This window comes from Geodermatophilus sp. CPCC 206100 (assembly GCF_048569675.1).
Classification (GTDB): Bacteria; Actinomycetota; Actinomycetes; order Mycobacteriales; family Geodermatophilaceae; genus Geodermatophilus.
In genome coordinates, this window is sequence record NZ_JAQISV010000018.1 from 1 (window position 1) to 56477 (window position 56477).

59 protein-coding genes and 1 pseudogene (1 of these 60 running past the window's edge) are annotated in these 56477 nt (G+C 74.6%); 38 read left to right on the plus strand and 22 right to left on the minus strand.

Annotation, left to right across the window (positions count from 1 at the left end):
- The coding region (locus tag PGN05_RS10500; protein ID WP_419752483.1) for an NlpC/P60 family protein at nt 1-1832 on the plus strand (1832 nt) is incomplete at its 5' end.
- A 14-nt stretch (nt 1833-1846) separates the two neighbouring features.
- Here the strand turns inward: PGN05_RS10500 and PGN05_RS10505 are convergent.
- The 9 genes and pseudogenes from PGN05_RS10505 to PGN05_RS10545 form a co-directional block, all read right to left on the minus strand.
- Nucleotides 1847-2605: a hypothetical protein gene (locus tag PGN05_RS10505; protein ID WP_419752484.1), complete on the minus strand. Its 759-nt coding sequence runs from the start codon at nt 2603-2605 to the stop codon at nt 1847-1849.
- Nucleotides 2602-2946, minus strand: a complete 345-nt coding sequence (locus tag PGN05_RS10510) for a hypothetical protein (RefSeq protein WP_419752485.1) — start codon at nt 2944-2946, stop codon at nt 2602-2604. Before PGN05_RS10510 ends, PGN05_RS10505 begins: the two co-directional genes overlap by 4 nt.
- Nucleotides 2947-3083: 137 nt before the next feature.
- Nucleotides 3084-4193, minus strand: a complete 1110-nt coding sequence (locus PGN05_RS10515) for a flagellar biosynthesis protein FliA (protein WP_419752486.1) — start codon at nt 4191-4193, stop codon at nt 3084-3086.
- Nucleotides 4194-4291: 98 nt separating this feature from the next.
- On the minus strand, nt 4292-4753 hold the full coding sequence (locus tag PGN05_RS10520) for a hypothetical protein (protein WP_419752487.1): 462 nt from the start codon (nt 4751-4753) through the stop codon (nt 4292-4294).
- Nucleotides 4754-5071: 318 nt separating this feature from the next.
- Nucleotides 5072-5245: pseudogene (gene csrA, locus PGN05_RS10525) on the minus strand (carbon storage regulator CsrA); the annotation flags it as partial.
- Between the two features lie 100 nt (nt 5246-5345).
- Nucleotides 5346-5750, minus strand: a complete 405-nt coding sequence (gene fliW / locus PGN05_RS10530) for a flagellar assembly protein FliW (protein ID WP_419752488.1) — start codon at nt 5748-5750, stop codon at nt 5346-5348.
- 13 nt (nt 5751-5763) lie between these two features.
- Nucleotides 5764-6669 (minus strand): flagellar hook-associated protein FlgL, encoded by a 906-nt coding sequence (flgL, locus tag PGN05_RS10535; protein WP_419752489.1) that lies wholly within the window; start codon nt 6667-6669, stop codon nt 5764-5766.
- 4 nt (nt 6670-6673) lie between these two features.
- The gene (gene flgK / locus PGN05_RS10540; RefSeq protein WP_419752490.1) at nt 6674-8074 is read right to left on the minus strand and encodes a flagellar hook-associated protein FlgK; all 1401 of its coding nucleotides are present in this window, start codon (nt 8072-8074) and stop codon (nt 6674-6676) included.
- A 73-nt stretch (nt 8075-8147) separates the two neighbouring features.
- Complete coding sequence (locus PGN05_RS10545; RefSeq protein ID WP_419752491.1) at nt 8148-8633, minus strand: flagellar protein FlgN; 486 nt, start codon at nt 8631-8633, stop codon at nt 8148-8150.
- Nucleotides 8634-8807: 174 nt separating this feature from the next.
- Here PGN05_RS10545 and PGN05_RS10550 point away from each other — a divergent pair, with 174 nt between their 5' ends.
- The 33 genes from PGN05_RS10550 (at nt 8808) to PGN05_RS10710 (ending at nt 38916) form a co-directional block, all read left to right on the plus strand.
- Complete coding sequence (locus PGN05_RS10550; protein ID WP_419752492.1) at nt 8808-9728, plus strand: sigma-70 family RNA polymerase sigma factor; 921 nt, start codon at nt 8808-8810, stop codon at nt 9726-9728.
- Between the two features lie 18 nt (nt 9729-9746).
- The gene (locus PGN05_RS10555; RefSeq protein ID WP_419752493.1) at nt 9747-10820 is read left to right on the plus strand and encodes a hypothetical protein; all 1074 of its coding nucleotides are present in this window, start codon (nt 9747-9749) and stop codon (nt 10818-10820) included.
- A gap of 139 nt (nt 10821-10959) precedes the next feature.
- A complete protein-coding gene (locus tag PGN05_RS10560; RefSeq protein WP_419752494.1) occupies nt 10960-12168 on the plus strand; it encodes a flagellin in 1209 nt (402 codons plus the stop codon).
- A 104-nt stretch (nt 12169-12272) separates the two neighbouring features.
- Complete coding sequence (gene fliD, locus PGN05_RS10565) at nt 12273-13628, plus strand: flagellar filament capping protein FliD (RefSeq protein ID WP_419752495.1); 1356 nt, start codon at nt 12273-12275, stop codon at nt 13626-13628.
- A 67-nt stretch (nt 13629-13695) separates the two neighbouring features.
- Entirely contained in the window at nt 13696-14082 is a 387-nt protein-coding gene (gene fliS, locus PGN05_RS10570; protein WP_419752496.1) for a flagellar export chaperone FliS, read from the plus strand.
- On the plus strand, nt 14079-14435 hold the full coding sequence (locus PGN05_RS10575) for a hypothetical protein (protein WP_419752497.1): 357 nt from the start codon (nt 14079-14081) through the stop codon (nt 14433-14435). The genes fliS and PGN05_RS10575 overlap by 4 nt, the downstream gene beginning before the upstream one ends.
- Nucleotides 14436-14724: 289 nt before the next feature.
- A complete protein-coding gene (gene flgB / locus PGN05_RS10580; RefSeq protein ID WP_419752498.1) occupies nt 14725-15072 on the plus strand; it encodes a flagellar basal body rod protein FlgB in 348 nt (115 codons plus the stop codon).
- Nucleotide 15073: 1 nt separating this feature from the next.
- Nucleotides 15074-15472 (plus strand): flagellar basal body rod protein FlgC, encoded by a 399-nt coding sequence (gene flgC / locus PGN05_RS10585; RefSeq protein WP_419752499.1) that lies wholly within the window; start codon nt 15074-15076, stop codon nt 15470-15472.
- A gap of 2 nt (nt 15473-15474) precedes the next feature.
- A complete protein-coding gene (gene fliE / locus PGN05_RS10590) occupies nt 15475-15804 on the plus strand; it encodes a flagellar hook-basal body complex protein FliE (protein WP_419752500.1) in 330 nt (109 codons plus the stop codon).
- Complete coding sequence (gene fliF, locus PGN05_RS10595; protein ID WP_419752501.1) at nt 15804-17393, plus strand: flagellar basal-body MS-ring/collar protein FliF; 1590 nt, start codon at nt 15804-15806, stop codon at nt 17391-17393. The genes fliE and fliF overlap by 1 nt, the downstream gene beginning before the upstream one ends.
- A gap of 73 nt (nt 17394-17466) precedes the next feature.
- Nucleotides 17467-18549: a flagellar motor switch protein FliG gene (gene fliG / locus PGN05_RS10600; RefSeq protein ID WP_419752502.1), complete on the plus strand. Its 1083-nt coding sequence runs from the start codon at nt 17467-17469 to the stop codon at nt 18547-18549.
- Nucleotides 18533-19294: a FliH/SctL family protein gene (locus PGN05_RS10605; protein ID WP_419752503.1), complete on the plus strand. Its 762-nt coding sequence runs from the start codon at nt 18533-18535 to the stop codon at nt 19292-19294. The genes fliG and PGN05_RS10605 overlap by 17 nt, the downstream gene beginning before the upstream one ends.
- Nucleotides 19295-19299: 5 nt before the next feature.
- Complete coding sequence (locus tag PGN05_RS10610) at nt 19300-20595, plus strand: FliI/YscN family ATPase (RefSeq protein ID WP_419752551.1); 1296 nt, start codon at nt 19300-19302, stop codon at nt 20593-20595.
- 34 nt (nt 20596-20629) lie between these two features.
- The gene (locus PGN05_RS10615; RefSeq protein ID WP_419752504.1) at nt 20630-21082 is read left to right on the plus strand and encodes a flagellar export protein FliJ; all 453 of its coding nucleotides are present in this window, start codon (nt 20630-20632) and stop codon (nt 21080-21082) included.
- Nucleotides 21070-22017, plus strand: coding sequence for a transglycosylase SLT domain-containing protein (locus PGN05_RS10620; protein ID WP_419752505.1), 948 nt, complete (start codon nt 21070-21072; stop codon nt 22015-22017). Before PGN05_RS10615 ends, PGN05_RS10620 begins: the two co-directional genes overlap by 13 nt.
- On the plus strand, nt 22014-23324 hold the full coding sequence (locus tag PGN05_RS10625) for a flagellar hook-length control protein FliK (RefSeq protein ID WP_419752506.1): 1311 nt from the start codon (nt 22014-22016) through the stop codon (nt 23322-23324). The genes PGN05_RS10620 and PGN05_RS10625 overlap by 4 nt, the downstream gene beginning before the upstream one ends.
- Before the next feature lie 12 nt (nt 23325-23336).
- Nucleotides 23337-23795, plus strand: a complete 459-nt coding sequence (locus PGN05_RS10630) for a flagellar hook assembly protein FlgD (RefSeq protein WP_419752507.1) — start codon at nt 23337-23339, stop codon at nt 23793-23795.
- Nucleotides 23796-23872: 77 nt separating this feature from the next.
- Nucleotides 23873-25108 (plus strand): flagellar hook protein FlgE, encoded by a 1236-nt coding sequence (locus PGN05_RS10635; protein ID WP_419752508.1) that lies wholly within the window; start codon nt 23873-23875, stop codon nt 25106-25108.
- 301 nt (nt 25109-25409) lie between these two features.
- Nucleotides 25410-25685 carry a flagellar FlbD family protein gene (locus PGN05_RS10640; RefSeq protein WP_419752509.1) on the plus strand — a complete coding sequence of 92 codons (276 nt, stop codon included), beginning with the start codon at nt 25410-25412 and terminating at the stop codon, nt 25683-25685.
- A 3-nt stretch (nt 25686-25688) separates the two neighbouring features.
- Nucleotides 25689-26459: a motility protein A gene (locus PGN05_RS10645; RefSeq protein ID WP_419752510.1), complete on the plus strand. Its 771-nt coding sequence runs from the start codon at nt 25689-25691 to the stop codon at nt 26457-26459.
- A 4-nt stretch (nt 26460-26463) separates the two neighbouring features.
- Nucleotides 26464-27384 (plus strand): flagellar motor protein MotB, encoded by a 921-nt coding sequence (locus PGN05_RS10650; RefSeq protein ID WP_419752511.1) that lies wholly within the window; start codon nt 26464-26466, stop codon nt 27382-27384.
- Entirely contained in the window at nt 27365-27835 is a 471-nt protein-coding gene (locus tag PGN05_RS10655) for a flagellar basal body-associated FliL family protein (protein ID WP_419752512.1), read from the plus strand. Before PGN05_RS10650 ends, PGN05_RS10655 begins: the two co-directional genes overlap by 20 nt.
- Before the next feature lie 122 nt (nt 27836-27957).
- Nucleotides 27958-28929, plus strand: coding sequence for a flagellar motor switch protein FliM (locus tag PGN05_RS10660; RefSeq protein WP_419752513.1), 972 nt, complete (start codon nt 27958-27960; stop codon nt 28927-28929).
- Nucleotides 28926-29660: a flagellar motor switch protein FliN gene (gene fliN, locus PGN05_RS10665; protein WP_419752514.1), complete on the plus strand. Its 735-nt coding sequence runs from the start codon at nt 28926-28928 to the stop codon at nt 29658-29660. Before PGN05_RS10660 ends, fliN begins: the two co-directional genes overlap by 4 nt.
- Nucleotides 29657-30046 carry a flagellar biosynthetic protein FliO gene (gene fliO / locus PGN05_RS10670; protein ID WP_419752515.1) on the plus strand — a complete coding sequence of 130 codons (390 nt, stop codon included), beginning with the start codon at nt 29657-29659 and terminating at the stop codon, nt 30044-30046. The genes fliN and fliO overlap by 4 nt, the downstream gene beginning before the upstream one ends.
- A complete protein-coding gene (fliP, locus tag PGN05_RS10675; RefSeq protein ID WP_419752516.1) occupies nt 30046-30885 on the plus strand; it encodes a flagellar type III secretion system pore protein FliP in 840 nt (279 codons plus the stop codon). The genes fliO and fliP overlap by 1 nt, the downstream gene beginning before the upstream one ends.
- A gap of 7 nt (nt 30886-30892) precedes the next feature.
- Nucleotides 30893-31168 (plus strand): flagellar biosynthesis protein FliQ, encoded by a 276-nt coding sequence (fliQ, locus tag PGN05_RS10680; RefSeq protein WP_419752517.1) that lies wholly within the window; start codon nt 30893-30895, stop codon nt 31166-31168.
- Nucleotides 31169-31178: 10 nt separating this feature from the next.
- Nucleotides 31179-31943 carry a flagellar biosynthetic protein FliR gene (gene fliR, locus PGN05_RS10685; protein ID WP_419752518.1) on the plus strand — a complete coding sequence of 255 codons (765 nt, stop codon included), beginning with the start codon at nt 31179-31181 and terminating at the stop codon, nt 31941-31943.
- 3 nt (nt 31944-31946) lie between these two features.
- Nucleotides 31947-33083 (plus strand): EscU/YscU/HrcU family type III secretion system export apparatus switch protein, encoded by a 1137-nt coding sequence (locus PGN05_RS10690; protein ID WP_419752519.1) that lies wholly within the window; start codon nt 31947-31949, stop codon nt 33081-33083.
- Between the two features lie 85 nt (nt 33084-33168).
- Nucleotides 33169-35211 carry a flagellar biosynthesis protein FlhA gene (gene flhA / locus PGN05_RS10695; protein WP_419752520.1) on the plus strand — a complete coding sequence of 681 codons (2043 nt, stop codon included), beginning with the start codon at nt 33169-33171 and terminating at the stop codon, nt 35209-35211.
- Nucleotides 35198-37624, plus strand: a complete 2427-nt coding sequence (locus PGN05_RS10700) for a hypothetical protein (RefSeq protein ID WP_419752521.1) — start codon at nt 35198-35200, stop codon at nt 37622-37624. Before flhA ends, PGN05_RS10700 begins: the two co-directional genes overlap by 14 nt.
- Nucleotides 37621-37848, plus strand: a complete 228-nt coding sequence (locus tag PGN05_RS10705) for a hypothetical protein (protein ID WP_419752522.1) — start codon at nt 37621-37623, stop codon at nt 37846-37848. Before PGN05_RS10700 ends, PGN05_RS10705 begins: the two co-directional genes overlap by 4 nt.
- Before the next feature lie 144 nt (nt 37849-37992).
- Nucleotides 37993-38916, plus strand: a complete 924-nt coding sequence (locus PGN05_RS10710) for a type IV toxin-antitoxin system AbiEi family antitoxin domain-containing protein (protein ID WP_419752523.1) — start codon at nt 37993-37995, stop codon at nt 38914-38916.
- A gap of 93 nt (nt 38917-39009) precedes the next feature.
- On the opposite strand, the gene PGN05_RS10715 is transcribed toward PGN05_RS10710, so the two are convergent.
- From PGN05_RS10715 to PGN05_RS10735, 5 genes are all read right to left on the minus strand, one after another.
- Nucleotides 39010-40305 carry a PhoH family protein gene (locus PGN05_RS10715; RefSeq protein ID WP_419752524.1) on the minus strand — a complete coding sequence of 432 codons (1296 nt, stop codon included), beginning with the start codon at nt 40303-40305 and terminating at the stop codon, nt 39010-39012.
- A 222-nt stretch (nt 40306-40527) separates the two neighbouring features.
- Nucleotides 40528-40713, minus strand: a complete 186-nt coding sequence (locus PGN05_RS10720; RefSeq protein WP_419752525.1) for a hypothetical protein — start codon at nt 40711-40713, stop codon at nt 40528-40530.
- 3 nt (nt 40714-40716) lie between these two features.
- Nucleotides 40717-41934, minus strand: coding sequence for a DUF885 domain-containing protein (locus tag PGN05_RS10725; protein ID WP_419752526.1), 1218 nt, complete (start codon nt 41932-41934; stop codon nt 40717-40719).
- A 13-nt stretch (nt 41935-41947) separates the two neighbouring features.
- The gene (locus PGN05_RS10730) at nt 41948-42727 is read right to left on the minus strand and encodes an isoprenyl transferase (protein WP_419752527.1); all 780 of its coding nucleotides are present in this window, start codon (nt 42725-42727) and stop codon (nt 41948-41950) included.
- Between the two features lie 75 nt (nt 42728-42802).
- Entirely contained in the window at nt 42803-43462 is a 660-nt protein-coding gene (locus PGN05_RS10735) for a glycoside hydrolase family 16 protein (RefSeq protein WP_419752528.1), read from the minus strand.
- Nucleotides 43463-44294: 832 nt separating this feature from the next.
- On the opposite strand from PGN05_RS10735, the gene trhA reads away from it, so the two are divergent.
- The gene (trhA, locus tag PGN05_RS10740) at nt 44295-45110 is read left to right on the plus strand and encodes a PAQR family membrane homeostasis protein TrhA (protein ID WP_419752529.1); all 816 of its coding nucleotides are present in this window, start codon (nt 44295-44297) and stop codon (nt 45108-45110) included.
- Between the two features lie 42 nt (nt 45111-45152).
- On the opposite strand, the gene PGN05_RS10745 is transcribed toward trhA, so the two are convergent.
- The 6 genes from PGN05_RS10745 to PGN05_RS10770 all read right to left on the minus strand — a co-directional run bounded on the left by PGN05_RS10745 (nt 45153) and on the right by PGN05_RS10770 (nt 51776).
- On the minus strand, nt 45153-46421 hold the full coding sequence (locus PGN05_RS10745; RefSeq protein WP_419752530.1) for a geranylgeranyl reductase family protein: 1269 nt from the start codon (nt 46419-46421) through the stop codon (nt 45153-45155).
- Nucleotides 46422-46441: 20 nt separating this feature from the next.
- Nucleotides 46442-47104: a maleylpyruvate isomerase N-terminal domain-containing protein gene (locus PGN05_RS10750; RefSeq protein ID WP_419752531.1), complete on the minus strand. Its 663-nt coding sequence runs from the start codon at nt 47102-47104 to the stop codon at nt 46442-46444.
- A 19-nt stretch (nt 47105-47123) separates the two neighbouring features.
- Nucleotides 47124-47750 carry a hypothetical protein gene (locus PGN05_RS10755; RefSeq protein WP_419752532.1) on the minus strand — a complete coding sequence of 209 codons (627 nt, stop codon included), beginning with the start codon at nt 47748-47750 and terminating at the stop codon, nt 47124-47126.
- Nucleotides 47751-47806: 56 nt separating this feature from the next.
- On the minus strand, nt 47807-49804 hold the full coding sequence (locus tag PGN05_RS10760; RefSeq protein WP_419752533.1) for a thioredoxin domain-containing protein: 1998 nt from the start codon (nt 49802-49804) through the stop codon (nt 47807-47809).
- A 78-nt stretch (nt 49805-49882) separates the two neighbouring features.
- The gene (locus tag PGN05_RS10765) at nt 49883-51247 is read right to left on the minus strand and encodes an alpha/beta fold hydrolase (RefSeq protein WP_419752534.1); all 1365 of its coding nucleotides are present in this window, start codon (nt 51245-51247) and stop codon (nt 49883-49885) included.
- A gap of 82 nt (nt 51248-51329) precedes the next feature.
- Nucleotides 51330-51776: a hypothetical protein gene (locus tag PGN05_RS10770; RefSeq protein WP_419752535.1), complete on the minus strand. Its 447-nt coding sequence runs from the start codon at nt 51774-51776 to the stop codon at nt 51330-51332.
- Nucleotides 51777-52086: 310 nt separating this feature from the next.
- On the opposite strand from PGN05_RS10770, the gene PGN05_RS10775 reads away from it, so the two are divergent.
- Nucleotides 52087-52659, plus strand: a complete 573-nt coding sequence (locus PGN05_RS10775) for an AMIN-like domain-containing (lipo)protein (protein ID WP_419752536.1) — start codon at nt 52087-52089, stop codon at nt 52657-52659.
- 383 nt (nt 52660-53042) lie between these two features.
- On the opposite strand, the gene mca is transcribed toward PGN05_RS10775, so the two are convergent.
- Nucleotides 53043-53930: a mycothiol conjugate amidase Mca gene (gene mca / locus PGN05_RS10780; protein WP_419752537.1), complete on the minus strand. Its 888-nt coding sequence runs from the start codon at nt 53928-53930 to the stop codon at nt 53043-53045.
- A gap of 212 nt (nt 53931-54142) precedes the next feature.
- Here mca and greA point away from each other — a divergent pair, with 212 nt between their 5' ends.
- Together greA and PGN05_RS10790 are read left to right on the plus strand one after the other, a co-directional pair.
- The gene (gene greA, locus PGN05_RS10785) at nt 54143-54646 is read left to right on the plus strand and encodes a transcription elongation factor GreA (protein WP_419752538.1); all 504 of its coding nucleotides are present in this window, start codon (nt 54143-54145) and stop codon (nt 54644-54646) included.
- Between the two features lie 14 nt (nt 54647-54660).
- Entirely contained in the window at nt 54661-54990 is a 330-nt protein-coding gene (locus tag PGN05_RS10790; RefSeq protein WP_419752539.1) for an RNHCP domain-containing protein, read from the plus strand.
- Between the two features lie 60 nt (nt 54991-55050).
- On the opposite strand, the gene PGN05_RS10795 is transcribed toward PGN05_RS10790, so the two are convergent.
- A protein-coding gene (locus PGN05_RS10795; protein ID WP_419752540.1) for a M3 family metallopeptidase crosses the window boundary here: on the minus strand, nt 55051-56477 show its 3' portion. The gene runs 643 nt beyond the window's last position; 1427 of the gene's 2070 nt are visible here — the last part of the coding sequence; its start codon lies beyond the right edge, outside the window; the stop codon is at nt 55051-55053.

A 56477-nucleotide genomic window follows, 5' to 3' on the forward strand; every position in this document is an offset into this window, starting at 1 on the left:
CGCCGCAGGAGGCCGCCGCGGTGCGCGCCGCCCTCGCGGCCCGGACGCCCTCGGGCCGGTCCTCCCCCGGGCGCCGCCCGCCCGCGGGCCGGTCCCGCCGGCCCGCGCCGCGACGGCGGACGCCGAGGCGCACGATCCGGCACCGGCTGGCCGCCGTCGCCGGCCCTCGCTGGCGGGTGCGGCTGTCCCTCACCGCGCTGGCCCTGGTGCTCCCCGTGCTGGCCGGCCTGGTGTGGCCGGACGGCCGGACCGCGGGGACGGCCGCCGTGCCGTCCGACGCCACCAGCCTCGCCCTCGCCGCGTCGAGCCGGCTGACGGGCGCGGCCCAGGACTACCGCTCGCTGCAGCAGGAGCTGACCGAGCGGCGCACCGAGCTGCAGGCCGCGGTCGACGCCGCGGCGGCCGCCCGCGCCCGGGTGGCCGCCGAGCAGGCGACCGTCGGGACGCGCGCCGCCGACCTGTACCGCACGCCGGCCGAGGGGCGGCACCCGCTGCTCGGCCTGAGCGTCCACCGGCCGTCCGCCACCCCCGACGTCCTGTACGGGGAGGCGCTCGCCGAGCGCGCCGCCGACCACCTGGAGACCACCGTCGTCCGGGCCGAGCGCGCCCGGGCCGACCTGGCGCGCGCCGTCCGCCGGGAGACCGTCGCCGCGGCCGCCCTGGCCACCGTGGAGCAGCGGGTGGCCGCCGTCCTGGCCGGTGCCCGCGAGGTCGCCGGCGGGCTGCGCACCGACGTGACCGCGCAGCTGGCCGCGCTCGGCACCGCCCCCGCGGCGGGCGCCCAGCAGGAGGCCAACCAGCAGGCGCTGCGCCGCTGGCAGGACTACCTCGGCGTCCTCTCCGTCGCCGGCATCCAGCCGCCCCCGGCGGCGTCGCTGGCCGATCCGGCGGCGCTGCCGGCCGGCCTGTCCCCGGCGCTGGACGGCGCCGGCCGGCCGATCCCCGGGGTCGCGTGGGCGGTCGCGGGCAACCGCCCGCTCACCGTGCTGCCGGCCGAGACGGTGACCGCGGTGAGCAGCGCGCTGGCCCAGCTGGGCAAGCCCTACGTCCCCGGTGGCGCCGGCCCGGACGTCTACGACTGCGGCGGCCTCACCGCCACCTCGTGGCTGCTCGCGGGCTACGCGCTGCCCTCCGGCCCGGCCGACCAGTGGGCCTCCGGCGCAGCCGTCCCCCTCGACCAGCTCCAGGTCGGCGACCTCGTGTTCACCGACGGCGGCGCCGACGTCGGCATCCACCTCGGCGAGGGCCAGGTCGTCACCGCCTCCGCCGCGACCTACCAGGTGGGCGTGCGCACCATGACCGACGCCGTCGGCGCCGTCCGGGTCCCGTCGGCTGCCCCTGCCCAGCCCAACCCCGCTCTGCCGGCCGGGACGGCGGGCCGGGGTGCCTGCGGCGCGCCGCCGGCCCCGGCGGGTCCGATCAGCCCGTCCTGGGGCGGCTGGTCCAACGGCTCCATCCCGGCGGGCGTGCTGTGCCCGATCGCGCGGGGCCACGCCCTGCGGTGCGACGCGGCGGCCGGTTACACCGGTCTCGCGCAGGCCTTCGAGGCCGCCTTCGGCAGCCGGCTGTGCATCACCGACTCCTACCGCTCACTCACCGCGCAGGTGTCCGCCTTCCAGCGCAAGCCGGCCCTGGCCGCGGTCCCGGGGACGTCGAACCACGGCTGGGCGCTGGCGGTCGACCTGTGCGGCGGGATCAACGTGGCCGGCACGCCGCAGTCGGCGTGGATGGCGGCGAACGCCGGGCGCTTCGGGTTCCTCCAGCCCGACTGGGCGCGGCCGGGCGGCGAGAAGCCCGAGCCGTGGCACTGGGAGTTCGGCGACCTGGCCTGACGACGGGGCCGTCCTCACACCCAGCGCAGGGCGGCGAGCTGCCGCCACGGCAGCCGCTGGCACGGCTCCCCCGTCTCCCCGGCCAGGCGGGCGGCGACCGCCGCTCCGGCGCAGGCGACCGGGGACCGCGGGGTGACCACGACGTGCAGGTCGCGGACGTCCAGGCCCGCGCGCCCCAGCCGGCCGAGCAGCCGCTCGGGTGCGGCGAGGACCGCGGAGGCGAGCAGCGGGACCTCCGGGTGGGACCAGAGCGCCACCGGCCCCTCCAGCCGCAGCTCCCCGCCGACGTCGGCGGCCCGCGCGAGGGCCGCCGTCCGGACGACGTCGAGGCGTGCCCGGCCGAGCCCGACCGAGGGCGACCACGGGCGGGCGGCGGCCCCGCGGCGGACGACGACCCGCCAGCCGACGGCGGTCTCCCGGCGGTCGGTCCAGTCGAGGACGGCGATCCCGGCGGAGGCGGCCGCGGCGTCGGGCACCGGCCGCTGGGCCACCCAGGAGATAAGCGCCGCGGCCAGTCCCTCGGGGGTGGCGGCGACGCCGGCGTCGGTGAGGTCCTCGGCGAGGTCGCGCAGCGGCACCCGCAGCCGCCGCTCCCCCTCCTCCAGCACGGCCACCGGGCCGTCGACGCGGTCGTCGACGACCCCGGCGGCCAGCGTCGGGGTGGCCAGGGCGGGCAGCACCTCGTCGGCCACCCGTCGCAGCTCGGCCGCCGTCACCGGCACCGCACGCAGGCGCTGCAGCAGGCCCGTGGCGCCCAGGCCGGCCGGCCTCACGCGCGGCCGCCCAGGAGGGCGGTGCGCAGTGCCGCGGGCAGGGTGGGCAGCGCCAGCACGCTGGCCAGCTCCCGGGCGGACAGCCGGACCGGCAGCACGTCGGGGTCCCAGCCGGTCACCCGGCGCACGCGGGCGGCGGACGCCGGCCAGACCGTGTCGCGCACGGTGGCCACGTGCAGCTCGGTGAGGACGTCGGACAGGTGGAGGGCGGCGACCGGGTGCACGCGCGGGTCCTCGACCCCGGCGCGGACCAGCGCGGACAGCTGCGCGCGGTCGGCGGCGGCCAGCCAGTGCGGCACGAGGACGTCGGGGGTCGACTCCCCCGCGGTCAGGGCGCTCATCGCACGCTCCCCGGCCCCGGGACCGGCACGGGACCGCGGCGGCGGCGGCTGTCCCTGCGACCCATCACGTCTGTGGTATCGGCAGTCGGGAGGCCCATCGGACCCCTGCCGGCCACACTTTCCCCGACCGCTGCCCGTCAGTCCGCGAGCTCGACCAGCCGCTGCTTGAGGACGCGCTCCACCCGGTCGGCGTGCACGTTCATGTTGCGCACCGACGTGCCGAGGTCGGCCGACAGCTGCGTCTTGGTCTTGCCGCCCCACGTCGTGAGGTACCAGGTCGCCCAGCCCAGGACGTTCGGCTGGCCGGCGCGCTGCTCGGGGCGCGCGCCGGGGTCGGGTGCGCAGGCCGCGGTCAGGGCGTGTGACAGGAGCGTCTGCTCCGCCTCGCCCATGATCTCGTCCGGCGCCTCGCTCGTGTCGGGCAGCATGATCTCGGTGGCGTCCGGGCCGCCGTCCAGCGACTGCAGGTTGCGCAGCCCGTTGAGGGTCGCGACCGTCTGCGAGTTGCGCCGCAGCGTGGCCACGCTCTGCCCCATGTAGGCGGCCAGCTCCTTCTCGCTGGGCTTGCGCTGGTGCTCGGTGAGGAAGGCGGCGACCGCCTTCTGCTGCTTGTGCTCGGTGTCGGCGGCGGTGCGCCCGTGGGCGTTGCGGCCCAGGTCGTGCACCCACTTCGACAGCTGCGTGGCCAGGAACGCGCCGAACGGGACGCCCTTGGTCTCGTCGTACTGCCCGACCGCCTTGAGGATCCACTCGCTCACCTGCTGGGTGAGGTCGTCCGAGTCCGGCAGGTGCAGGCGGATGGTGCTCATGTTCCGCTGCAGCCGCTTGAGGCTGACCGGGAGGTAGTGGCGGCACAGGTCGTCGAGGAAGGCCGGCGGCAGGTCCCGCGGCGCCCGCCGCCGGACGTCGGCCTCGGCGCGCAGCCCCACCGTGCTGCAGCCGCGACCGGAGCACCAGGCGCGGACCCAGTCGGCGAGCAGCGGTCCCGATCCCCGGGAGCCGTCGACCCGGTAGAGCCCCTCGCCCTGGTCGAAGCTGACCGTGACGCCGGGGGGCAGCTCGCGGCGGAACTCCTCGAGCCGCAGCTCCCGGTCCACCCGGAAGTGCACGCGGTCGCGGGGCGTGATCGGGGCGAGGACCCAGCCCTCGACCTCGGGGATGCCGCCGAACACCAGCGGGGCGCGGGTGCGCGCGGCGGCGGCGCGGTCAGCGGGGACGTCGACGGGGCTGAGCGTGGGGTGGGACACCGGGACTCCTGGGCGACTGTGGGGAAGACAGACGGCGGCGGCCCGTCCAGGACCCCACCCCCGGCCGACTCGGGGTGGGACCTGGACGGGGTCGTACCTCAGACCGGGACGTGCTCGGCCGGGAGGGGGAGCCGCGGGGCGGGGAGCCCGCCCGTGGCGGGGCCGGCGACCAGCCGGCCCATGAGGTCGGCCGCGGCGGCGCGCTCGGCTCCGCTGGGCTCGACGGTGTAGACCGGCATGTGGTCGTACAGCGCCGTGAACACCTCGCTGACGAAGGCGTACGCGGCCTGCGCCTGCGGCGAGAAGCGGGCGACCGCGGCGCGCGGTCCCAGCTCGACACCGACCGTGACGCGGACGACGCGGTCGTCCTTGCTCACCCCGGTCAGCTCGAAGCAGACGTCCGGGTGCGCGCCGGCCAGCTCGGCCAGCGCCGCGAGGCACCGCCGGGTCGAACCCCGGCGGGGTCGCAGCTGGACGTGGACGACCACCGTCTCGTTGGCGCCGGTGTCGGCGGTCGGCTCGGCCTGGATGCCGGATCCGGTGACTGCGCTCTGTTGCATGGTGATCGCCCCCTGTGACGTGCTTGGGGCAACTCTCGCGCATCCAGGGCGCCGGAACGCCACAACACTCGCTGTGCCGTTCGCAGTTGTCGGGCCATCTCTTCGGCAGGTCTTGCCCGTGTCGCTCAGCCGACGAGCCCGCGCGGTGCGGTCGTCGGCAGAATCCGCCAGGACCGAGGGGCGTCTCGGTCAGGTGTGTCAGCCTGCGGCGTCCTCCGGAACCGGCTCGGCGCCCGCGGCGGCGGGCACGGCCCCCGGGGTGGCCGGCGCGGGGGCGAACGCGGCGAGCGCGCCGAGGGTGTCGGCGGTGACCTGGGCGGCGAGCAGGTTGGCCTCGGCGATCTGCCGGTAGACCTCCTCGCGGTGGATGGTCACCTCCCGCGGGGCCTTGAAGCCGAGGCGGACGGTGCCGCCGCGGACCTCGACGACGTGGACCTCGATGTCGTCGCCGATGCGGATCGTCTCGCCGACGCTGCGGGTGAGTGTGAGCACGTGGACCCCTCCATGGGTGTGGTGTGTGCCGTCCGTGGCTGAGCGGTGGCCCGCGTCGCGGGCCGGGGCGGGAGAACGGGCTGGGATGCCGCCTCCAGGGTTATCGGCGCAGGGGACGCCGGATCGGATGGGATGCGTCGCAGAGAACGGCCTGGGCCGCCCGCCAGGTGAGCGGGTTGACCACCAGCGGCGCGCGCAGGTTGGCCGTGGCGGCCGCCGGGCCCTCCGGGGGGACGGTGACCAGGCAGTACAGCCGGGCTGCCGCGGCGTCGTCGAGGCCGAGGTCGGCGCAGACCGCGGGCGGCAGGGCCGGCGCGTAGTCGGGGAAGTACAGAGCCGGGTCGATCGCGAGGAACCGCGGCCCCTCGTGTGCCATCGACTGCAGCCAGAACAGCCGCCCGTCGCCGTCGGCGGTGACGAGCACGTAGTCCCGGTGCCCCGGGAAGCCGGCCAGCGGCTCGGTGAGGCCCAGCAGCGGCAGCGTGGCGACGGGCGCGAGGGTCATGACGGCGTCCTGGTCAGCGGAGGAAGTCGACGAGCGTGGGCTGCAGGGCCTTGGCCGTGGCGGCCAGCGCCGCCTGGTAGCCGACCTTCTGCATCTCCAGCTCCATGATGGTCTTCGGCAGGTCGACGTTCTCCGTGGCGGCCAGCCGGCTGGAGAGGGTCAGCGACCGGTCGGTGGTGGTCAGCTGGGCGTTCTCGATGCGGGTGGCCCGCGCACCGACGTCGGCCAGCGCCGCCAGCATCCGGTCGCGCACCTGGTCCAGGGCGGTGAGCCCGGCGTCGAGGTCACCCGTCGCCGGATCGGCGGTGAGGGCCGCCGAGATGTCGCTCAGGACGGTGAACAGCGTGTCTCCCGAGTCGAGGGTGAGCGCCTCGCCGCCGGTGATGTCGACGCGGACCCGCTCGGTGTCCGACACCCGCCGCATGACCTGCGGGTCGCCCGGCCCGGAGCCGGTGCCCACGTAGCCGCCGGTGGCCGGGTCGAAGGCGACCGACCCGGTCGTCACGCCGCCGAACAGGGGGCGCCCCTGCAGCTGCTGGTTGGCCAGGTCGAGCAGGCTGTTCCGCAACTGGTCGACCTCCGTGGCGATGGCCTCGCGGGAGGCGGTGCCGTAGGCGCCGGTGTTACTGCCCTGGACGCTGAGGTCCCGCACGCGGCGGACCTGCTGCAGCATGGTCGTGAGCGCGGAGTCGGTGGCCTCGAGCTGGGTCTTGCCGTCGGTGGTGTTGCGGCTGAACTGGTTGGTGGCCGCGATGTCGCCGCGGGTCTGCAGGGCCTGGTTGGTGCCGGTCGGCGAGTCGGACGGCGCGTTGATGAGCCGGCCGGAGGTCAGCTGCTGCTGCAGCCGGCCGACGGCGTCGAGGTTGCGGTTGAGCCCCTGGAGGCTGGTGAGGGCGACGGCGCGCTGGGTGATCCGCATCAGGTCAGCGCCCCACGACGCCGGTGCGGTTGATCAGGACGTCGAGCGCCTCGTCGATCGCGGTCACCATGCGGGCCGCCGCGGAGTAGGCGTGCTGGAACTGCAGCATGTTCGACATCTCCTCGTCGAGGTTCACGCCGGCCACCGACTCGCGGGCGGCGTCGACGTTGGTGGTGATGACCCGCTGGATGTCGAGGTTCCGGTTGCTCACCGCGGCCTGGACACCCAGGGAGACGATGCCCGCGCGGTACAGCGCGTCCGGGCTGCCCGTCGCGGTGCGCAGGTTCGCGATGCGGTCGGCGATCTCCGCGTCGGTGCTGTCCGTGACCTCGGCGGCCGCGACCTGGTCGGGGCCCACCGCCGGGTTCACGCGGATGGTGGCCGCGGTCACGACCGTGGCCGGCGGCGCGGGGACGAACAGCGGCAGACCGGTCTCGCCGCCGCGGCCGAACCCCTGCTCGTGGATGTCGTTGACCTGGCGGGCCAGCTCGGCGGCGACCGTGTCGAGCTGGGTCCGCGACGCCGGCAGGATCTCCCGCAGCGCGGTGATCTGACCGGCGGCCGTCCCCCCGACGGACACCTGGGTGCCGCTGCCGGCCGTGACCACGCGCGGGTTCCCGCCGGCGAGGTCGTCGGGGCCCGTGGCGGCCCGGACCTGGAGCTTCGTCGTGCTGGCGTCGGAGACCAGGGTCACCCCGCCGACGAACACCGTGATCCCCCCGTCGTCGGTCGGCCGGGCGGTGGCGCCCACCGCCTCCGACAGCCGCAGGACCAGGGCGTCGCGCTGGTCGGCGAGCTCGTTGGCCGGCTTGCCGTTCAGCGAGGACCGCCGGATCGCGTCGTTGAGCTTGGCGACGTCCCCGGCCACGGCGTTGACCTCGTCGACGAGGGCGACCAGGTTCTCCTGGGTCTGCCCCCACTGGCCGTCCATCTCCGAGCGCGCGGCCTGGAAGCCGCCGACCAGCGTGCCGAGGCGCTGCAGCAGCTGGCTGCGGGCCGCACCGTCGGTGGGGTGGTTGGCGACGTCGCCCCAGGCGGCCCACACGTCGGAGAGCTGGCTCTGGATGCCGGTGTCACCCGGCTCGCGCAGCGCCTGCTCGACCATCTCGTAGGCACCGGCCTCGGCCGTCAGCTGCGCGGTCGCGGCGTACTCGGTCTGGGCCCGGCCCTCGAGGAAGACGTCCCGGATGCGGTTGACCTGGTCGGCCGACACCCCGGAGCCGACGCCGCTGCTCACCGAGTAGATCGCGGGGACGGCGATGCCGCCCATCGCCCGGAGGTCGACCCGCTGCCGCGAGTACCCCTCGGTGTTGACGTTGGCGATGTTCTGCCCGGTGACGTCGAGCCCGCGGCGCTGCGCCCACAGCGCGGTCGTCGCCGTGTTCAGCCCGCCGAACGTACTCACTTGGACTCCTCGCTGGCGCTCGTCGTCTGCGTTCGCAGCCCGCTGTACCGCCGCTGTGAGCTCGCGAGCTCGCTCACAGTGCCCCGTCCAGCGTCACGGCGCGGGCGGAGCGCTGCGTCGTCCTGCCGGTGGCGCCGTAGGTGCCGGCCGACGGCGCCTTCACCGACAGCAGCGCGTCACCGATGGCCGCCAGGCCGCCCTCGATCAGCTCCCGGTTGGCATCGGAGAGACCGCGCAGGTCGGTGACCAGGACCAGCAGCGCCTCGTGGTGCTTGGCGTAGAGGTCGTTCCACGGCGCGGGCGCCGCCTCGGCGAGCTTCCGCAGTGACGGATTGGCGCCCACCCCCAGAGCCGTCGCGAGCACCTCGGTCACCGCGGCGCGCTCCACCTCGAGGGTGCGCAGCTGGTCCAGGACGACCTCGATCTCGTGCGCGATGCGCGACAGCCAGCGGGTCTTGCCCGTGACGATCAGGTACTGCTTCTCCTCCGCCTTGAACAGGAGCAGGTCGAGCAGCTCCTGCTCCCTCCAGAGCAACGTCGACAGGTGCTGGTAGTCCACGCCCGTCACCGCCCTTCCGTCGTCTCCCCGCGGCAGGCGTCGGTGCTGCCAGCGGGTTCTCGCCAAGGCCATCGGCACCCGCGGGTGGGCCCTCAAGCCGAGGCACTCAAGTTCGGCGGAGATGGTGCCGACAGGTAGGTCCCGTCCGGCCCCGCGGCTGCCGAGGAAGGAGGCGTGACACCATCGAGTGCCCCGGCGACCGAGCGGATCCCGGCCGCCCGACGCCCCGCCGCTGTGCAGGGGGCGTCGACCCGGGACGTCGACGCCCTCGTGACCGAGCACCTGCCGCTCGCCGCGTTCGCCGTCAACGCGGTGGCCGCGCGCATCTCCCTGCCCAGCCACGTCAGTCGCGAGGACCTGCTGTCCTGCGCGAAGGTGGCGCTGGTCGAGGTGGCGCGCCGGTTCGACCCGTCGGCCGGCGCCTCCTTCGCCACCTACGCCCTGGCCCGGCTCCAGGGCGCCGTCCTCGACGAACTGCGCTCCGGTGACTGGGCCAGCCGCAGCGTCCGTGCCGCCGCCCGGCGCACCGACGCGGCGGCCGACGCCCTGGCCATGTCCCTCGGCCGGCCGCCGACGCGCGAGGAGCTCGCGACCAGCCTGGGGATGGCGCGCAGCGCGCTGGACACCCTCCAGGTCGACGTCCACCGGGCGGTCATGGTGAGCATCGACGCCGACACCGGCCCCGACGGCTCCTCCCTCGACCTGCCCGACACCGGCGAGTCGCCGGAGCGGGCGGTGCTGCGCAGCGAGAGGTCGCGCTGTCTGCAGGAGGCGATCCGCGCGCTGCCCGACCGGCTCGACGAGGTCGTCGAGCGCAACTTCTTCGGCGGGGAGTCGCTGACCGACATCGCCGCCGACCTCGGCGTGACGCTGTCCCGGGTCTCGCAGATGCGGGCCCGCGCCCTCACCCTGCTGCACGCCGCGATGAGCGAGGTGTGGGAGGGCACGGCGGTGGCCGCCGACGGAGGCGTCCGCGCCCGGAACCAGCAGCGTTCCTACGTCGACCGCGTCGCCGGCCGCAACGCGCCACCCCTCCCCCAGCCCCGTGACATGCGGGCCGTCGGCGACCGCTACCGGGCCGCTCGTCCCGCCTGACGGAGAGAAGGAACCACCATGAAGGTCTTGATCATGCACGCCGGCCAGGACGCCCAGGACTACTACCGGGTGCGCGAGCCCGTCCGGGAGATCCAGGAGGCCGGCCTCGGCATCGAGATCGAGACGACCCGCGGCATCGCGACGATGGTCCGTCCCGGCCACGACGGCGGCGAGGGCGAGGTCTACGAGGCCGACGCCCGCGGCGCCGACGTGGTCGTCCTGCAGCTGCCGAAGACCGTCGCGATGCTGCAGACCATCCGGGTCCTCCAGGACCAGGGCGTCGCCGTCGTCGTGGAGATGGACGACCTGCTCACGGCCATCCCGTTCGGCACCCCGAGCCACGAGCTCCTCGTCCGCAAGGGCATGGGACGCCGGGCCGCCGAGTGCGCCCGGGAGGCGGACCTGGTCACCACGACCACCCCGGCGTTGCTGCAGGAGTACGCGCCGCACGGCCGCGGCGCGGTGATCCCCAACGCGGTGCCGCGGCGGATCGCCGAGCTGCCCCCCGCCCACGAGCGCACCCCCGAGGTGGTCACCGTGGGGTGGACCGGCAGCGTCTACTACCACCCCTACGACCTCCAGGAGGTCGGGACGGGGCTGCAGCAGGCGCTGGACCGCACCGCCGGCCGGAGCCGGTTCACCGTCCTCGGTCAGAAGGGGGACGCCCGCACCCGCCTCGGCCTCTCCGACGAGCCCGGCGAGGTGCCGTGGATCGACGGCATCGACGCCTACGTGACGGCCGTCGGCGAGCACTTCGACGTCGGGATCGCGCCCCTGCGGATCGACCGGTTCAACACGTCCAAGAGCTGGCTGAAGGCACTGGAGTACGCGGCCCGCGGGGTCTGGTTCGCCCGCTCCCCCAGCGCCGAGTACGAGCGGCTCGCGCTCGGCTGGCGGGCGCGCAGCGCGAAGGACTGGGCCAAGGCGCTCACGACCGCGGTCGAGCAGGCCGACCGGCGCCGCGAGCAGGCGGCCGCCAACCACGAGGCGGTCCTCACCGGACACCTGACCGAGCACACCGCCGAGCGCTGGGTGGCCGCCTGGCAGCGGGCCCTCGACCACCGCGCACGGAGCCGGCGGAAGTACGCCTGACGGCCCGGTCGGGTGACCCCGGCGAAATCCCCGTCGATTCGCCTCAAGTCCCAGACGCCCCACGCCGAAACAACGGGGGCAAGGCCCGCAGCACGGATGCAGCGGGTGAACACCAAGACCCCGTCCAAGGAGGAACACCATGGGTCTCAGCGTCAACAACAACATCGCGGCGATGAACTCGTACCGCAACCTGTCGATCACCGACGGGCAGATGAGCAAGTCGCTGGAGAAGCTCTCCTCCGGCTTCCGCATCAACCGCGCGGCGGACGACGCCGCGGGCCTGGCCATCTCCGAGGGCCTGCGCTCGCAGATCGGTGGCCTCAAGGTCGCCGTCCGCAACACCCAGGACGGCGTCTCGGTCGTGCAGACCGCTGAAGGTGCGCTCACCGAGACGCACAAGATCCTGCAGCGCATGCGCGACCTGACCGTCCAGGCCAGCAACGGCGGCGGGCTCAACGACGACGCCAAGAAGAACATCCAGTCCGAGATCGGCCAGCTGAAGAACGAGCTGACCCGCATCCAGGAGACGACGACCTTCAACGGCACCAAGCTCCTGGACAGCAAGTACGACGGCAAGTTCCAGGTCGGTGCCAACGTCGGCGAGTCGATCAACGTCAAGATCGGCACCGCCATGGGTGCTTCCGGCCTCGGGGTCGACGGCGTCGACATCACCAAGACCGGTGTCGGCACGGTCACCACCACCCCGACCACCGCCGTCGCCGGCTCGGCTGCGGGCTCCAACGGGACGGCCGCCTCGGCGACCATCCCGTCGGCCACCCTGGACCTGTCGAAGGCGGAGAACTTCGCCAAGCTCGACGGTTCGATCACCTACAACGGCAACACGCTGGACCTGTCGTCCATCAGCTACAAGGCCGACGCCAGCGTTGCCGACCGCAAGACCGCCGTCGAGACCGCCGTCAACAACGCCTTCAGCGGCAAGGTGACCGTCGACTGGGCCACCTCCGCCAGCGGTGTGGTCTTCAAGGGTGAGACCCCGGTCGGCCCGGCCACCACCGACGCCGAGAAGGCCGACCTGGCCAAGAAGCAGATGACCTTCACCCAGGCCACGGGTGCCGAGTCTGCTCTGAAGAAGATCGACAGCGCGATCAAGACCGTGTCGAACACCCGCGCCGACCTGGGTGCCATCCAGAACCGGTTCGAGCACACGATCAACAACCTCAACGTGGCGGTCGAGAACCTGACCGCCTCGGAGAGCCGGATCCGCGACACGGACATGGCCCAGGAGATGACCAACTTCACCCGGAGCCAGATCCTGACCCAGGCCGGCACCGCCATGCTGGCCCAGGCCAACCAGGTCCCCCAGGGCGTCCTGAGCCTGCTCCGCTGATCCACCCGCACCACCTGAGCACCACCAGGTGAAGGGGGGAGGCCTCCGGGCCTCCCCCCTTCCGCTCGATCCCCCCACGACCAGGAGGCCGCTGCATGGCAGGCATGAGCACGAGCGTCGGCCTGATCTCGGGCATGGACACCGCCTCCCTCATCGGCCAGCTGATGCAGGTCGAGGCGAACCCGCAGACCCTCCTGAAGAACAAGCTCGTCTCCACCAACAGCGACGGCAACGGCTACCGCGCGGTCAACCTCCGGTTCGACTCGCTGCGCAGCGCGGCCGCCGGGCTCTCCGGCGACGCGGCGTGGACCGCCGCCAAGGCGACCAGCTCGAACGCCGGCGTCACCGCCTCGGCCGGCTCGGGCGCGCTCGCCGGCTCACTGACCTTCACCGTCGAGCAGCTGGCCACCGCCCACTCGATGCGCAGCGACACCGTCTTCGCCGCACCGGCCGGGAAGACCGCCGCCGACACCGACTTCACCGCCACGTCCATCGACGTCAGGGTGGGCACCACCACCACGAAGATCGACCTCGACACCGACAAGAGCGGCACCGCGACGCTGACCGAGGCGGCCGCCGCGATCAACGCGAAGAAGGACCTCGGGCTCACCGCCACCGTCGTCCAGGTCGCCGAGGGCCGCTACCGGATGCAGCTCAGCACCGCGACCTCCGGCGCCGCCGGGACGTTCTCGGTCACCGGCGGCCCGGCGTTCAGCGACCTCACGACCGGGGTGGACGCGAAGCTCACCATCGGCTCCGGGGACGGCGCCTACGCGGTCACCTCCCCGAGCAACACCTTCAAGGACCTCCTGCCCGCCACGGCGATCACGGTGTCCAAGAAGGGTGAGACGTCGACGGTCACCGTGGCCCGCGACACCGACGCGACCGCCGCCAAGGTGCAGGCCCTGGTCGACGCCGCCAACAACGCGCTCCAGGTCGTCTCGGACTACACCTCCAAGGACAGCGCCACCGCGACGCTGCAGGGCGACAGCACCCTGCGCGACCTCGCCGGCCGCGTCCTGGACATCGTCTCCTCCGGCGTCGGTGGCAAGTCCGCCGCCGGCTACGGCATCCAGCTCACCAAGGACGGCCGGCTGACGTTCGACAAGGCCGCGTTCTCCGTCGCGCTGGCCGCGGATCCCGCCGCCACGCGCACGTTCTTCACCGCGACCACCGGGGCCGGCACCACCGCCCAGCCGGTGGGGCTGGCCGCGCAGATCGAGGCCATGGCCAAGTCGGCGTCGGACGCCACGACCGGCTCGCTGACCCTCCTGGCCAAGGGCAGCGACAACGTCGCCAAGGACCTCCAGGAACGCATCGCCGGCTGGGACGTCCGCCTCGCGCTCCGCAAGGAGACGCTGACCCGACAGTTCACCGCGATGGAGACGGCTCTGAGCGCGCTGCAGAACCAGTCCTCCTGGCTGGCCGGGCAGATCAGCGGCCTGCCGTCCTGGTCCTGAGCCGCAGTTCCCGACGTCCCCCCACCGACGCCGCTCCCCCGACGTTGACCCTGGAGACCCGCACACCATGAGCACTGCCTCGCTCCGCGCCCGCTACATCGGCGACACCGTCACGACGGCGTCACCCCAGCGGCTGCTCGTGATGCTCTACGACCGCCTCGCCCTCGACCTCGAGCGGGCCGGGACCGCCCTGTCCGCCGGTGACCGGGAGGAGGCCGGCAAGCAGCTGCAGCACGCTCAGGAGATCGTGCTCGAGCTGCGCAGCAGCCTGCAGGTCGACGCCTGGGAGGGCGGGCCCCGGCTGGCCGCCCTCTACACCTGGCTGATCGGCGAGCTCGTGCAGGCCAACGTCAAGGCCGACCGCAACCGGGTGACCTCCTGCCTGCAGGTCGTCGAGCCCCTGCGCGACGCGTGGCGGCAGGCCGCCGCCTCGCTCGCCGCCACCCCGGCATGACCGCCGACCGCCCCTCCCCCGGCGCGGACGCGGTCCCGCCGGCCGAGTGGGCGACGGTCCTCGACGACCTGGAGGGCGAGGTGCTCGCCGCCGAGGCGAGCATGGACGCCGACCGCACCGAGGAGATCGAGGCCTGGGGACAGCGGGTCCAGGAGTGGATCCCGCCGAGCGGACTGGGCCCCGTCCCCCCGGACCTGCGCGAACGCGCCGCCCGGCTGCTGCAGCACCAGCTCGCCGTCGCCGAGGCGCTGGTCGAGGCGATCATCCAGTCCCGCCGCCAGCGCGACGTGGCCGCCCGGATGACCTACGGCCCGGCCCGCCCGGTCGCCTCCTTCATCGACCGCGCCCTGTAACCCCGCACTCCCCCGAGAGCCCCCCGGGACGCCGCCCACCGGCGACCCGGGGGGCTCTCCGCGTTCCCGGCTCCCCACGAGTCACAGTTGCCCCGTCCACCCCTCCGGCCGACACGAGCCACTCCCATGGCCCCTGGCGGTCACTCCGGCCGCCGGGGACGCCGATGGGGGAAGGGCACGGACAGCGCAACCCTCGCCACGGATCGGCGGCCCCCTCACTCGCTCGCGAGTGTCTCCTGCGTACCCGGAGGCCGATCGTGTCCTGCTGCCCTGCCCTCGGAACCGCCCGATGATCGGCGACGTCACCTCGACGACGCTGCACGCCGCCCTCGCCGGCCTGGCCCAGCGCCAGCGCGTCACCGCGGACAACATCTCGAACATCAACACGCCGGGCTTCCTCGCCGGCCGCGTCGACTTCGAGTCGGGTCTGCGCGGCGCCCTGGCCAGCGGTGAGACGCCGCTCCTCAGCGGCGGCAGCACCGCCCGCTCGCTCGAGCCGACGAACACCAACGGCAACAACGTCAACCTCGACGCCGAGACGGTGATCGCGACCGAGACAGGGCTGCGCTACCAGCTCGCGCTCAACGCGCTCGACGGCAAGTACAACGTCCTGCGCTCGGCCCTCCGGACGGCATGACGTGTTCGACAGCCTGAACATCTCCGGCTCCGGCCTGCTCGCGCACCGCAAGTGGCTCGACGCCGTCTCGGACAACATCTCCAACGTCAACACGGCGACCAGCACCGACGAGAACGCCTTCCAGGAGCGGCTGATCGTCGCCCAGGCGGTCGACTACGGCTCCGGCGAGGGCGGCGTCCGCGTGGCCGGCGCCGAGTTCGGCAGCGCCGAGGGCCGACTGGTCCACCAGCCCGACCACCCGCTCGCCGACGAGGAGGGCTACGTGAAGTACCCGGACATCGACCTGGGTGAGCAGATGACCTCGCTGATCATGGCCCAGCGCGGCTACCAGGCGAACCTGGCCGTGGTGGAGCGCGCGACCAACGCCTACCAGTCCGCCCTGCAGCTCGGGAGGGGCTGACCATGACCTCCCCCATCAGCGGCATCTCCGCCGCGATGCCCGCCCTGCCGACCCTGCCGGTGACCGGCGTCGGCGCGGCCGACGCCACGTCCGGTGCGGCCGCGCCGGCCTCCGGCGACTTCGCCTCGGTGCTGGCCTCGTCGTTCGACCGGCTGCAGGCCACCCAGTCGGCCTCCGACGCGCTGGCCACCCAGGCCGCCACCGGCGACCTGCGCGACGTGCACGACTACATGATCGCGGCCAACGAGGCGAAGCTCGCCACCGAGATGGTCGTGACCCTCAAGAACAAGGCCGTTGACGCCTTCACCGAGATCATGAGGATGCCGGTCTGATGCCTGCCGCCCTCGCCGGGCCGCTGGAGCGCATCCGCTCCACGCTGTCCACGATCAGCCTCGGCCAGAAGGTCGTCATCGGCCTCCTGGCCGTCGGACTGCTCCTCGGTGGGTTCTTCTTCGTCCGCTGGAGCACCGCCCCGACGTTGGCGCCGCTGTTCTCCAACCTGGCGTCGACCGACGCCTCGGCGATCGTGGACGAGCTCAACGCGGCCGGGGTCGCCTACGAGCTCGCCGACGGCGGCGGGACGATCATGGTCGCCAACGACCAGGTGTACGACCTGCGCCTGTCGATGAGCGGCAAGGGCCTGCCCGCCGGCTCCGACACCGGCTACGCGCTGCTCGAGGAGTCGGGCATCACGACCAGCGAGTTCCAGCAGCAGGTGCAGTACCAGCGGGCCATCGAGGGCGAGCTGGCCAAGACCCTGGAGTCGCTGGAGGGCGTCCGCTCGGCCGTCGTCCACGTGGCGCTGCCCGAGGACGAGGTCTTCGTCAGCGACAAGGCCGAGCCGACCGCGTCGGTGCTGCTGGACGTGGCGCCCGGGACGACGCTGTCCGGCGAGCAGGTGCAGGCCGTGACGAACCTGGTCTCCTCGAGCATCCAGGACATGGACGCCGAGCAGGTCACCGTCGCCGACGCCACCGGCCAGGTGCTGTCGGCCCCCGGGCAGGGTGTGACCACCGCCGCCGGCGACGCCCGCTCCCAGCTGGAGCAGGAGTACGAGGCCCGGCTGGTCGCCAACGCGCAGGCGGTCCTCGACCCGATCGTCGGCCCCGGCCGCGCCCAGGTCTCGGTGCGCGCCGACCTCGACCTGTCCCAGCGCGACACCACCTCGAAGACCTACACCTACGAGGAGGGCACCCCGCCCGTCTCGGAGAGCACCACCACCGAGGACTACACCGGCAACGGCGCCGCCGTCGGCGGTGTGCTCGGGCCCGAGAACGAGGCCGGCGCCGGCGGCGACACCGGGGACTCCACGTACAACAAGGAGTCCACGACGTCGAACAACGCCGTCGGGGAGACCGTCGAGACCGTCCAGGGCGCGCCCGGTGCGATCAACCGGCTCACCGTCTCGGTGGTCATGGACCAGGCCGTGGCGGGCGCCCTCAACCAGGGCCAGATCGAGGACCTGGTCGGCAACGCCGTCGGCCTGAACGTGGGCCGCGGCGACGCCATCACCGTCGCGGCGATGGCCTTCGACACGACCGCCGCCGACCGGGCGGCCGCCGAGCTCGAGGCCGCCCAGGAGGCGGAGCAGCAGGAGCAGCTCTGGTCGATGATCAAGACCGGCGGCATCGCGCTCGGCATCGCCCTGCTCGTGCTCGTCGTCTGGCTGCGCTCGCGCCGCCGGGGCGAGGACGACGAGGACTACGAGTCGCTCGAGCTGCCTGACGACGTCATGGCCGAGCTCGACCGCATCCGGATCGAGAGCACCCGGGAGATCCCGATCGACAACGCGCAGGCCGAGCTGGAGGCCGCCGAGCGGCAGCGGGTGCGCGGGGAGATCGCCTCGATGGTCAACGAGAAGCCGGACGAGGTCGCCGCCATGCTGCGCGGCTGGCTCACCGAGAGCGGGAGCAGGTCATGACCGAGCTGGCGAGGTCATGGAGGAACAGAGCACCCCGGGGCACAGCTCCGACGAGCGTCAGCGAGGAGGAGCTGTGACCCTCGCCAGCGTCGAGCAGATGGCCGCGGTGAACCCGGCCGCGCAGACCGCGGTCCTGCCGGCGGTCCGGGAGCGCCCCGCCATGCCGGGCATCCGCAAGGCCGCCGTGTTCATCGCGCAGTTGAGCCGCGAGGAGGCCGGGGCGCTGCTGGCGAAGATGCGCCCGCGGGAGGTCGAGCAGATCACCCGCGAGCTCATGAAGCTCGGCTCGGTGGAGCCCACCGACGTCGACGGCGTCCTCGAGGAGTTCCACCACCTCATGAACGCCCAGCGCTTCGTGGGCCGCGGCGGCATCGACTTCGCCCGCGAGATCCTGGCGGCGGGCCTCGGCGAGGACAAGGCCGAGGGCATCCTGTCGCGGCTGAACGTCGTCTACTCCGAGGTGCCGTTCTCCTCGCTGCGCAACGCCGACGTCCGGCAGCTGGTCACCTTCCTCAAGGACGAGCACCCGCAGGTGATCGCCCTGGTGCTGGCGCACCTGACGGCCGCGCAGTCGGCCGAGGTGCTCTCGGGCTTCGGCCCGGAGCAGCAGGCGCTGGTCGCCCACCGCATCGCCACCATGGACCGCACCTCCCCGGAGATGGTCCGGCTGGTCGAGGAGGAGCTGGGCCGCCGCATGGGCTCGCTGCTCGCGCACCAGGACATGAGCACCGTCGGCGGCGTCGAGACCCTCGTCGAGATCATCAACCGCTCGCCGCGGCCGACCGAGCGGTCGATCCTGGAGTGGCTGGACAACACCGACCCGGAGCTGGCCGACCAGGTCCGGTCGCAGATGTTCGTGTTCGAGGACATCGTCACGATCGACGACCGCTCCCTGCAGCTGGTGCTGCGCGAGGTCGAGGCCAACGACCTGGCCACCGCGCTCAAGGGCGTGCGCCCCGACGTACGGGACAAGGTGGTCCGCAACCTCTCGGAGCGCGCCGCCGAGAACCTCGCCGAGGAGATCGAGCTGCTCGGCCCGGTCCGCACGCGGACCGTCGAGGAGGCCCAGGCCAAGGTCGTCGGCATCATCCGCACGCTCGAGGAGCAGGGCGCGCTGACCATCTCGCGGGGCGGTGACGATGAGTTCGTCGCCTGAAGCGGGTTCACCGCGGCCGTCGGCGCTGCTGCGCGGCGCCCCGGCCGAGGCCGCGACGCCCTACCGGTCGGCGGTGCCGGGGCCGCGCGCCACCGAGCCGGTCGTGGAGCGGCGGACGACGATCCGCCGGGCGGCCGACATGCCGGTGCCGGCCAACCGGACGTCGTTCCGGCTGGGCGACGTCTACGCCGAGGAGCTGGCCCGGCTGCGCGAGCACGCGCGCCGGGAGGGCTTCGCGGCCGGCCACGCCGAGGGCCTGCTGGCCGCCGACGCCGTCGTCGCCGAGACCGAGCGCGCCGCCGAGGCGCGGCTGGCCGAGGTCCAGGCCCGCTGGGAGCGGCGGCTGGTGTCGGCGACCGCGGCGCTGGGCTCGGCGGTCACCCAGCTCGAGGAGGCCGCGCTGCCGGTCGCCGAGGACGTCCGCGACTCGGTCATCTCGATCGTGCTGACGCTGGTGGAGGACCTGCTCTGCCGCGAGCTGGCCCTCGCCGACTCCCCCGCGCTGGACGCCGTCCGCCGGGCGCTGACCCTGTGCCCCGCGGACGCCCCCGCCGTCGTCCGGCTGCACCCCGACGACCTCGCCGAGATCCCCGCCGACGCGCTGGCGGGCCTGCCCGACAGCGTGCGGGTGGTCGCCGACCCCGCCGTCGAGCGGGCCGGCGCGGTCGCCGAGTCCGGGATCACGCGGGTGGACGCCCAGCTGGGCACCGCCCTCGAGCGCGTCCGCGCGGTGCTCGCCCCGTGACCGGGATGGGACTGCTGGACCGGGCCCGCGCCGCGGCCCGCCCGCAGCTGACCGGGCAGGTCGTCGGCGCCATGGGCCTCACGCTCAGCGTGGAGGGCGTCGTGGCCGCCGTCGGGGACCTCGTGGAGGTCAACCCCGGCGCCCGCGGCCTGCTCGCCGAGGTGGTGGCCGTCAGCCGCGACCGGCTGACCTGCATGCCGCTCGGCGAGCTCTCCGGCGTGCACTCCGGTGCGCCGGTGCGCGCCACCGGCATGCCGCTGCAGGTGCCCGTCGGCGAGGCGCTGCTCGGCCGGGTGCTCGACGGCCTCGGCCGGCCGGTGGACGGCGGCCCGCCGCTGGACGCCGGCCTGGAGTTCGTCGACCTGGCCAGCGAGACGCCGCACGTGCTCTCCCGCAGCCGGGTCGCCGAGCCGCTCACCTTCGGCGTCCGGGCGCTGGACACCCTCGTCCCCTGCGGCAAGGGCCAGCGGCTCGGCATCTTCGCCGGCTCCGGCGTGGGCAAGTCGACGCTGCTGTCCCAGATCACCCGGGGCACCGACGCCGACGTCCGCGTCATCGGCCTCATCGGCGAGCGTGGCCGCGAGGTCAAGGAGTTCCTGGAGGAGAACCTCGGCCCGGAGGGCATGGCGCGCACGGTCGTCGTCGTCGCCACCTCCGACGAGCCGCCGCTGGTGCGGCTCAAGGCGGCCTTCGTCGCCACCCGCATCGCCGAGGGCTTCCGCGACCAGGGCCGCGACGTCCTGCTGCTCATGGACTCCATCACCCGGACCGCCATGGCCCAGCGCGAGGTCGGGCTCTCCGCCGGGGAGCCGCCGGCCACCCGCGGCTACCCCCCGAGCGTCTTCGCGATGATGCCGCGGCTGCTGGAGAAGGCGGGCACCTCGACCACCGGGTCGATCACCGGCCTGTACACGGTGCTCGTCGAGGGCGACGACCACAACGAGCCGATCGCCGACACCGCCCGCTCGATCCTCGACGGCCACATCGTGCTGACCCGCAAGCTCGCCACCGTCGGGCACTTCCCGGCCATCGACGTCCTGGAGTCGATCTCCCGGGTGGCCGGCGCCGTGGTCCCGCCGGCCCAGATGACCGACGCCCGGGAGGTCCGCCGGCTGATGGGGGCGCTGCGCGACGTCAAGGAGCTCATCGAGATCGGCGCGTACCAGGCCGGCGCCGACCCGCTGGTCGACCGCGCGCGGGCCCTGGCGCCGGCGATCGAGGCCTTCCTGCAGCAGCCGACCGGCGAGCTGACGCCGGCGGCGGAAGCCTGGTCCTGGCTGAACCGCATCGTCCGCTCGTGACGGCGCCGTCCGCGCCGGGCCGGGACGCGGCGGCGTGAAGCGCGCCGCCTTCCGGCTGCAGCCGGTCCTCGAGCTGCGCCGCACCCAGGAGCGCACCGCGGCGCTGGCGGCCGCCGAGGCCGCCCGCGCCGCGGCGGGGGCCGACCGCCGGGCGGCCGAGGCCGGGGCCGCGGTCGGCACCATCGTCCCGCCCGGGACCGCCACCTCGGGCGCCTTTCGCGCCTCGATGGTCCTGGCCCGGGTCGCCGCGGAGGACGCCGCGGCGGCCCGGGCCCTCGCCACCGCCTCGGCGGAGCAGGCGGAGCTGGTCCGCGCGGGCTGGACCGCCGCCGCCCAGCGCACCAAGGGACTGGAGCGGTTGCGAGAACGTCACCTCGAGACGGTCCGGATCGCCGAGCAGGCTGCCGAGGACAGGAGCGTGGACGACCTCGTCACCGGCCGCTCGAGCCGCCGCACCCCCGCCGGGGAGGTGCCGTGGACGGACTGACCGCGGTGCACAGCCGGATCAGCGAGATCCAGAGCCGCTTCCTGGCCCCGGTGCGCCCGACGTCGACCACCGCCGCCTGGGCCTCCGCCGCGAGTGCGGCCGGCCTGACCGGCGCCGGCGCGACCGCGTCGCCCGCGACCGGCACGGCGTCGCCCGCCTCCGAGCAGGCCGTCGTCAGCGAGGCACGCAAGTACCTCGGCGTCCCCTACCTGTGGGGCGGCACCGACCCGGCCAAGGGGCTGGACTGCTCCGGCTTCGTGCAGCTGGTCTACGGGAACCTCGGGGTCGACCTGCCGCGCACCTCCGCGCAGCAGGCGACGGCCGGCACCGCGGTCGCCTCCCTGGACTCGGCCCGCCCGGGCGACCTGGTCTTCTTCGACCACTCGTCCCGGCCCGGCATCGACCACGTCGGCATCTACATCGGCGAGGGCAAGATGATCGCGGCGCCGCAGGCCGGCGAGACGGTCAAGGTGCAGGACGTCGGCAGCCCCACGGTCATCCGCCGGGTGCTGCCCGCGCAGGCCGCGGCGGGCACCGCGCCGGGCGGCTCGCTCGCCGGCGTCCCCTACGCCGACCTGTTCACCGCGGCCGGCGCCCGCCACGCCGTCGACCCGGCGCTGCTGGCGGCGGTCGCGTCGCAGGAGTCCGGCTTCAACGCCTCGGCGGTCTCCTCCGCCGGCGCCCAGGGCCTCATGCAGTTCATGCCCGCCACCGCGCGCGGCCTGGGCGTCAACGCCCTCGACCCCGCCTCGGCGATCGACGGCGCCGCCCGCTACCTGAGCCAGCTCAGCGGCCAGTTCGGCTCGACCGAACTAGCCCTGGCGGCCTACAACGCCGGGCCGGGAACCGTGCGCCGCCACGACGGCATCCCGCCCTACCCCGAGACGCAGAACTACGTCCGGGCCGTCATGAGCAAGGCAGAGAGCTACCGATGACAGCACCCGTGATGCCGGCGACGCCGGCCGCTCCCCCGACGGCGCCTCCTGCCCCGTCCGCCCCCGGCGGCCGCGAGCGGTTCGCCTCCGCGCTCGACGACGCGGTCGCGGACGGCCGGGCGCGGGCCGGCGCGCAGGGGCCCGACCCGGACGCGGCTCCGGCCGCGGAGGCCGTGGACGCGACGTCGGCGGGTGCCGGCGAGACCGCGCCGGCGCCCGAGGACGCGGCCGCCGGCAGCCCCGTCGTCGCGCCGGCTCTGCCGGCGGGCCTCTGGGTGCTGCTCCACAGCACGCCCGCAGGTGCGGCGCCGGCCGGCAGCCCCGCCGGGACGACGCCCGCCGTCCAGGCGGTCGCCGGCGCGCCGGCCGCGGACGACGGCGGGGTTCCGACCGCCGTTCCCGGAGCACTGCCGACGACGGCCGGCCTGCCCGTCCCGGGCCTCCCCGTCGCCGCCCCGGCCGGGACCCCCGCGGGTGCGGCCGTCCCGGGCGCCCCGACCGCCGCGCCCGTCACCGACCTGCCCGTGGTCCCGCTGGTCCCCGCGGGAGCCGCGCCGACGGGTGCCGCGGCTCCGGGCGCGCCGGCCGCGGCGACCGCGGCGCCGGCCGACGGCGCACCGACTGCGACCCTCCTGACCGTCGTGACCGCTGCACCCGTCGACACCGCGGTCCCGCCGGTCCCGTCCCTGCCGGCCGCGCTGCCGACGGCGACGTCCGCGGAGACCCCGGTCGCCGGCCTGCCGGCCGCGGGCGACGCGGAGGTCCAGCCGGACTCCGGTGCCTCGGCGGACGTCGGCGCGGTCGCCGCGGCCCCGGCGCCGGCATCCGCGTCGGCCCCCGCAGCGACCCGGCCCGCGGACGACGGCGGCGCCGCCCCCGTGGCCACCCAGGTCGCCTCGCACGTCGCGGTCCTCCGCAGCAGCCCCGACGGTGTGCACACGATGAGCGTGGTGCTGACCCCCGAGGACCTCGGCCGGGTCGAGGTGCACGTGACCCTGTCCCAGGGCTCGGTCGACCTGACCCTGCGCGGGTCCACCGAGGCCGGGCGGGCCGCCCTGCTCGACGCCCTCCCGGACCTCCGCCGGGACCTCCAGGCCGCCGGCCTGAGCTGCGGCAACGCCTCGGTCGACCGCGACTCCGGCAGCAGCTGGTCCTCGGCCTCGCAGCAGGCCCCCGGCGACCGCCCCGGCCAGCAGGACCGCGGCGACGGCCGGGCCCGGCCGTGGCTGCGGCAGGCCGACGCCGAGCCCCGCCCCGGCCCCCACCCCACCCCGTCCACGTCCGCCGGCGTGGACATCCGCGTCTGAGAGGAGCGACCGATGCCGGATGCAGTGAGCGGCACCAGCGGTGCCGCGCTGGCCCACACCGCACCCACCACCGCGGTGGACCGCAAGGACCAGATGGGCAAGGACGTGTTCCTCAAGCTCCTGGTCGCCCAGATGCGCTACCAGGACCCGTCCAAGCCCGTCGACAGCAGCCAGATGATGTCGCAGACCGCGACGTTCACGCAGGTGGAGAAGCTGGAGCAGCTGGCCACGCAGAACGCCTCGCTGCTCGCGCTGCAGCGGTCCACCAGCGCCGGCGCCCTGGTCGGCCGGACGGTCACCTACACCTCCGCCACCGGCGCCAGCGTCTCCGGCGTGGCGACGTCCGTGCGCCTCGGCACCGACACCTCCGAGGCCGTCGTCATGGTCGGCAAGGTCGAGGTGCCGCTCGGCCGCGTCACCGAGATCGCCCAGACCCCGCCGGCCACCGGCACCTCGACGACCGCCTCCTGACCACCCCGCCCGCCCCCGCGAGCGTCCCTCCCCAGCCCGACCGACTCCGGCCCGACCGACTCCGAGGAGTTCCCCCGATGCTGCGCTCCATGTTCTCCGCCATCTCCGGCCTGAAGGCCCACCAGACCAAGATGGACGTCACCGGCAACAACATCGCCAACGTCAACACCGTCGGCTACAAGGCGCAGTCGACCGTCTTCGAGGCCGCCCTGTCCCAGATGCTGCGGGCCGGTGGCGCCCCCGCCGAGGGCTCCGGCGGCAGCAACCCCGCGCAGGTCGGCCTCGGCGTCAAGGTCGCCGGCATCAGCACCAACTGGGCGCAGGGCGCCACCCAGACCACCGGCCGCGCGACCGACTTCATGATCGAGGGCGACGGGTTCTTCGTCGTCCAGTCCGGCACCCAGCAGCTGTTCACCCGCTCGGGGTCCTTCGGCTTCGACGCGGCGGGCAACATGCTCACCGACAGCGGCGCGATCCTGCAGGGCTGGACGGCCGACATCGACGGCCAGGTCGACGCCAACGGCCCCATCGGCGACCTGAAGATCCCCTTCGGTCAGGGCACCGAGCCGCGCGCGACCGGCACCGGCTCGCTCATGGGCAACCTCTCCGCGGCCGCCGAGACCGGCAAGCGGGTGGAGTCCTCCATCACCATGTACGACAGCCTGGGCAAGGAGGTCCCGGTCACCTACGCCTTCGAGAAGACCGCGGGCGGCTGGGACCTCATGGTGACCGGCCCGGGCGGCGACCTGCTCGACGAGCCCGTGCAGCTGAGCTTCAGCGGCAGCGGCCGGCTGACCGCGCTGGCGAGCGACGGGACGGCGCTGGACGACCTCGACTTCGAGCTGGACACCCTCCCGGCGGGCTGGACCGGTCCGGTGACCATCGACCTGGGCGCGGTCACGCAGTACGGCAGCCCGACCACGGTCGTGGCGGACAAGCAGAACGGCTACTCCGCCGGCGTCCTGGAGTCCTTCAGCCTCGGCAACGACGGCACGATCACCGGGGTCTTCTCGAACCGGCAGACCAAGGTCCTCGGTCAGCTGGCCCTGGCCACCTTCGCCAACCCCGGCGGCCTGGAGAAGTCCGGCAGCAGCACCTACCGGCCCGCGAACAACTCGGGGCTCCCGCTGATCGGCCAGGCCGGCACGGGCGGCCGCGGCGTCCTCAACGCCGGCGCGCTGGAGATGTCCAACGTCGACCTGGCCGAGGAGTTCACCGGCCTGATCGTCGCCCAGCGCGGCTTCCAGGCCAACAGCCGGGTGATCACCAGCTCCGACGAGATCCTGCAGGACCTGGTCAACCTCAAGCGCTGAGTGAGGACCCCGTCCTCCCCACCCCTCGCGAGCTCGGGGCGGTGCCCGGGACGGGGCCGACGGGGCCACCTGCAGAGAGGCCGTTCCAGCACGTCGCCAGGGCGCGGCCCGGTCCCCTCCTGGAGGGGGCCGGGCCGCCGTGCTGTCCGGCGGTTCCCGCAGGTCACCCCGCGGGGTGAGGCGGCCCGTTCGGCTCAAGCCGGGCGGCCGCGAGGCCGATGACAAGGACAGCCCGGCAGCGCCGCTCGCGGCTGCCCCTCCCCGCCCCTCCCGACCGAGCATGAGGCCCCCCGTGATCCGTGTGACCCGCCTGAACGGAGAGCGGTTCGCGCTCAACCCCGACCTCGTCGAGCGGGTCGAGGGCCATCCCGACACCGTCGTCTTCCTGGTCGACGGCACCAAGTACGTCGTGTCCGAGACCGTGGAGGAGGTCCTCGTGGAGATCCGCGAGTACCGCGCCAGCATCCTCGCGACGGCCTACGAGATGGACCGCGGCACCTACCGCTCGCCGCTGCAGTCGACGGCGGACGACGGGCACGCCGCCGTCGTCCCCTTCCCGGCCCGCGAGGAGCGCTGACCCATGGACCCGGCCACCCTGATCGGGTTCGCGATCTCCATCATCGCGCTGGTCGTCTTCATGATCCTCGAAGGCGCCGACCCGATGTCGCTGCTCTTCCTGCCGGCGATCGTCCTGGTCGTCGTCGCGACCTTCGGCGCGGCGGCGGCCAGCCAGACCATGGACGACCTCAAGAAGGTCGGCAGCTGGTTCAAGATGGCCGTGCTGCCGGCCAAGGTGCCGCCGCCGACCGAACAGATCCAGACGCTGGTCACCCTTGCCGAGAAGGCCCGCAAGGAGGGTCTGCTCGCGCTCGAGGCGCAGGTGAAGGCCATCGAGGACCCGTTCCTCAGGCGCGGTCTGCAGATGGGCATCGACGGCACCGACCCCGAGGAGCTGCGCGCCGTCCTCGAGAGCGAGATCGCCGCGAAGAAGGCCGAGGACAAGGTCGCCGCCAAGTTCATGAACAACATGGGCGGCTACGCGCCGACCATCGGCATCCTGGGCTGCATCGTCGGCCTGATGAACGTCATGGGGAACCTGAACAACCCCGAGACGCTCGGCCCGATGGTCGCCGCGGCGTTCATCGCCACGCTGTGGGGCGTCATGGCCGCCAACTTCTGGTTCCTGCCGATGGGCGCCAAGATCCTCCGGGTCAGCGCGCTGCAGGCGGCGCAGATGGAGCTGCTCGTCGAGGGCATCACCGAGATCCAGGCCGGCACCAGCCCGCGCGCCGTCCGGCTCAAGCTGACCTCCCTCGTGCCGCCGGGCTCGCTGACCAAGGAAGCGGCGTGACTCCTTGAGCACCGGTCACGGCCGCCGCCGCGGCAAGAAGCACGAGGAGCACGAGGAGCACGAGAACCACGAACGGTGGCTGGTGTCGGGCTTCGACATGATGACGCTGCTGTTCGTGCTGTTCGTGGTGCTCTTCGCGATGAGCAAGGTGGACGAGCAGAAGTTCGCCGCCCTGGCCAAGGGCATGTCGGACGCCTTCGGCACCCCCGTCTCGGTCCTGACCAGCCCCACTCCCGACGGCGCGGTGCTCGACGGCCTGCCCGGTGCGATCGACATCGCCTCGGTCATCCCGCCGGAGCAGACCGTCTCCCAGGCCGACGTCGACGCCGCCGCGGCGCAGGCCGCGCTGGCCGAGGCGCAGCGGGTCGCCGCCGAGGCCAAGTCGCAGTACGACGAGCTCGCCGCCGCCCGGGACCGGATCGAGGCCGCGCTCGCCGCCTCCGGCCACGCCGGCGCGGCGCAGTACGAGATCGACGAGCGCGGCCTGGTCGTGCACATCGTCGCCGACCAGGTTCTGTTCGACGCCGAGGAGGCCGTGCTGCGCCCCGAGGGCCGGTCCCTCCTCGACGCGCTGGCACCGACGCTGCGCGACCTGCCCAACGAGCTGGGTGTCGAGGGGCACGCCAACCACCTGCCGGTCACCCCCGGCGGGCCGTGGCCGTCCAACTGGGAGCTGTCGGCCTACCGGGCGACGACCGTCGTCCGGCACCTGGCGGGCGGCGGCGTCCCCCAGGGGCGCATGGTCGCCAACGGCTACTCCGACACCCGGCCGCTCGTGCCGACGTCGGACCCGAACGCCCTCACTGTCAACCGGCGGGTCGACGTCGTCGTCCTGTCCACGGCCTCCGCGGAGGCCAACGACCTGCTGCCCGGCCTGGACGCCGGCACGAACCAGGGAGGCACCCATGGCCAAGAAGGACAGTGAGAAGAAGCCCGTCGAGGAGACCGAGGCCAAGGGCGGCAAGAAGAAGCTGCTGGTCATCGCCCTGGTCGCGGTGCTCGCGGTGGCCGGCGCGGCCTACTTCTTCCTCTTCGCCGGCAGCGGTGAGGCCGCCGCCGAGGAGCCGGTGGCCGGGGAGGTGCTCCCCCTCGAGTCCATCGCGGTGAACCTCGCGGGCGGCGGCTACCTCAAGGTCGGGATCGCCCTCCAGCTGACCGAGGCGGCCGCCGGCGGCGGGCACGGCGGCGCCGCCGTCGACGGCTCGAAGGCCCTGGACATGGTCATCGCGACCTACTCGCAGGCCCAGCCGGGCGACGTGACCGGCGCGCGCGACGCCCTCAAGACGGCGCTCGAGCAGAAGATCGTCGAGGCCTACACCGAGGACGGCGCCGAGATGGTCATGGGCGTGTACCTGACCGAGTACGTCACCCAGTAGGCCCGGGCGCCGGGGCACGTCCCGCCGGCACCCTGCACACCACCAGTCACACCCGTCCCCCCCGATCCGCCGCGTCTCCGCCGCCGGTCAGGGCGGACTCGTTCCCCGCCGATGAGGGGAGGGTGACCCGCCTCGAGAACGGACCCGCCCAGGGCCCGCTGTCAGCAGCGGCAACGGGTCCCGCCCGCTCCGGCCGGCGCGGGGCGCCCCGCACCTACGACTTCCGCCGGCCCACGAAGCTCTCCCGCGAGCACGTGCGGGTGCTGCAGATCGCCCAGGAGTCCTTCGCCCGCCAGGCGACGACCGTCCTGACGACGATGCTGCGCACCGGCGCGCGGTTGGAGCTGCTGAGCATCGAGCAGCACTCCTACGACGACTACGTCGCCACCCTGTCCAACCCCTGGTTCATGGCGACGTTCACGATCGAGCCGCTGGCCGGCAAGGGACTCCTGGCCTACCCGCTCGACATCGCCATGGCCTCCGTGGACCACATGCTGGGCGGCTCCGGCGCCGCCTCGCAGCCCGACCGGCCGATGACGGTGATGGAGACGACCATCACCAACCACCTGCTCACCCGGCTGCTGCAGGAGTTCACCACCTCGTTCGAGCACATCGTGGAGCTGCAGCCGGAGCTCAGCGAGGTCGAGTACAACCCGCAGCTCGCCCAGGCCGCCGCCGGCTCGGACACGGTCATGGTCGCGACGTTCGCGATCGGGATCGGCAGCCGCAGCGGTGAGGCCACGCTGGTGCTGCCGTTCTCCTCCTTCGCGCCCGCGCTCAACAACGCCGCCTCCCCGCACCTGTCGGAGTCGGCCCAGGCCAAGCGCCGGCGGGCCTTCGAGGCGCTCACCGAGCGGCTGACCCAGGTGCCGGTCGAGGTCGGGGTGCGGTTCGCCCCGCTCGAGGTCTCCTCCGAGGACCTGCTCTCCCTCGCCGTCGGCGACGTCCTCCTGCTGCGCCACCCGCAGGACGCGCCGCTCGAGGTCACCACCAACGACGTGACGTTCGCCTACGCGATCGCCAGCAACCACCGGCGCCGGCTCGCCGCCGCCATCGTGCCCACCCCCCTCGCTGCCCAGAAGGACACCGCATGACCGCCTCCGTGGAGCACTCCCAGGCCTCCGAGACCGTGATCGCCGTCGTGGCCTCCGCCGCCCGCGCGGCCGCCGCCCTGGTGCCGGCCGCGGTCGAGCTGGTGCCGGGCACGCCGGTCAGCGACCCGGACGCCGTCCTGCTGCCGGCCGACGCGGCCGCGGCGGTCATCGCCCGGCTCTCCGGCGAGGTCACCGGCGACGTCGCGCTGGTGGTCTCCGCCGAGATCGCCGACGCGCTGGCCAACTCCCCCGTCGGCCCGATGGACCTCGCCGCGGCCCTGCGCCCGGCGCTGGAGGCCGCCGCCGCGACGCTGGGCCGGGTCCGCGTGGACTCCGAGCGCGTCGAGGACCCCGACACCGCGATGGACGGGCTGCGCGACAAGGGCATGTTCGTCGCCGTTCCGCTGCTCGCCGGCAACGGCACCGTCGAGGCGGCCCTCGGCCTGCAGGTCACCCTCCCCCAGCCGCGCACCCAGCGCGGCAGCCTGGACCTGCTGCGGCACGTGGCCATGGAGGTCACCGTCGAGATCGGCCGGACCCGGATGACCGTCGGCGAGCTGCTCTCCCTGCACCCCGGCGAGGTGGTGGAGCTCGACCGCGCCGCCAGCGCGCCGGCCGACCTGCTGGTCAACGGCACCCTCATCGCCCGCGGCGAGGTCGTCGTCGTCGACGAGGACTTCGGCCTGCGGATCAGCGAGATCGTCACCGACGCGGCCGAGGTGGCCCCATGACCTGGATGGTCATCCGGCTGCTGCTGTCGCTGGCCTTCATCGGCGGCGTGCTGTGGTTCGCCGCCCGCCTGGCCAAGAAGCGCGGGCTGGGCCAGGGCAGCGGCCTGATCGAGGTGGTCGCCCGCCAGCGCATGGGCCGGGCCAGCTCGGTCACCGTCGTCCGCATCGCCGGCCGCGTCCTCGTCGTCGGGGCCACCGAGGAGCAGGTCACCCTGCTCGCCGAGGTGGACGGCGACGCGGTCGAGGAGGCGGTGCAGGAGCGGCAGGCCGCGATGGCCCGGCCGGCGACCGCACCGTCCACCGGCGTCCTCGCCGGATCCGTGTTCGACCGTGCCGGCTGGACGACGTTCGTGCAGCAGCTGCGGGAGCGGACGGTCCGCCGCTGATGGCCTCGTCCTCCCCGGCCGCCCCCCGCGGCGCGCCGTTCGCCCGCCGCGCGGGCCTGGTCCTGCTGCTGGTGGCGCTGGTCGGCGTCGTCCTCGCCCTCCTGGCCGACCCCGCCTCGGCGGCGCCCACGGCACCGACCGCGCCGACCGCCCCGGTCGCACCCACGGTGCCCGCCGTCGACGGCGGCGTGGACATCTCCGTCGGCAGCGGCAGCCCGAGCAGCTCGATCACGCTGATCCTGGCGATCACCGTGCTGTCGGTGGCGCCGTCGGTGCTGCTGCTGTGCACCTCGTTCACCAAGATCATCGTGGTGCTGTCGCTGACCCGCAACGCGCTGGGGATGCAGTCGTCGCCGCCCAACTCGGTGCTCACCGGCATCGCGCTGTTCCTGACGCTGTTCGTCATGGGCCCGGTGTTCTCCGACATCAACGAGGTGGCGGTGCAGCCCTACCTCGACGGTCAGGTGACGGTGTCGCAGGCCTACGAGACCGGCGTCGTGCCGCTCAAGGAGTTCCTGCTCGCCAACACCCGCGAGGACGAGCTCACGCTCATGGTGGGCCTCTCCGGCGAGGAGGCGCCGGCCGACCGGGAGGCGGTCAGCATGACCACGCTGGTGCCGGCGTTCGTGCTCTCCGAGCTCAAGAGCGCCTTCATCATCGGCCTGGTCGTGTTCATCCCGTTCCTCGTGCTCGACATGATCGTCAGCGCCGCGCTCATGGCGATGGGCATGATGATGGTGCCGCCGGCGATGGTGTCCCTGCCGTTCAAGCTGCTGCTGTTCGTGGTGGTCGACGGGTGGGCGCTGATCACGACGGCGCTCGTCGGGAGCTACGGGTGAGCGGGCGATGAGCGACGCCGACGTCACCGAGATCGCGGTCCGGACCATGCTGGTCGCCGCGAAGGTCGCCGCCCCGATCCTGCTGACCGCGCTGCTGGTCGGCTTCCTGATCTCGCTGTTCCAGGCGGCCACGCAGATCCAGGAGCAGACGCTGTCCTTCGTGCCGAAGATGATCGCCGTCGCGATCGCCCTCCTGGTCACGGGCAACTGGGTGCTCAACGAGCTGGTCAGCTTCACCGAGGGCCTGTTCGAGACGCTGCCCCGGCTGCTCGACCGGACCTGAGGGCGCGACCGTGGACCTCGAGGTCCCGGCGACCACGCTCGCGGCCCTGCTGCTCGGGACCGCCCGGGCGGCCGGCTTCATCGTGCTGTCGCCGCCGTTCAACTCGCGGGGCATCCCGGCACCGGTGAAGGGCGCGCTGGCCATGGCGCTGTCGGTGGCGCTGATGACGCGGATCGCCCCCCAGCTCCCCGAGCCGACGACCGGGTTCCTCATCGTCGGGGCGATCACCGAGGTGGTCATCGGGGCCGCGCTCGGCTTCGTGGTCCACCTGCTGTTCGCCGCCGTCCAGTACGCCGGTGACCTCATCGACCTCACCGGTGGCTTCACGCTGCAGCCTGCCTACGACCCGATGTCGGCGACGACGACCGGATCGATCGGCCGGCTGCACTACCTGCTGGCGACCACGCTGCTGTTCACCAGCGGCGGTCACCTGCTCATCGTCCGCGGCTTCGCGACCTCCTACGAGGGGCTGCCGGTGGCCGGCGGCGTCCCGACCGACCAGCTGGGCCAGGTGCTGCTCACCGCGTTCTCGATGATGTTCCTGGCGGCGCTGCAGATCGCCGGCCCCATGGTGGCGGTGCTGCTGCTGGCCGACGTCGCGCTGGCGCTGCTCAGCAAGGCCGCGCCGGCCCTGAACATCTTCTCGTTCGGCTTCCCGGTGAAGATCATGCTGACCCTCACCCTGCTGGGCCTGACGTTCCCGCTCCTCCCGCCCGCCCTCGACCAGCTGCTCGAGCACGCGACGCGGGCGATGGTCTCGCTGCGGAGCGGGTGAGCCGTGGCCAAGGACGGTCCCGGCGGTGAGAAGACCGAGAAGCCGACTGCCAAGCGGCTCAAGGAGTCGCGCAAGGACGGGCAGATCCCGCGCACCCAGGAGCTGGGCTCCTGGCTGGGCGCGGCGGCGGCGAGCGTGCTGCTGCCGATGCTTGTGGGCAACGCCTTCGACGGGGTCGGGGCCCTGTTCGTGCAGATCGGCGCGGTCGCCACGCACCCGGAGTCCAGCGCCATCTCGGCGCTGCTGGGGCAGGCGCTGGGCACGTTCCTCACCACCGTGCTCCCGATGGCGCTCGGGCTCATGGTGGTCGGCGTGGTCGCCTCCGCCGCCCAGGGCGGGGTCACGCTCTCGGGCAAGCCCCTGAAGCCGACGCTGAAGAAGCTCAACCCGTTCCCCGGGGTGAAGCGGATGTTCGGCACCCACGGCATCTGGGAGGCGACCAAGGCCGTCATCAAGACCGCCGCCCTGCTCGCCGTCGTCATCGTCACCAGCGGCCGGGCGCAGGAGCTGGTCTCGGCCTCGGGTGCGCTGCCGCTGTCGGCCATCGCCGCCACCTTCACCTCCTCGGCGGTGCTCATGTTCCGGGTGGTGGCGGTGACGGGCCTGGTCATCGCGGTCGCGGACTACCTCGTCGTCCGCCAGCAGATGATGAAGAAGCTCAAGATGAGCAAGTACGAGATCCAGCAGGAGCACAAGCAGTCCGAGGGCGACCCGCACGTGAAGGCGCAGCGCCGCGCCACCCAGATGGCGATGTCGCGCAACCGGATGATGAGCGAGGTCGCCACCGCCGACGTCCTGCTGGTCAACCCCACCCACGTCGCGGTCGCGCTCAAGTACGAGTCCGACCGGGGTGCGCCGCGCGTGGTCGCCAAGGGCGCCGACGAGATCGCCGCCAAGCTGCGCGAGAAGGCCGCCGAGGCGCGGGTGCCGATGGTGCAGGACATCCCGCTGGCCCGGGCGCTGCACGCCTCCTGCGACGTCGGCCAGGAGGTCCCCGCGCAGCTGTTCACCGCCGTCGCGCGGGTGCTGGCCTTCGTCATGCAGCTGTCGGCGCGCGGCGTCCGCGGCGGGTTCCACCGCCCCGGCTTCGCGCCGCCCCCGGCCGAGGACCTCCCGGTCGCCGGCCGCCGCCGCGGCTGAGGTGCTGCTGGGGCACCCGTGACGGGTGGGGCGGACGGCGCGGCGCCCGTGCCCCCCTCAAGCCGAACTGCCGATGAGTTCACTCGTGCAGAAGCTGACGAAGGCCGCCGTCCCGATCGGCGTGGTGGCCATCGTCCTCATGCTGGTCGTGCCCCTGCCCGCGGCGGTGCTCGACCTGCTGCTGGGCCTCAACATCACCGCGTCGCTGCTGATCCTGCTGGTCGCCATGCAGATCAAGCGGCCCCTGGACTTCGCCGTCTTCCCGTCGCTGATCCTCATCGCGACGCTGTTCCGGCTGGCGCTCAACGTCTCCTCGACGCGGCTGGTGCTCACCGACGGCTACGCCGGCAAGGTCATCGAGGCCTTCGGGCACTTCGTGATCGGCGGCTCGCTGATCGTCGGTCTGGTGATCTTCGTGATCCTGACGATCATCCAGTTCGTCGTCATCACCAACGGTGCCGGCCGCGTCGCCGAGGTCGGGGCGCGCTTCACCCTCGACGCGATGCCCGGCAAGCAGATGGCCATCGACGCCGACCTCAACGCCGGGCTGATCAACGAGAAGCAGGCCCGCCGGCGGCGCACCGAGGTCACCGCCGAGGCCGACTTCTACGGCTCGATGGACGGTGCCTCGAAGTTCGTCAAGGGCGACGCCATCGCGGCCATCATCATCACGCTGATCAACCTCATCGGTGGCATGGCCATCGGCGTCATGCAGCGGGGCATGGCCCCCGGCGAGGCGGTCTCGACCTACTCGCTGCTGACCGTCGGCGACGGCCTGGTCTCGCAGATCCCGGCGCTGCTGCTGTCCACCGCGACCGGCATCATCGTCACCCGCTCGGCCTCCGACGGGGACATGGGCAGCGACCTGATCGCCCAGCTCGGCCGCTTCAAGCAGCCGGTGCGCATCGCCGGCGGCGCCGCGATCGCCCTCTGCCTGATCCCGGGGCTCCCCAAGCTGCCGTTCCTCCTCATCGGTGGCCTGTTCCTGCTCATGGCCGCGCGCATGCAGGAGACCCCGCTCGAGGACGACGACGCCGAGCCGACGTCCGCGGCGGAGGAGGAGGCCGCACCCGACTCCCCCGAGGCGATCGCCGAGAAGATGCGGGTGGACCCGCTGGAGCTCGAGGTGGCCTTCGACCTGGTCGACCTGGTCGACAGCGCCCGCGGCGGCGACCTGCTTGACCGCGTCAAGGCGCTGCGCCGGAAGGTCGCGATGGACACCGGGCTGGTCATCCCCCTGGTGCGCACCCGCGACAACCTGGACCTGCCGGCCTCGCAGTACGTCATCTGGCTCAACGGCGTCCCGGCCGCGAAGGGCACCTCCCCGGCGGGCACCGTCCTGGCCATCGGCGACAACCTCGACGGCCTGCCCGGCAAGGCCACCCGGGAGCCGGTGTTCGGACTCCCGGCCAAGTGGGTGCCGGTCGAGCTGCAGCGCCAGGCGGAGATGGCCGGCGCGACCGTCGTCGACCGCTCCTCGGTCATCACCACCCACCTGGCCGAGGTGGTCCGCCAGCACGCCGCCGAGCTGCTCGGCCGCGAGGACGTGCGGGTGCTGGTCGAGATGGTCAAGCGCACCCACCCGGTCGTCGTCGAGGAGCTCACCCCGACCCTGCTCACCCTGGGCGAGATCCAGCGGGTGCTGCACGGGCTGCTGGACGAGAACGTCTCCATCCGCGACCTGGTGCGCATCTTCGAGGCGCTGTCGGTCCGGGCGAAGGTCTCCACCGACGTCGACGGCCTGGTCGAGGCGGCCCGGGCGGCGCTCGGGTCGGCGATCAGCCACCCCTACGTCACGCCCGACGAGCGGCTGCACGTGCTGACCCTCGACCCCGCGTTCGAGCAGCGGCTGCTGGAGTCGGTGCGGCAGAGCGAGGGCGGTCAGGTGCTCGCGCTCGACGCCGGCACGGTCGACGCCCTCGTCAACGGGTGCACCGGACTGCTCGGCGACGCCGAGCGGCTCGGGATGTCCCCGGTGCTGGTGTGTTCCCCGCAGGTCCGGGCCGCTCTGTCCCGCCTGATGCGTCAGATCCTCCCCCGCCTGCCGGTGATCTCCTACACGGAGGTCTCCCGGACGGCCCAGATCGAGTCACTGGGAGTGGTGAACGGTGCCGTTGCCATCCGTTGAGGGCGCCTCGCGCGAGGCCGCGATCGCCGCCGCGCGCGAGAAGTACGGGTCCTCGGTCCGCATCGTCGGCATCCGCCGCGTCCGCTCCGGCGGGGTGATGGGCTTCTTCAGCACCGAGCGCTTCGTCGCCGAGGTGGAGGAGATCGCACCGGCGCCCGTCGTCGAGCGCCGGCCGGCCTCCCGCGCCGAGTCCGCGGCGCGCATCGAGGCCGCGCTGCGCCGCGACCCGGTGCTGCCCGACCCGGTCGACGAGGTCGCCGGGCTGCTGTCCGGGCACGCGGACGAGGACGTGGACCTCTACTCGCGCACCGCCGTGTCCCGCGGCTCCCGCCCGGCCGGACGCGCCCCGGCCGGCGGTCGGGCCGCAGGCGCTCGTGCTGCCGCGCCCGGTGCTGCCGCTCCTCGTTCCGCCGCCGCGGCGCCGCGGGCCGCCGCCCCGCTGGTGGACGACGCCCCGTCCGCGCCCTCGCCCTTCACCGCCGCGCTGGCGCAGATGGTGGCCCGCGACGTCGACGTCCGCGACGCCGTCGACGAGGCCGTCGCCGCGGTGGCCCCGGACGCCTGGGAGCCCGTTCCGACCGCGTGGGAGCAGGCCCCGGCGGCGGCCCCGGCCTGGGAGCCCGCTCCGACCGCGTGGGAGCAGGCCCCGGCCGCGTGGGAGCCGGCCGCCCCGGCCGCCGCCACTCCTCCGCCCGCTCCGGCCCAGACCCCGGCTCCGGCTCCGGCCGTGGTCCAGGCCCCCGAACCGGCTGCCCCGGCGGCTCCGGCGGCCCCCGTGCCGACCGTCGAGCCGCCCTCGCCGGACGTCCTGTGGGGCCCCGCTCCCACCGCCGCCCCCGCGCGCCCGGCCGCGGCTGCCGCGCCGGCGCCTCAGCCGGTCGCCGCTCCCGCCGTCCAGCCGGTGGCGGACGTGCCGCCGGTCGCCGCGGCGCCGGTCGCCGAGCCCGTTCCCCCGGTGGCGCAGGCTCCCGTGGCCGCCCCGGTCGAGGTCCCCGTCGAGGCGGTGACCGTGGCCGCGCCCCCCGTCGAGCCCGCGACCGTCGAGGCCGCCGCCGTCCGGGTCCCCTCCGTCGAGGCCGACCCGGCGGTCCCGCCGGTCGCCGTGCCGGAGTGGGTCAGCGAGCCGGACTTCGCCACCGGGCCGATCACCTCCCGCGAGGAGGCCATCGCCGAGGTGCTGCGCGCGGCGCTCGCCCACGACACCTCCGACGCCGCGCTCACCCAGCTGCTGCGCGGCGTGCTGGCCGGCTCGACGGTCGAGGAGCAGGTGCCGGCCGGCACCCCGGCCGCCGACGACCACGACTACGCCTTCGCCGAGGCGCACACGGCCGAGATCCCGATGTGGGTCGACGCCGACGCCGAGGCCGACGAGTGGGAGGTGGTCGCCGAGGTGCTGGCCCCGACCGCCAGCGACCCGGCTCCCATGCCGCTGGACGCCACGACGATCCTGCCCCCGCTGTCGCTGCTGCCCCCGCCCGCGCCGGGCAGCGCGCTCGCCGTCCCGCCGCTGCTGTCGCGGCCGCCGGTGCCACCCTCGATCCGCCGTCCGCCACTGCCCCCGGGCCAGCAGGTCGCCCGGGCCGCCCTCGGCCAGGGTGCCGGCGGGCTGGCCACGGTGACCCGGCTGCCCGTCGACAAGCGCGCCGCGTCCTGGCGGCGCAGCGCCCCGATGGTCGTGACGTCGGTGCGCGAGCGTCCGCCGTCCGGCGGCGGCACCGGCCCCGTCGTCGGCGCGGCCGAGGAGGCCGTCGTCGGCCGCCTGCTGGAGCTGGGCGTGCCCGAGCGGCTGCTCGGCGACGACTTCCCCGCCGAGGTCGCCCGCCGCGGCACGTACGCGGCGCTCACCCGGGCGCTGGCCGCCGGTCTGCCCAGCGCGCCGGCGCTGCCGAGCGCCCAGGGCGACGTGCTGCTCCTCGTCGGGCCCGGTGTCGAGACCCTCGCCGCCGCCCGCTCGCTGGCCGCCTCCCTGCGGCTGGACGGCGAGCGGCTGCAGTGGGCCAGCCGCGGCGACCTCGGCGCGCTCGCCCCGCGCAGCAGCCGGGTCAGCAGCATCGAGGTCGCGCTCGAGCGCAAGCAGGAGGCCGAGCGGTCCGGCGCGCTGACGATCGTGGCGGTCGACGCCCCGCTGCGCGCCGGCGGCGGCGCCTGGCTGGAGCAGATGATCGCGGTCTTCGCGCCGGCCGGCGTCTGGGCCGTGGTGGAGGCCACCCGCAAGCCGGAGGACGTCGGTCCGTGGCTGGACGCGCTGCCGCGCGTCGACGCGCTCATGGTCCAGGACACCGACCTGACCGCCGACCCGGCCGCGGTGCTCTCCCGCAGCACCACGCCCGTGGCCCTCCTCGACGGCGCACGGGCGACCGCGCACCGCTGGGCGTCGCTGCTGTGCGAGCGGCTGGAGAGCGCCGGGTCATGAGCCCTCTGCGCTGGGACGTGCTCGCGGTGGGACTCCTCCTCGCCCTGCCGCTCCTCGCGCTCGGCCTGCGCGGCGACCTCTCGCTGGACGAGGTCGCCGTGCGGCTGCCGTGGTGCCTCCTCGCCGCGTGGGCGGCCGTCGCGCTGCTGCGCTGGGCCGGCGCGCCCCGCCGTCCCCCCGCGCCGGCCGACGCCGACCCCGAGCGGGCGACCCCGCCCGCCTGACCGAGCACTCCTGCGGTGTCCTGCCTGCTGTCGCGGCGCTGCACCGCCGCAGGAGCGGCTGGGACACCGCAAGAGCACGGCGGAGCTGTCCACAGGTCGCGCCGACGGACCCGCGCACCCGCGGGCGGCGGTCACGCTGCCCCGGTGAGCGATCGAGAACCGTGGCCCGAACTGCTCCGCCGCGGCGACGCCCTCGCCGGTGGCCTCTCGGACGGCGAGCTGGCCCGGATGGTCCGCCGCGGCGAGCTGGAACGCCTGCAGCGCGGCGCCTACCTGGCTCCCGGGGCCGTGGCCGAGCGCCGGCGCCTCGTCATCACCGCGACGGTCGCCGGGCTGCGCCGCCCCGGGTTCGTCAGCCACGGGTCGGCGGCGGTCCTGCACGGGTTGCCGCTGTGGGGCGTCGCCCTGCCGCGGGTGCACCTGGTCCGGCGCCCGCCGGCTGCGGGGAGCGGGAGCGCCCGGGTGCACCTCCACGTCGCCGAGGTCCCGGACGACCAGGTCGTCCTCGTCGATGGGCTCCTGGTCACCGACGCCACCCGCACCGTCGTCGACCTGGCCCGCACCGTCCCCTTCGAGCCGGCCGTGGTCACGGCGGACGCCGCGCTCGCTGCCGGCGTCACCACCGGGCCGGTGCTGCGCGCCTGTCTCGCCGGCATGGGCCCCGTGCCCGGCGCCCGGCGCGCGGCGCGGGTCCTGGACTTCGCCGACGCACGGAGCGGCAGCGTCGGGGAGAGCCGGAGTCGGGTGCTGATCCGGCGGCTCGGGCTGCCTGTGCCCGACCTCCAGGTACCGGTGCGTCGCGCGGACGGTGGGCTGATCGGCCGCAGTGACTTCGGCTGGCACGAGCAGCGGTCCCTCGCCGAGTTCGACGGGCGGGTGAAGTACGGGCGCCTCCTCCGGCCGGGCCAGGAGCCGGGCGACGCCGTGTTCGAGGAGAAGCTGCGCGAGGACGAGATGCGCGACGCGGGCTGGCAGATGGCCCGGTGGACGTGGGGCGACCTCGACCGGCCCGCTGTCGTGGGGGCGCGGCTCCGGCGGGCCTTCGCGCGCGGCGCGCGGGCGGCCTGACCCCCTCTTGCGGCGTTCCGCCCGCGGTCGCGGTGGTGTACCACCGCGACCGCGGTCAGAGAACCGCGAGAGCGAGCCCGCAATGGGCCCGGGTCAGTGCGGGAGGTCCTCCAGCATCTCGGTGACCAGCGCGGCGATCGCCGAGCGCTCCGAGCGGGTCAGGGTCACGTGCGCGAACAGCGGGTGCCCCTTCAGCTGCTCGACCACCGCCGCGATCCCGTCGTGCCGGCCGACCCGCAGGTTGTCCCGCTGCGCGACGTCGTGGGTGAGCACCACCCGCGACCCCGAGCCCAGCCGCGACAGCACGGTCAGCAGCACCCCGCGCTCGAGGGACTGCGCCTCGTCGACGATCACGAAGGAGTCGTGCAGCGACCGGCCGCGGATGTGGGTGAGGGGCAGCACCTCGATGAGGTCGCGGGAGGCGATCTCCTCGAGCACGTCCTTGGACACCAGCGCGCCGAGGGTGTCGTAGACCGCCTGCGCCCAGGGCGACATCTTCTCGCCCTCGCCGCCGGGCAGGTACCCGAGCTCCTGGCCCCCGACGGCGTACAGCGGCCGGAAGATGACCACCTTCTTGTGCGCCCGGCGCTCCATCACCGACTCGAGCCCGGCACACAGCGCGAGCGCCGACTTGCCCGTGCCGGCCCGCCCGCCGAGCGAGACGATGCCGATGTCGGGGTCCAGCAGCAGGTCGAGCGCCACCCGCTGCTCCGCGGAGCGGCCGTGCAGCCCGAACGCCTCGCGGTCCCCGCGCACCAGCCGCACCTGCTTGTCGGGGGTGACCCGCCCCAGCGCCGAGCCGCGGGAGGACAGCAGCACCAGCCCCGTGTGCGGCGGCAGCTCGGCCGCGGCGGCCACGAACACCTCGCCGGCCTCGTACAGCTCGTCCAGCTCGCCGTCGTCCAGCGACAGCTCGGCCATGCCGGTCCAGCCGGCGTCGACGGCGTCCAGCGCCCGGTACTCGTCGGTCTCCAGGCCCACGGCGGCCGCCTTCACGCGCAGCGGCACGTCCTTGGTCACCAGGCAGACGTCGCGCCCCTCGGCCCGCAGGTTGAGCGCGACCACCATGATCCGGCTGTCGTTGCTGTCGTTGCGGAATCCGGCCGGGAGCACCGACGGGTCGCTGTGGTTCAGCTCGACGTGCAGGGTGCCGCCGTCCTCGCCCACCGGGACCGGGTCGTCGAGCCGGCCGTGGGCCACCCGCAGGTCGTCGAGCAGGCGCAGCGCCTGGCGGGCGAACCAGCCGAGCTCGGGGTGGTTGCGCTTGTCCTCGAGCTCCCCGATCACGACGAGCGGGAGCACCACGTCGTTGTCGCCGAGGCGCAGCAGCGCGGCGGGGTCCGAGAGCAGGACGGAGGTGTCGAGGACGAACGTGCGGCGATTACTCACGAGTCGACTCCCGAGGGGCGCGGTCTACGCCCCGGATCGAAGGTGGCCGGGCCCCGGCACAGGGGCCGGGCACCGGCCCCCTGGTCGACGAACGACGTCGCACCAACCGGGCCTCCCGTGGACGGCGAGGTGAGCTCGCCCTCCACCGCGGACGTTAGGCCCAGGAGGTGACAGGAACGTGTCCGGACGGCGTCGTGTCACCCTGTCGGGGCACCACGCGACTCACCCGTCCCAGGGCCTCCGCCGCGGCCGGACGGCGACCAGCGCCCATCCCAGCGGCACCAGCAGGACCGGCCACTGCAGGGCCAGGTCACCCACCCACCAGATGCCGCCGACGAGCAGGACGGCGAGCCACCCCGCCGTCCACAGGCCCAGGTCACGGGCCTCCTCCGGGCTGCGCCGCGCCATGCCTCAGGCGGCCTGCAGCTCTCGGGTGACGGCGGCCGGCGTGAGCGGCTCGTCCAGCAGCCGGACGAAGCGGTCGGCGACCGGCTGGCCGGCCGGGCGGGCGTCCAGCCAGGTCGAGAGCAGGTCGAAGCCCTCGACGTAGGTGGTGGTGTACGCCCGCCACAGCGGGTGGGTCAGGAACCGCAGCTGCTGCCGGGCCCGCTCGGCGCTCACCAGCGACCACTGCTGGATGAAGGCGGCCACCTCGTCCGCGTCGGCGCCGCGGTCGTGCAGGAGGACGGCGGCGTCCTGGCGCACCCGGTTGAGCGGCGCCACCGCGGCCGCGACCCGCTCGGCCAGGTGCCCGTCGAAGCGCAGCCCGAGGTCGCCGAGGACGTCGGCGGCCCACGGCCCCCAGCCCGCACCGATCGACGCCTGCACGCCCAGGTCGGCCAGCCCCTCGGCCATGAGGCACTCGGGGGTGTTGACGAGGAAGACGGTGTGCTCCAGCCGCGCGGCCCGCTCCACCAGCCCCTGCTCCTTGCGGCAGTGCTCGGTGTGGTGCCCCGGGTAGGACTCGTGCGCGACCAGGTGCGGGAGCTGCCCCAGCCGGTGCGGCAGGTCGGCGTTGATGGCGACCCGCGAGCGGTAGTCCCCCTCGTAGTAGTTGAACCCCGACCAGGGCTTGTCGGTGACCACCTCGTACCGCACCGTCTCGACCTCGGGCAGCCCGTACGCGCCGCGGACCCGGTCGCGCAGCGCGCTGGACAGCGCGTGCACCGCGTCCGACAGCCGCTGCGGCGGGCACTCCTCGCGGCGCCGGTGCGCGGCGTACCGCTCGGCCAGCGGGGCGCTGCCGGGCAGCAGCGCGTCGAGCTCGGCGTGCGCGGCGGCGTAGTCGGCCGGGTCGCCGAGGGTCAGCCGCACCTGGAAGTAGCTGGCCACCTCGTCGAGGAACGCGACCGGCTCGCCGCTCATCTTCCGCGCCGTGCACTCCAGACCGGTCAGCTGGCCGCGGAGGAACTCGGCGCGGTCGGCCGGCAGGCCGGCGACGTCGAGCTCGCCGAGCAGCGCCCGCGCCTGGTCGCGCAGCCCCTGCGGAGTGGGCGCCGGCTCGTCGTCGACCTGCGCCCGGATCCGGCGGTCCCCGGTGTAGGCGTCGACGAAGCCGTGCTCCAGCCGGTCGAACCGCAGCCCCAGCCGCACGTACTCCAGGGGGACGTCGAGAGGGAGGGCCGCCATGACCGGCAGTTTCTCAGCAGCCGAAGCGGCGGTGTCGGGCGGCGTAGGCCCGGAGCGCGCGCAGGAAGTCCACCCGCCGGAAGTCGGGCCAGTAGACGTCGGTGAAGTGGAACTCCGAGTGCGCCGTCTGCCAGAGCAGGAACCCCGACAGCCGCTGCTCCCCGCTGGTGCGGATCACCAGGTCCGGATCGGGCTGGCCGCGGGTGTAGAGGTGCTCGGCGATGTGCTCCACGTCGAGCACCCCCACCAGCTCGTCGAGCGTCGTCCCCCGCTCGGCGTGCTCGGCCAACAGCGACCGGACGGCGTCGGCGATCTCCCGCCGTCCCCCGTAGCCCACGGCGAGGTTCACCGTGGCCCCTGGCCGGTCCCGGGTGGCCTCCTCGGCCTGCTTGAGGACGGCGACGGTCTCGGCCGGCAGCAGCTCGAGGGCCCCCACCGCGCGCAGCTGCCATCGCCGGTCGGCCGCGGCGAGGTCCTCCGCGACGCCCTCGATGATCCGCAGCAGCGGGACCAGCTCCGGTTCGGGCCGGGAGAGGTTGTCGGTGGAGAGCAGGAAGAGGGTGACCACCTCCACGCCCGCCTCGTCGCACCACCCCAGGAACCCGGCGATCCGGTCCGCGCCGCGGCGGTGTCCGTCGTTGGGGTCGTCCAGCCCGATGGCGCGGGCCCAGCGGCGGTTGCCGTCGACGATGACCCCGACGTGCCGCGGCACCTGCGCGTCCTCGAGCTCCCGCGCCAGCCGCCGCTCGTACACCTCGGTGAGGACGTCGCGCACCCACTGACGCACCCCCACGGAGGTCACCCTAGGCCCGCGCCCGGTCACGCTGCCGACCCGGGAGGGACACCAGCGCGCCCCTCCCGGTCGGCGTCAGGCGCGCGACCAGGCGGCCACCCAGTCGACCTGCACGCGGCCCGACGCGCCGCCGCCGGGAGCGCCGCCGTCGAGCGCGGTCTCGGTCTGCAGCACCCAGCGCATGGGGTCGGTGGGGATGGCGCTGCGGTCGGTGGTCGACTGCGCCTGGCCGTCGAGGATGAAGGTGACCCGGTCCGCCGTCCACTCGATGGTCGCGGTGTGCCAGTCGGTCATCGACGTGCCCGTGTTCATGTGCCAGGCGTTGCGCGACGGGTTGCCGGTCACGTCGTGGGAGAACCCGGAGATGGTGCTGCCGAGGTCGGCCTCGGGGAAGTCGATCTCGCCCTGGCTCCAGTCGTCGTTCGACGGCCACAGCAGCCACGCGATCTTGTAGCCGGGGACGTCGTCGGCGCGGAAGCGGACCGAGTAGCGGCCGTACAGCTGCCCGTTCCAGGCCTTGCCGTTGACGGCGGGCGTGAGCGCCGCGACCTGGGCGCCGCCGTTCCCCGAGTGCAGGTTCTTGGTGACGACACCGCCGGACACGCTGACGACCGCGTCGCTGTTGTACGTGCCGTTCTTGGAGGTGTCCCGCCCGCCGTCGTAGCCGGACCAGCCGGGGTAGACCGAGTCGAACTGGCCGAGCGCGGCGTCACGGGAGAAGTCCTCGGCGAGCACGAGGTTCCAGCCGTCGAGGTTCGTGGCGGGGATCGCACTGCCGGACGACGGGACCGCGGCCGGGGCGGGAGCCGGGGCAGGGGCCGGCGCCGGGGCCGGGGCGGGCCGGGGGGCCGGAGCGGGCGCCGGCGCGCTGGACGACGTCCCCGCCGGGGGCTGCTGCGGAGCCTGGGGGGTGCCGGGTGCGGACGAGCCCGCCCCTGCACCGCCCCCCGTCCGCCGCGTCGAGGACGCGCGGGCCGGCGCCTCGACCTCGGTCGGCGGCGCCTGCGTCGCGGTGCTGGAGGTCGCGTCGGGCGAGCGGCTCCAGGAGGACTCGCGGGACCCGCGGGACGCCGCGTCCGGGGAGACCGCGGAGGCGCGGTCCTCCGCCGGAGCAGCGGTGGCGGCCGCCGGCGGCTGCTCGACCGCGACGACTTCGTGGCTGACGACGAGGCCACCTCCGACGGCGCTGGTGACAACGCAGGCCGACAGGAGGCGACGGGCGAGGAGGAGTTTGAGAAACATCGACGAGGACGGTAGCGCTTCGTAATCAGATCGATACGAACTGATGTGTTCCGAAGCGCGTCGTAGCTGGGGAGGACCGCATGGGTGCTATGCGTGATCGCCGACCTCGAATGTGCAGGTCATGAGCCACATCTGCGTGACGGACCGGTCCTGCTGCGCAATCGTCACAGGGGCGCCGCGAGCGCACTTCATGACTTGCGCCACAGCAGTCTCACGACCGCACGAGTCACACCCGTCACAGCCGTCACGGAGGTCACAGCCGGGCCGGTCCGGAGCCCTCCGACGCCCCCCGGCGCGCGCCGACTCCGCGGCTTAACCTCGGTCCATGAGCGCCTTCCCCGATGCCCGCGACCCGGTGCGGGTCGAGGCGGACAGCGCTGAGCTCGAGGCGCCGCGCGCCGACGCCGTGGCCACCGTCGTCAGCGAGGGCGAACGCGTCGAGCACACGTGGACCGCCGAGGACTTCGCCGACGAGGACTGGGACCACCCCGACACCCGGCCGCGGATGCGGGGCTGGCTGCACCTGTTCGCGTTCTTCGGCGCGATCGTCGCCGGCGCCGTCCTCATCCCGCTGGCCTCGGTCCTCGGCGCCCGCTCCGGGTTCTCCGTGGCGGTCTACTGCCTGACCATCTGCGGCCTGTTCGGGGTGAGCGCGCTCTACCACCGCCGGCGCTGGTCACCGCGCGGCTGGAAGATCATGAAGCGGCTCGACCACTCGATGATCTTCCTGTTCATCGCCGGCACGTACACGCCGTTCGCGCTGCTGGCCGTCAACCAGCCGACCGGCTACTGGATCCTCGCCGGGGTCTGGGCCGGGGCCCTCGCCGGAGTCAGCCTGAAGCTCACCTGGCCGACCGCCCCGCGCTGGGTCGGCGTGCCCCTCTACATCGGGCTGGGCTGGGTCGCGGTGTTCATCCTCACCGACATCCTGCACATCGCCGGGGTCACCTCGCTGGTGCTGCTGGCCGTGGGCGGCGTGCTCTACACGATCGGCGGGATCGCCTACGCGATCAGAAAGCCCAACCCGTGGCCCGGCGTCTTCGGCTACCACGAGGTCTTCCACGCAATGACGATCGTGGCCGCGATCTGCCACTACATCGCCGTCTACTTCGCGATGTACAACTCGCCCTTCCTGGGCTGAGGGAGCCCCCCTCCTGTCGGTTTCCGCGAGAACCGACGGGGGTCAGGCCGTCCGGAGGTCGGCGGCGGGGAACGGCGGGCGGTCGTCCACCCGGACCGACAGCCGGCCGGCCAGCCGCCACGCCCGCGCGACCACGTCGCGGTCGGCGTCGGTGACCAGGTTGCCCATCACCCGGAGCGCGACCGTCATCAGCGCCGGCGAGCGCATGCCCACCGGACCCGCCGCGGGGAGGAAGCGGGGGACGGTGAGCAGCCCGGCCAGCCGCCGCGCGATGGAGAACGCCTCGCCGTAGTGCCGGCGCAGCGTCGCGGGCCACGCGAGCGACCAGTCGTCCTCGTCGAGCAGGCCGGCGAGGGTCCGGCCGGTCTCCATCCCGTAGTCGATCCCCTCGCCGTTGAGCGGGTTCACACACCCGGCGGCGTCCCCGATCAGCGCCCAGTTCCGGCCCGCGACCCCCGACACCGCGCCGCCCATGGGCAGCAGCGCCGAGGCCGGCGCCTCCACCGGCCCGTCCAGCCGCCAGTCCGCGCGGCGGGCGTCGGCGTAGGTCTCCAGCAGCGACTTGAGCTGCACGCCCGCGGGACGGCGCGCGGTGGCCAGCGTGCCGACGCCGATGTTCACCTGCCCGGACGCCGCGCCGAGCGGGAAGACCCAGCCGTAGCCGGACAGCAGCTCACCGTCGGCGCCACGCAGCTCCAGGTGCGAGGAGATCCACTCGTCGTCGGCCCGGGCGGAGCGCACGTAGCCGCGGGCGGCCACGCCGTAGGCGGTCTCCCGGTGCCACTCGCGGCCGAGCACCCGCCCCAGCGGCGAGCGGACGCCGTCGGCGACCACGAGCCGCCGGCAGCCGACGGTGACCGTCTCGTCGTCGGCCAGCTCGAACACCACCCCCGTCACCCGGTCGCCGTTCCGCTCGACGTCGACCGCGCGGGCGCCGTCCAGCGGAACGGCGCCGGCGGCCAGCGCGACCTCGCGGATCCGCGCGTCCAGCTCGGTGCGCGGCACCGCGCTGCCGTGGTCGGGGAACGCGCCACCGGGCCAGGGCAGCTCCCAGACCCGGCCGAAGCCGGCGGCGCGCAGCCCGCGGTTGCGGGCGCGGGCCCGCGCCCAGTCGCCCAGGTCCAGCGCGTCGAGCTCGGCGACCGCGCGGGGGGTGAGCCCGTCGCCGCAGGTCTTGTCGCGCGGGAAGCGCGCCGCGTCGGCGAGGACGACGTCCCGGCCGGTCCGCGCCGCCCACGCCGCGGCGGCCGAGCCCGCGGGGCCGGCGCCGACGACGAGGACGTCGGTCGAGATCGGGAGCGCGGCGGTCACGCCCCCAGTGTCCCTGGTGCTCAGCCGAACAACGGGAACCGCTCTGCCGCGGCCCCCAGCTCGGCGCGGTCACCGGCCTCCAGCGGTTCCCGGCCGGTGCCGCGCCGGGCCACGGTGACGTCGTCCCACTCCTGCGGCAGCGGGCCGCCGAGCAGGCCCTCGAGCACGCGGCGCACCTCGGCCAGCGGCGCCGGGCCGGGCCCGGGCCGGTCCAGGTGCAGCACCAGGTCCAGGTGGTGGACCGCCGCCTCGACGACGAGGGTGGACAGCAGGTCGGCCACCGTCAGGGCCGCGCCCTGGCTGGCGACGACCTCATCCGGCGCCACCCGGCCGGCCGCCACGACGACCGCGGCGGATGCCTCCGCGTAGCGCCGCTGCACCGCTCCCAACCCGCCCTGGACGCTGGCCGCCACGCGGGTGCTCCACAGCTCGTCCTCGTCGTCCGGCGCCGGCGGACGCCAGGCCCGCCAGTAGTCGACGGCGGTGGTGTCCGCCGGGCCGGGCGCCGGGGTGTGCAGCGCGACCAGCGCCCGGCGGGCGTCGCCGAGCAGGTGGAAACCCAGGTCGACCGGCGTCCAGCCGGCGCAGCCGGTCGGCTGCCAGCCCTCGCCGGCGCTCAGGGACGAGAGCACCTCCGAGAGGTCGGCGTAGGCGGCGTGCAGCAGGTCCAGCGGCTCGGGCACCCGGCCAGCCTGGCACCGCTCACTCGGAGCGGGGACCCCGCGCGCGCACCTCCTCGACGGCGGCCATCGCGTCGCGCAGCTCGCCGAGCCACGACTCCGCGTGCTCCCCGACCAGGCGCACGGCCCAGGCCAGCGCATCGGAGCGGGAGCGGGCGACGCCCGCGTCCACCAGCGTGTCGAGCACCAGCCGCTCGGGCTGCCGGAGCCGGGTCATGACCGGCACGGAGAGGCTGGTGAACAGCTCGCGGGCGTCGCCGCAGGCCGCGCCCCAGGCGACCGAGCGGCCGTAGCGCTCCTGCGCCGCGTCCGCGATGCCCATGCGCTGCGAGCGGGTCTCCTCGCGGAAGCGGGCGATCCGGCCGGCGCGGGCGGCCGCGGGGTCGCCCTCCCCGGCCGACGGCTCCGGCAGCGTGCCGACGACGGTGATCTCGTCGCGGTCGATGGTCAGCTCCACCGGGCCGGTGAACCAGCCGTCGGGCAGCCGGCCGGCGAACCAGCCGGCCACCTCGGCGCGGTCGACCGGTGGGGCGGAGTCGGCGCCCCGCCCGCGGCCGCCGGGACCGCGGCCGCGGGGGCCGGGCCCGCGGAACCCGCCGCGCAGGCCGGCGAACGGGGAGTCGGAGAAGCGGTGGTGGTGTCCGTGCACGACGGCCTCCTCAGCGTGGTGATTACACGCTTACACCGTAGCTCGGGAGCGGGGCCTCAGGAAGGGTCCATCGCTGCGCCCAGAGCGGACACGTCGGTGACCGGCGCCGAGCACACGAACCCGCGGCACACGTACGCCGCGGGCCGGCCGTCCACCGGCGGTCGACCCGCGAGCAGCGGGACCCCCGGGGTGTCGGGCTCCCCCACCACGACGACGGCACCCGGGCTGGCCGAGGCCCGCGCCGCCGCGGCGAGGGCGTCGCGCCCCGGTCCCGCCGGACCGCTCACCGCGACCTCGAGCGGCCCGGCCAGCAGCGCCTCCCCGACCGCCGCGGCCCACCCGGCCGCCTGCGGTGCCCGCTCGACCAGCCGCGCCAGTGACCCGACGGCCGCCTCCCCCAGCTCGCGGTGCCGCGGCGACCCGGCGAGCGCCGCGTAGGTGACCGCGGCACCGGCGGCGGCCGCGATGCCCGCGGGCGTGGGGCCGTCGGCCGGGTCGAAGGGCCGGTGCACCAGCGCCTCGGCGTCGGAGGCGGTGTCGTGCCAGCCCTCGGCGTCGATGAACTGCTCCGCCACGACGTCGAGCAGGTCGCCGGCCAGCTCCAGCCAGCGTCCCTCGCCGGTGGCCTGGTGCAGGGCGAGCAGGCCCTCGGCGAGGTCGCCGTAGTCCTCGAGGACCCCGGCCGGCGCGCCGGCCACCCCGTTCCTCGAGACCCGGCGCAGCCGGCCGTCCACCCAGTGCGTCGAGGCCAGCAGCTCCGCCGCCCGGCGGGCGGCGGCCACGGATCCGTCGTCCCCGGTGAGGACGCCGTGGTCGGCCAGCGCCGCGATCGCGAGCCCGTTCCAGGCGGTGACCACCTTGTCGTCCCGGGCCGGCTGCGGGCGCCGCGCCCGGGCCTCGGACAGCCGCGCCCGCACCGAGGCGAACCGCTCGGGGTCGTCCGGGTCGCGGAGCAGTTGCAGCGTCGACGTCCCGTGCTCGAACGTGCCGCGCTCGGTCACGGTGAAGAGCTCCGCTGCCCAGCGCCCGTCGTCCTCGCCCAGGACCTCGACCAGCTGCGCCGGCGTCCACACGTAGGTGAGGCCCTCGACGCCCTCGGTGTCGGCGTCGAGCGCGGAGGCGAAGCCGCCCTCCGGGGTGCCGAGGTCGCGGACGAGGAAGGCCGCCGTCTCGTCGGCCACGCGCCGGGCCCACTCGTCGCCGGTGGCCCGCCACAGGCGCACGTGGACCCGCAGGAGCAGGGCGTTGTCGTAGAGCATCTTCTCGAAGTGCGGCACCACCCAGCGCTCGTCGACCGAGTACCGGGCGAACCCGCCGGCGAGCTGGTCGTTGATGCCGCCGCGGGCCATCGCCTCGAGCGTGCCACGGGCCATGCGCAGGGCCGCGTCGTCGCCGGTGCGGGCCCGGTGCCGGAGCAGGAACTCCAGGACCATCGACGGCGGGAACTTGGGAGCGCCGCCGAAGCCGCCGTACCGCTCGTCGTGGCCGCCGGCCAGCGCCGCCACCGCGGCGTCCAGCACCCGCGGTTCTAGCGGCGAGGGCGCGGCGAGCTCCAGGCGTGCGGAGATGCCCTGCACGATCCGGGTGCCGGCGTCCTCCAGCTCCGCCCGCCGGCTCCGCCAGGCGTCGGTGACCGCCGACAGCACCTGCCGGAACGCCGGCATCCCGGAGACCGGCCGGGGCGGGAAGTAGGTGCCGCAGTAGAACGGCCGGCCCTCGGGCGTGGTGAACACCGTCATGGGCCAGCCACCGTGCCCGGTGAGCGCCTGGGTGGCGGTCATGTAGACGCTGTCGACGTCCGGGCGCTCCTCGCGGTCGACCTTCACGCACACGAAGTCGGCGTTCAACTGCGCCGCGGTGGCCTCGTCCTCGAACGACTCGTGCGCCATGACGTGGCACCAGTGGCAGGCGGCGTAGCCCACCGAGACCAGGACGGGGACGTCGCGCTCCCGCGCCTCGGCGAACGCCTCGTCTCCCCACTCCCGCCAGTCGACCGGGTTGTCCGCGTGCTGCAGCAGGTAGGGGCTCGTGGCCGCGGCGAGACGGTTCGGCATGCCCCTCCTCTTCCCCCACCGGCCGCCGTGCGAACGGCTGCGGCGACGGCTGGATCCGGCTCACCGGCGGGGGCGGCGTCAGTGCGGCGCGAGGGGTGTCCCCGTCCGCGCGGCCTGGACGACGTCCCCGATCGCGCGCGCCGACAACTGCGCCCCGTGCTCCTCGTCGAGCAGGCCGGCGTGCGTCGCGTCCGCGGTGCGGTGGCTGCTGTCGGTGGACAGCGCGGCCATCCGGTGGTGGGCAGCCGCCCAGTCCGGATCGGCCGCGTGCTCGGCCGCGGTGACCACCACCAGCGGCCTGCTGCCGAGGGTGGACAGCGCCTGAGCCTGGGTCAGCAGCGTGGGCAGGGTGGCCGACTCGGCGACGGTGTTGCGTGCGCCGCGAGGGCTGCTGGCGAACGCCTGCAACCGACCCGCGGCCGGCTCGGGCAGGGCGGTCCAGAAGGAGGTCGGCAGCAGCCGCCCGATGCCGAGGCGGGTCAGGCTGGGCAGCACGGCGACCGCGCTGGGCGGACCGGAGTGGGTCTCGCCGGTGCCGGCGGACCGGTAGGGGCTGGTGGCGTCGAGCAGGACCATCCCGGCCACCTGCTCGGGGTAGCGGGCGGCGTAGGTCATCGCGTGGTCGCCGCCGATGGAGTGCCCGACCAGCACGTACGGGCCGCTCTCGCCGGCGCGGGCGAGCAGGGCGTGCAGGTCTGCGGCGGCGGCCAGTCCGTCCTGCGAGCCGGCTGCGTCCTCGCTCCAGCCCTGCCCGGCGCGGTCGTAGGCACAGACCCGGGTGGTGCCGGCGACGGCCGGGGCGATCCGCGCCCAGCTGGCCGAGAACCCGCCCAGCCCGCTCTGCAGGACGACGGTGGGGCCGCCCGAGCCGGTGCAGTCCAGGTGCAGCCGGTGGCCGCCGACGTCGTGAAGCTGACCCGGCATGGCGTGGGCGCGCTGGTCGGCGGCGAGCCCGACGGTCTCGATCGCGCCGCCGACGGCCGCGGCGGCCATCAGCGCCACCACGGGGTGGAGCAGCCGGCGGCCGCTGCCGGCCGCCAGCGAGCGGCGCACACGGAGGACCGTCCACCCGGCGAGAGCGAGCAGCAGCGGTGGCCAGGCCCAGCCGGCGGCGGTCAACACCCGGTCGTCCGGGACAGCTACGAGCAGCCCCAGCCCGGTCGTCCCCAGGACGGCCGCCGGCACCCAGGCCCACCGCTGGGGCTGGTCGGTCGTGCGGGCCGACAGGACCGCGAGCACCGCCCAGCCGACCGCGAAGCCGAGCAGGGCCGATCCGGTGATGACGGGCTCGGGTGCGCCGGCGAACACGACCAGGGGGAGGAGGGCGGCGAGGACCGCCCCGGTCAGCAGCGATCCGGCGATGACCCGTCGGATGGGGCCGCGGCGGGGTCCCCGGCCGGCGGCGGGAGCGGCCGCTGCGGCGGTCGGCGTGGTGGTGGTCATCGTGCGGCCTTCCTGGGGATGGGGTGGACGGCTGGGGCCGAGCGTCGGCGGCACCGCTCGACCCGGTGGACGCGCCGGGTGCTCAGGAGAGGCCGGGGACGCCGGCCGCGATCGCCACGGCGACCAGCCCGGCGGCGACGACGTCGACGGTGGCGCAGAACGGCGGCCACCAGCGGGTGCCCGCGACGAAGCCGGTGCGGTGCTGCCACGCGTCCTTGACGCCGTGGCCGACCAGGCCGGCGACGATCAGCCAGGGCGTCCCGGTCACCGCGGCCGCGGCGACGACCACGAACGCGGTCGCGACGACCGTCTCGACGGCGAGGACGTGCGCGCGCCCGTCGGCGACGGCGAAGCCGATGTAGACGGCGGCGATCAGGGCGAGCCCCAGGGCGTAGACGGTCGCGGGGTCCAGCCAGGGGAAGGCGAACGGGGAGGCGGCCTGGAGAACGCCGAGGACGACGCCCCACGCCACCGGTGTGCGCAGGCTGCGGTGCCCGGAGCGGGCCGGGACGGCGGTGAAGGCGGTCATGAGGACCTCCGAGCGGCGGTGGAGCGGCGGGTGCGCGGGGTCATGGCGCAGATGGTCGGCGGGGCCGAGACCGTGCGGATGTACCGGAGGTCATGGTCCGGGTCACCCTCTGGCACGGGCGGAGCGGACGAGGAACCGTCACGCAGAGCACAGATGCCAGGACCCGTCGAGTGCACACGCCGACTGCTCGGCGAATCGTGACGACAAGATGGCGGTTCCTTCGTGGTGTGCAGACGTCACGAGCACTGGTGCGGTCCGCGCGTGTCGGCGGATTCTCACGACGTCCACACCGACTGCTCAGGAGGTTTCCATGACCGGGACCCGCGTCCGCATCCTCGTTGCCGTCGTCGCGGCCCTCGCCGGCCTGGGGGTGATCGCGCCCGCGGCCGCGAACGCCAGCCCCTACTGCGGCCTCACCTGGGGCTCTCAGGCGAAGTCCGTGCACGCCACCGAGCCCGGCGACGACCTCGTCACGGGCGTCCGGGCCGGCCGGCACGCCTGCTACGACCGGGTGGTCGTCGACGTCGCCGACGTGTCCGGTTTCGACGCCTGGTCGGTCCGCTACGTGCCGGCGGTCCGGTCGCCGGGCAGCGGGGACGTCGTCCCGCTGCGCGGCGGTGCGGCGCTGCAGGTGACCCTGGGCGCCGTGGCGTACGACGAGAGCGGCGACCCGACCTACTCGCCGGCCAACCCGCGGGAGGTCGTCGACGTCCGCGGCTTCCCCACCCTGCGGCAGGTGCGGTGGCTGGGCTCCTACGAGGGCCGGACCGACCTCGGCATCGGCACGCGGGCCCGGCTGCCCTTCCGGGTGTTCCTCATCGAGGGCAGCTCCGCGGGCCTCGACCGGTTGGTCATCGACGTCGCGCACCGCTGGGAGCAGTGACCGCTGCGCCCTCCCCCGTCCGCGGGGAGGGCGCGGCGGACCGCGGCGACGGGCGGCCGGTCCGCCCCGAGGGGGGCCCCGGCCGGCCGCGTCGTCGCGGGGCGGCTCGGTGGCCAGGGGCGCGCGGCGCAGCGTGTCCAGCAGCTCCTGGCCGGGCTCCGGGCGGGGCTCCACCAGTTCGGCCGGGGTGTCCGGGACGACGACCTGCGGCTCCTCGTCGGCCGGGTCGAAGCTGGTCGGCAGCCGCTTGAGGTGCCGCGACATCGACTTGACCAGCAGCGCGGTCGCGATGAGCAGCAGCACGAGGAGCAGCAGGCCCAGGGGGCCGGACTTGCCGACGTCCTCGGGCAGCTGCTCGCCGGCGGCCAGCACGGCGGCGGCGGTCATCGGACGATCACCTCGCTGCGGACGCCGGCGAACAGGTCGTCCTCGGGCGCGGGCGAGTCGACGACCGAGCGCGCCAGCTCGTAGTCCTCGGTCGGCCACACCTGCTGCTGGACCTCCATGGGGCAGGCGAACCAGCGGCCGAGCGGATCGATCTGCGTCGCGTGCGCGATGAGCGCGGCGTCCCGGACGGGGAAGTACTCCGCGCAGGGCACCTTCGTGGTGACCCGGTGCGACATGTCGCGGTCCGGGTCCCAGTTCTCCAGCCACTCGGCGTAGGGCGACTCCGCGCCGGAGGCGAGGATGGCCTCGTGCAGCGCCCGGGTCCGGGGCAGCGTGAAGCTCATGTGGTAGTAGAGCTTGAGCGGCTGCCACGGCTCGCCGAGCTCGGGGTAGCGGTCGGGGTCGCCGGCGGCCTCGAACGCGTGCACCGAGATCTCGTGGGTCTTGATGTGGTCGGGGTGGGGGTACCCGCCTCGCTCGTCGTAGGTGGTGATGACGTGCGGCCGGAACCGCCGGATCAGCTCCACCAGCGGCGCCGCCGCCTCCTCGGTCGGCACCAGCGCGAAGCAGCCCTCGGGCAGCGGCGGCAGCGGGTCGCCCTCGGGCAGGCCGGAGTCGACGAAGCCGAGGAACTCCTGCTCGATGCCGAGGACCTCCCGGGCGCGGTCCATCTCCTCGCGGCGGATCTGGGGCAGGCGCTCCCAGACGTCCGGGCGGTCCATCGCCGGGTTGAGCACGGAGCCGCGCTCACCGCCGGTGCAGGTCGCCACCATGACGCGGACGCCCTCCGCGACGTACTTCGCCATCGTCGCGGCGCCCTTGCTCGACTCGTCGTCGGGATGGGCGTGCACGGCGAGCAGGCGCAACGGGTCTGCTTCGGTCACCAGGACATCATCCCCCGCTCGTGCGGGGTGCCGCCGCCCCCGGGGGCTCCGATCGGGTGGACGTGGCGCGGGTCACCCGGGGGCCGGTTCCCTCCCGGGTCCCGCGCCACTCCGACCGGAACACGCACCGCCCGAGCGGTGTTACGTTGACCGTTCTGAACGCGGCCGTTCCCCGGACGGGGAGCGGCCACCGACATTTCAGGAGCACCGTCGTGTCCACCCCCACTGACGAGCAGGACCAGGGCGTCTGGCTGACCCAGGAGGCCCACGACCGGTTGAAGGCCGAGCTCGACACGCTGGTGGCGGGCCGGCCGGCCATGGCCGCCGAGATCAACGCCCGCCGCGAGGAGGGCGACCTCCGCGAGAACGGCGGCTACCACGCCGCCAAGGACGAGCAGGGCAAGCAGGAGGGCCGGATCCGCCAGCTGACCGACCTGCTGCGCAAGGCGCGGGTCGGCGACGCCCCGACGACGGCGACCCACGCCGCCACCGGCACGGTCATCACCATCCGCTTCCAGGGCGACGACGAGACCGAGAAGTTCCTCCTCGGCTCGCGCGAGATCGTCGGCACCACCGACCTGTCGGTGTACTCCCCCGAGTCCGCCCTCGGTGCGGCCATCCTCGGCGCCGCGCCGGGCGCGACGGTGACCTACCAGGCGCCCAACGGCCGCGACATCACCGTCGACGTCGTCGCCGTCGAGCCCTTCGTCCCCTGACCGCGGGCACTCGCGTGCCCCGGCCGGCCCGCTCCCGGCGGGCGGAGAACACCGGCTTCGCGTGCGTCCACTGCGCCAGCCCCGTGCCGGCGAACACCGACGGGCACTACCGCAACCACTGCCCGGTGTGCCTGTGGTCGCTGCACGTCGACGACCTGCCCGGCGACCGGGCCAGCGAGTGCCAGGCGCCCATGGAGCCGATCGGCCTGGTCGAGAAGTCGGGCAAGGGCTGGCAGGTGGTCCACCGCTGCACGGCGTGCGGCCACCGCCAGCCCAACCGGCTGGTCCGCGACGGCGAGGCCCCCGACGACCTCGACGTCGTCCTCGGACTGCCCTGGCTCTGACGGTGCGAGCGGAGTGCTCCGGCGCGGGGGACGCGCCCATCGCCCTCCGCTCGAGCCGGCTCAGGCCGCAGGGAGCAGCCCGCGCCGGCGCAGCAGCGGAGTCGGGTCGGCGTCCCGGCCGCGGACGGCGCGGAAGGCCGCCAGCGGGTCGACCGAACCGCCCACCGACAGCAGCCGCTCGCGGAACGCGTCCCCGTTCTCCCGGCGCAGGCCGCCGTTCTCCTTGAACCACTCCACGGTGTCGGCGTCGAGGACCTCCGACCAGATGTAGGAGTAGTAGCCGGCCGCGTAGCCCCCGGCGAAGACGTGCTGGAAGTAGGTCGTCCGGTACCGCGGCGGCACCAGGTCGTGGGCGGCGCCGGCCGCCTCGAGGGCGGCCCGCTCGAAGTCGGCGGGGTCGCCGATCTCCGTCTCCGGAGTGATGCGGTGCCAGGCCTGGTCGAGCAGCGTGGCCGCGAGGTACTCCAGCGTCGCGAAGCCCTCCCCCCACAGCTGCGCGGCCTCGATCGCCTCGACGACGCTGGCCGGCAGCGGCTCCCCGGTCTCCACGTGGCGGGCGTAGCCGGCGAGCACCTCGGGCCACAGCGCCCACATCTCGTTGACCTGGCTGGGGAACTCCACGAAGTCGCGCGGCACGCTGGTGCCGGCGAAGCGCGGGTAGGTGACCGCCGAGCTCAGCCCGTGCAGCGTGTGCCCGAACTCGTGGAACAGGGTGTTGACCTCGTCGAGGGTGAGCAGCGTCGGCCGGCCGTCGGCCGCGCGGCTCACGTTGAGGTTGTTCACCACGACCGGGCGGGTGTCGAGCAGTCGGGACTGGGTGACGAAGGAGCTCATCCACGCGCCGCCCCGCTTGCCCTCGCGGGCGTAGAAGTCCCCGAGGTAGAGGCCGACGGTCTCCCCCTGCGCGTCGCTCACCTCCCACACGCGCACGTCGGGGTGGTAGCCGGCCAGGTCGGGGCGGTGGGTGAACCGGTAGCCGTAGAGCAGCTCGGCGGCGCGGAAGACGCCGTCGACGAGCACCCGGTCCAGCTCGAACCACGGGCGGAGGGCGGCGGTGTCGACGGCGTAGCGCTCGGCCCGCACCCGCTCGCTGTAGTAGGCCCAGTCCCAGGGGGCGAGGTCGGGAACCCCGTCGCGGGCGGCCACCTCGGCCAGCGCGGCCGCCTCGGCGTCGGCGTTCGCCCGCGCCGGCGCGACCATCGTGGCGAGCATGGCGTCGACCGCCTCGGTGGTCCGCGCGGTCGAGTCGGCGAGCACGAGGTCAGCGTGGGTGGGAAAGCCGAGCAGGCGGGCCCGCTCGGCGCGCAGCCGGGCGATGCGGACGGCGACGGGGCCGTTGTCGTGCTCCCCCGCCGAGGCCCGGCCCACCGACGCCTCGAACACCCGCCGCCGCAGCGCGCGGTCGCGCAGCTTGGCCAGCACGGGCTGGCCGGTCGGCAGCAGCAGCGGGAGCAGGAAGCCCTCGACCCCGCGGTCGGCGGCGGCCC

Coding starts and splice junctions, on each gene's coding strand:
- PGN05_RS10575 (WP_419752497.1), top strand. CDS start 14,079: ATGACCGCCGACCGCCCCTCCCCCGGCGCGGACGCGGTCCCGCCGGCC.
- PGN05_RS10775 (WP_419752536.1), top strand. CDS start 52,087: ATGACCGGGACCCGCGTCCGCATCCTCGTTGCCGTCGTCGCGGCCCTC.
- PGN05_RS10655 (WP_419752512.1), top strand. CDS start 27,365: ATGGCCAAGAAGGACAGTGAGAAGAAGCCCGTCGAGGAGACCGAGGCC.
- PGN05_RS10605 (WP_419752503.1), top strand. CDS start 18,533: ATGAGTTCGTCGCCTGAAGCGGGTTCACCGCGGCCGTCGGCGCTGCTG.
- fliW (WP_419752488.1), bottom strand. CDS start 5,750: ATGACCCTCGCGCCCGTCGCCACGCTGCCGCTGCTGGGCCTCACCGAG.
- PGN05_RS10705 (WP_419752522.1), top strand. CDS start 37,621: ATGAGCCCTCTGCGCTGGGACGTGCTCGCGGTGGGACTCCTCCTCGCC.
- PGN05_RS10520 (WP_419752487.1), bottom strand. CDS start 4,753: ATGCAACAGAGCGCAGTCACCGGATCCGGCATCCAGGCCGAGCCGACC.
- PGN05_RS10610 (WP_419752551.1), top strand. CDS start 19,300: ATGGGACTGCTGGACCGGGCCCGCGCCGCGGCCCGCCCGCAGCTGACC.
- PGN05_RS10510 (WP_419752485.1), bottom strand. CDS start 2,946: ATGAGCGCCCTGACCGCGGGGGAGTCGACCCCCGACGTCCTCGTGCCG.
- PGN05_RS10630 (WP_419752507.1), top strand. CDS start 23,337: ATGCCGGATGCAGTGAGCGGCACCAGCGGTGCCGCGCTGGCCCACACC.
- PGN05_RS10625 (WP_419752506.1), top strand. CDS start 22,014: ATGACAGCACCCGTGATGCCGGCGACGCCGGCCGCTCCCCCGACGGCG.
- fliE (WP_419752500.1), top strand. CDS start 15,475: ATGACCTCCCCCATCAGCGGCATCTCCGCCGCGATGCCCGCCCTGCCG.
- PGN05_RS10760 (WP_419752533.1), bottom strand. CDS start 49,804: ATGCCGAACCGTCTCGCCGCGGCCACGAGCCCCTACCTGCTGCAGCAC.
- PGN05_RS10725 (WP_419752526.1), bottom strand. CDS start 41,934: ATGGCGGCCCTCCCTCTCGACGTCCCCCTGGAGTACGTGCGGCTGGGG.
- flgB (WP_419752498.1), top strand. CDS start 14,725: ATGATCGGCGACGTCACCTCGACGACGCTGCACGCCGCCCTCGCCGGC.
- fliQ (WP_419752517.1), top strand. CDS start 30,893: ATGAGCGACGCCGACGTCACCGAGATCGCGGTCCGGACCATGCTGGTC.
- fliO (WP_419752515.1), top strand. CDS start 29,657: ATGACCTGGATGGTCATCCGGCTGCTGCTGTCGCTGGCCTTCATCGGC.
- fliP (WP_419752516.1), top strand. CDS start 30,046: ATGGCCTCGTCCTCCCCGGCCGCCCCCCGCGGCGCGCCGTTCGCCCGC.
- PGN05_RS10720 (WP_419752525.1), bottom strand. CDS start 40,713: ATGGCGCGGCGCAGCCCGGAGGAGGCCCGTGACCTGGGCCTGTGGACG.
- fliS (WP_419752496.1), top strand. CDS start 13,696: ATGAGCACTGCCTCGCTCCGCGCCCGCTACATCGGCGACACCGTCACG.
- PGN05_RS10765 (WP_419752534.1), bottom strand. CDS start 51,247: ATGACCACCACCACGCCGACCGCCGCAGCGGCCGCTCCCGCCGCCGGC.
- PGN05_RS10635 (WP_419752508.1), top strand. CDS start 23,873: ATGCTGCGCTCCATGTTCTCCGCCATCTCCGGCCTGAAGGCCCACCAG.
- PGN05_RS10560 (WP_419752494.1), top strand. CDS start 10,960: ATGGGTCTCAGCGTCAACAACAACATCGCGGCGATGAACTCGTACCGC.
- fliF (WP_419752501.1), top strand. CDS start 15,804: ATGCCTGCCGCCCTCGCCGGGCCGCTGGAGCGCATCCGCTCCACGCTG.
- flgL (WP_419752489.1), bottom strand. CDS start 6,669: ATGCGGATCACCCAGCGCGCCGTCGCCCTCACCAGCCTCCAGGGGCTC.
- PGN05_RS10770 (WP_419752535.1), bottom strand. CDS start 51,776: ATGACCGCCTTCACCGCCGTCCCGGCCCGCTCCGGGCACCGCAGCCTG.
- fliD (WP_419752495.1), top strand. CDS start 12,273: ATGAGCACGAGCGTCGGCCTGATCTCGGGCATGGACACCGCCTCCCTC.
- PGN05_RS10555 (WP_419752493.1), top strand. CDS start 9,747: ATGAAGGTCTTGATCATGCACGCCGGCCAGGACGCCCAGGACTACTAC.
- fliN (WP_419752514.1), top strand. CDS start 28,926: ATGACCGCCTCCGTGGAGCACTCCCAGGCCTCCGAGACCGTGATCGCC.
- PGN05_RS10645 (WP_419752510.1), top strand. CDS start 25,689: ATGGACCCGGCCACCCTGATCGGGTTCGCGATCTCCATCATCGCGCTG.
- trhA (WP_419752529.1), top strand. CDS start 44,295: ATGAGCGCCTTCCCCGATGCCCGCGACCCGGTGCGGGTCGAGGCGGAC.